Genomic DNA, 57,671 nt, shown 5'->3' with positions numbered 1-57,671 from the left:
AGGCCATCACCCAGGCGATCGAGGACTATCTGACCTCCTCGTGAGCGGGGGTTCAGTCCAGCGGGCGTGCGCCGAGCTGGTCGGAGATCAGCTTGCGGGCCAGTAGTTCCGGGTCCTGTTCCGGCGGGGGCGGCGGCACCGGGCTGGAGTCCTCGGAGTAGATGTCGTCGTCCTCGTCCGACGGTTCCGGCGGTAGCGGGATGTCCGGCTCGCTCGTGGTGACCTTGGGACGGCTCGGCGCGGCCGGTGCGGGTGCCGGCGCCGCGGGAGCGGGGGTGGGCGCGCCGGCGGACGGCCGGGTGAAGGAACGCTCCGGCGCCGGCGCCTGCTGCTTCGGTGCGGCCGCCCGCGGCTGGGCGGCGGGCACCGCCCCGTGCACGCACCGGATCTGCCAATCCCCGGGCAGCACGTCGGCGAGCGCACCGGCGATCTTGCGCGCGTTGTCCTGATCGTTCAGCCGCCGGGCGAGCGGTTCGGACTTGTGCGTGAGCGTGACCGTCGAACCGTTCACCTCGACGACGGTCGCCTGGGTGAGCATCGCCTCCAGGCTGCGGCCGCCGGTGAACTTGCGCAGCGCGGTCAGCAGCTGCGGCCAGACCGCACGGATCCCCGCCTCGTCCACCGCATCCGATGCGGCCACGGGCTCGGATTCCGCGGACGGCGCCGGACGCGCGGGCGGGTTCTCCGCCGCGGGAGCCGGTTCCGGACGGCTTTCTTCCGGAGCCGGACGACCCGCCTCGGCCGAACGTTCCGGCGCGGGCCGGGCTCCCTCCGCCGGACGAGCCGAGGCCGGGGCAGCTGCCCGCTGCGGCGCCGGGCTCGCCGCTTCGGCCGGACGTGTCGGTGCGGAACCAGCCCCGTCCACCGGACGCGACGCCACCGGACCGGCCGACTCCACAGGACGTGTCGGTGCGGAACCAGCCGGACCCGCCGGAGGAGCCGCCTGCGCAGGACGCGACGCCGGACTGGCCTCCGCATCCGGACGCGGCGGAGCGGACGCAGCCGCGCGCGCCGGAACCTCCGCCGCTGCTTCCGGTGCAGCCGTCCGCTGGGAAGGCCGCTGGAACTCGCGTACCGGCGGTTCCACGCCCGCCTCGCCGCCACCGGTGGCGACCACGGCACGGCGCTCGAGTCGTTCGATCCGGGCCAGCAACGCCTTTTCCGCGTCGGTGACCGAGGGCAGCAGCATCCGCGCGCACAGCAGCTCGAGCACGAGCCGGGGCGAGGTCGCGCCCCGCATCTCCAGGAGTCCACTGTGGACAATGTCGGCGTAGCGGGACAGCGTGGCCAGCCCGATCCGTTCGGCCTGCGCGTTCATCCGAGCCAGTTCCTCGGCCGGGGCGGACACCAGGCCGCGCTCACCCGCGTCCGGCACCGAACGCATCAGCACGAGGTCACGCAGCCGGTCGAGCAGGTCGGTGGCGAAGCGGCGCGGGTCGTGGCCCGCCTCGGCCAGCTTCTCCACGGTGGCGAACACGACGGCGGAATCCTCGGCCGACAGCGCGTCGACCATGTCGTCGATGAGCGCGACGTCGGTGACGCCGAGCAGCGCGACCGCACGCCATCCGGGCCCGCGCCCGCCAGCAGCTGATCCAGCACCGACTGGGTGTCCCGCGCCGAACCGCCGCCGGCGCGGATCACCAGCGGGTACACCGCCGGTTCCACCTCGGCGCCTTCGGCCGCGACGTTGCGCTCCAGCAGCTCCCGCATCGAGCTCGGCGGGATCAGCCGGAACGGGTAGTGGTGCGTGCGCGAGCGGATGGTGGTGAGCACCTTGTCCGGCTCGGTGGTGGCGAAGATGAAGATGAGGTGCTCTGGCGGTTCCTCGACGATCTTCAGCAGGGCGTTGAAACCCTGCGTGGTGACCATGTGCGCCTCGTCGATGATGAACACCCGGTAGCGCGATTCGGCCGGCGCGTAGAACGCCTTGTCCCGCAGCTCACGGGCGTCGTCGACACCACCGTGACTCGCCGCGTCGAGTTCGGTCACGTCGACGCTGCCCGGCCCCTCCGGCGCCAGCGCGAGGCACGAGTTGCACTTGCCGCACGGGTCGGGGGTCGGGCCTTCGACGCAGTTGAGCGAACGCGCCATGATGCGGGCGCTCGAGGTCTTGCCGCAGCCGCGTGGCCCGGAGAACAGGTACGCGTGGTTGATGCGCCCGGCGGCCAGCGCGGTGCGCAGCGGTTCGGTCACATGCTCCTGGCCGACGACCTCGGCGAAGGTCGCCGGACGGTACTTCCGGTACAGCGCTAGAGCCACGGCCCGAGACTACCGTGACGCGCGCCGCGGCCGTCGGGCGCGGAGGCAGGCGGCCCGCTCGTCACCGCCGCACCGGTGGCGAGAGGGCTTCGACCCCGGAGTCGAGCGGAACCTCGCAGGAGTTCAGCAGCGTCGCCACCGTCCGGTAGCAGCCGGCGAGGAACACCAGCTCGAGCAGTTGCCGCGGCCGGTAGTGCTCGGCGAGTTCCCGGCCGGTGGTGGTGCTGAGGGCGGATCGGTGGTGCAGTTCGTCGACCGCGGACAGCAAGGCCTTCTCCCGTGCGGGCCACTCGTCGTCGATCGGGTCGGACCCGAGGCGCTGGACCTCCGCTTCACTGAGGCCGGCACGGAGGGCGAGCGGCCGGTGATGGGACCACTCGTAGGTGGACTGGGTCAGGTATGCCGACCGGAGGATGACCACCTCCCGGTCGCGGGCGGAAAGCTCACCGGCGCTCAGGCTGCCCACGAGTTGCCCGAAGGCGATGGCCAGCCGCGGATGGTGGGCCAGCGTGGCGACGCTGTTGAGCTGTCCCGGGCCGGACACCGGCTGGTCCACCAGGTCGTGGTCGCGCAACGCCGCGCCCAGCAGGTCGCGCAGTTGCGGTGACCAGTCGCACGGAGGCAGTGGGGAAAGGTCGATCGGAGCAGGCATCGGTGCCTCCATGTTGATGTTAGTAACTAACGTCATGTTAGTGTCTACCATATGAGTGGTGGCACGGTGAACCTGCGGGAACGTCAGCGGCTGCTGACGCGGCGGACGGTTCAGCAGCACGCGCTGCGCCTGTTCGGCGAGCAGGGCTTCGACGAGACGACGGTCAACGAGGTCGCCAGGGCGGCGGGCGTCTCGCCGATGACCGTGTACCGCCACTTCCCCACCAAGGAAGATCTGGTGCTCGGCGACGAGTACGACCCGCTGATCGCGCAGCGGATCGCCGAGCGACCGGCCGGGGAACCGCTGATGCGCCGGATCGGCGCCACCCTGGTGGAACAGATCAGCGAATTGCAGAACGATGGCGGAAACGAGGGTGAAAGCCCGGCCGAGCTGCTGTTGGCGCGCCTGCGGCTCGTGCTGGCCACGCCGGCGCTGCGGGCACGCCGGTGGGACAGCCAGTACGCCACTCAGCAGGCCATCGTCGAAGCCCTGCGGGCGGATCCGCCGGATCCCGAGCTGGAGTTCCGGGTGCGGGTGGCCGCCGGTGCGTGTCTGTCGGCGGCGAGCGCGGCGGTGCTGCGGTGGGCCGAAGAGGACGGCCGCCCGGACCTCTCCCGCCTGCTGACCCAGGCGCTGGCGATCGTGTCGGAAGGACAGTGCTGATGAGCGATTCGCCAGCGCGGTCGATCTACCGCGGGCAAAAGCAGGAGCAGCAGGTGCGGGACTGGTGCGTCCGCCGTCTGGACCACTGGACCCTGCCGCACCGGCGCGAGGTCGTGCCGACCTGCGCCGGGGCGACCCATGTGGTGTCCGCCGGCTCGGGTTCTCCGACGGTCGTGGTGGTGCCCGGTACCAACGAAAGCGCCGCGCTGCTGGAGGATTTCGCCACGGCACTGACGTCGACCGGTTCAGTGCTGCTGGCGGACCTTCCCGGGCAGCCCGGACTGAGCGCCGGCCGCCGCCCTGGTACCGGCCGGTTGTCCTGGTACGGCCGGTGGCTGGCCGATCTCCTCGACCGGACGGTGCCGGACCAGGCGATCGTGGTCGGTCATTCCCTCGGCGGTGCCGTCGCCCTCGCGTGCGACTCGCCCCGCATCGCCGGGCGGGTGCTGGTCTCCCCGGCCGGCCTGGTGGCCACGAAGGTGAGCGCCGGTGTCCTGCGCAGGACGATCCCGTGGCTGCTCGCCGCGACCCCGGCCCGCAGCACGGCGCTGCTGCGCCACTTCCTGGCTCCCGGTCACGCGCCCGCGCCCGAGCTGGTCGAGTGGTACACCCTCGTTGCCAGGGCGTGCCGGAGCAGCCTCGCGCCGCCGGCGCTGCCCAGTGACCTTCTCGCCCAGCGCACCACCGCGGCGCGCCTGGTGGTGACCGGCCGGCACGACGGTTTCTTCCCGCCCGAGCGGCTCCGCGACCCGGCCGGCCGAGTGCTGGACGCCGACCTGTCGGTGCTGCCCGACGCCGGACACCTGGGCCTCGACGAGCAGCCCCAAGCCCTCGCCGCACTGGTCCACACCCTGACGTGAAGGTCCCGTTCACGGCAGTTTCGCCGCGCGTAGGCTCGTGCGGGGAGCCGAGGGAGGGACGCTGGTGGGCAAGGCCCGTTCCGGCCGCGGCCGGCCACCGAACGGTCCGCAGCCGGGCCGGTATCCGGTGCGGTTCGGCACGGCGGAGCTGCTTCGCGACGCCGACCGTGCCAACGCGTGGCTGCTGTCGGTCGGCGGCGTTGCTCAGTCCTATGTGGACCTCGACGATCCGGCGAATCTCGAATTCGACTACGTGCGCAGGCTCGGCGATCTCGTCGACTGCCTGCCGGACGGACCGCTCGACGCACTGCACGTCGGCGGCGCGGGATGTTCACTGCCGCGTTACGTCGCGGCGACCCGCCCCGGTTCGCGACAGCTCGTGTTCGACGCCGACGAGCCGTTGATCGAGCTGGTCCGCGAGCAGCTCGACCTGCGGAGCGTGCCGAAGCTGCGAGTCCGCATCGAGGACGGCCGCGTGGGCGTGCGCAGCCGCCGGGACGCGTCCGCGGACCTGGTCGTGGTCGACGCCTTCGAACGCGCGAGCATCGCGGGCGGGCTGGCCACCGTCGAGTTCGTCACCGACGTGGCCCGCGTGCTCCGCCCGGCGGGCACGCTGCTCGCCAACGTCACCGACGGCCCGGGGCTGCCTTTCGCACGCCGGTTCCTCGCCACGCTCGCCGCGGTGTTCCCGCAGGTGGTGCTGCTGGCCGAGCCGGGAGTGCTGCGTGGACGGCGCTTCGGCAACCTCGTGCTCGCCGCGTCGCGCACCGAGCTGCCGACCGCGGAACTGACCCGGCGAGCCGCGTCTTCGCCCTATCCGGCACGCTGCGTGCACGACGGGGACTTGCGCGCGTTGCGCGGGAAAGCACAACCGATGACCGATGCGGAAGCGGTGGTCGCGCCGGCTCCGCCGGAGGACGTGCTCGGGCTGTTCTGAAGCCACCGAACGGGCGGGCCCCGAAGACGAAAGGGGACCCCGCGCACCCGCCAGAGCCTGCTTATCCTTGCTGCCTTCCGGCCCTGGGGAGGTTCACAGGGTGGACGCCGCGCGGGGTCCGTCGTCCAGTGTAGCGGGCGGCCACGGGGCGCCGGTGCCCACCCGCAGCACGGCGCGCAGCGCCGCCCGTACCGACGCCGCCTCGCGCGCGTCGAACACGCAGATCGGCACCTGATCGCGCACGGCGAGCGCCCAGCGCAGGTCGTCGAGCGAACGGTCGAGCACCCCGTCGAAGAGGTTGACGCCGATCGCGAACGGCAGCCGGGTCCGTTCGACGTAGTCCAGCACCGGATAGGCCTCGTCCGGCCGGCGGGGATCCAGCACGACCAGCACGCACTGCGCGCCGGGCACGAGGTCGGGCCGCGGCCCCGGCGTCCCGAACAAGTACGCCCACGTCCGCTCGTCGAGTGCCACCCGCCCGAAGTCGAGCGCAACCGTGCGACCACCGGCGTCGGTCCGCAGCGGAGTGATCTCCGAGACCGCGTGCACCGCAGTGGTCTTCCCGGCCCCGACCGGGCCGACAAGCGCGACTTTCACCGGCCGCGGCACACCGCGGGACTGTTCAGGCACCAACGGTGTTCTTGAGCTCCTCGATCAGGGCGGGCGTGAGCACTTCGGACGCACGGTTGGCGAACATCGCCATCTCGTAGGCGATGGTGCCCAGGCTCGCCTGTTTGTTGGCGAGCACGCCGAGCGAGCAGCCGACACTGATGGTGCAGACGACCAGGTATCCGCGCTCCAGCTCGATCACGACCTTGTCCGGATCGCCGAGTGGATGGCTTTCCGACACTCCGTGGGCCAGCGCCAGCATTGCCGAACAGGTCGCCGCCAGTCGGTCCGCGTCCGCGCGGTCCAGCTCCTGCGAACCGGCGATCAGCAGTCCGTCGGCGGACACCGCGATCGCCGCGATCGCGCCGGCGGTGTGCAACGCGAAGCGGTTGATCAGCCAAGTGAAGTTCTGCGCGGTGGGGGCGGTCATGCTCCTCCTTGGTCGGCGGTGAGAGAGGTGGCCTGGCGGGCCTTGGCGACCCCGTCGGAGAACGCGTCGAAGGTGGCGCGTTCCGCAGCGGGGTCGCGCAGCCCACGACGAACGGACGGCGGGCGAACGAGCTGGGGCAGCCGCAGCCCCGGCGCCAGCTGAGCACCGGGCACGCGGCGCGCCATACCATCACGCAGTTCCGGTGCCACCGGCGCGAACCGCTGCGTCGGCACCGGATCGACGGGGTCCACAGTGGACTCTTCGAGTAGGTCGGCCAGGGTGCCGGTGCTGGCGGCGAACTCGGCATCGGGCTGGCCGGCGGGCTCGGCAGCGCGCTGGTCGGCGGATTCGGAGGTTGACGGGTCAGCGGATCCGACGGCGGGCTGATCAGGTCGGCCGGTCGATTCGTCGGAGCGCTGTCCGGTCGGTTCGGCGGCGGGCTGGCCGGGCTGTCCGGTCGGTTCGGCGGCGGGCTGGCCGGGCTGTCCGGTCGGTTCGGCGGCGGGCTGTCCGGGCTGTCCGGTCGGTTCGGTGGTGGGCTGGTTACTCGGCTCGGAGTCGGGTTCGGCCTGCGACCAGCCGGATTCCGCTTCCTGCGGACGCACCGGTCCGGCGCCCTGTTGTGCCGGTTCGTCGCCCCGCAGCAGCGGTTCGGCACCACGCCCAGCTGACTCGACGGCACACCACACCGGGCCGGCACCCGGTCGAGCCGGTTCATCGCCGCGCAGCACCGATTCGATGCCCCGCCAAGCCGGTTCATCGCCCCGTCGCGCGGTTTCCCCGCCACGCCAAGCCGATTCCCCGGACACAGCCGGTTCGGCACCCCACAGCGCCGGTTCCCCGCCACGCCAAGCCGATTCCCCGGACACAGCCGGTTCGGCACCCCACAGCGCCGGTTCCCCGCCACGCCGCGTCGGTTCCTCCCAGGGCACTGCCGGTTCATCCTCCGGCCAGGCTGGTTTCGGGTTGGCGAACCAGCCGAAGCCGTCGTCGGCCGGGGTGGCCAGTGCGGCGATCGCGGGGGCGGGCAGCAGCTGCGGCACCGGATCCGGCACGTGTCCGGGCTCGAACAGGCCTACCGGCGCGGGCTCGTGCCGGAAGTCCACCTCGCGGGTGAACAACGCCTGCGGCACGGTGACCCTGGCGGTCACGCCGGGCCCCTCCGCGGCCGGGCACAGCTCGACGGACAGCCCGTGCCGATGGGCCAGCCGGGCGACCACGGCGAGGCCCAGCTGCTCCGCCGGCTCGTCCTCCGGGGCGGCCAGCCTGCGGTTCTCCTCCGCGAGCCGTGCGGCGGGCAGGCCGATTCCTTGGTCGGTGACGCTCACCTCCAGGTCGCCGCCGGGCAGGAACCGGGTGCCGACCTCCACGGCCGACTCCGGCGGGGAGGACTCGGCCGCGTTCTCCAGCAGTTCGGCGAACAGCAGCACCAGATCCATGCCCAGTCCGGCGACGAGCAGCACCTCGGCCGGCTCGGTCATCCGCACCCGGGGCTCGTCGTCGATCTCCGCGGCCGCCGAACGCAGTGCGGTGGCCAGCTCGATCGGCCCGCCGATCCGGGACCGATCGGAAACACCGGACAGCACGAGCACATCCTCCGCGGTACGTCGTAGCCGGGCAGCCGTGCGATCGAGCCGGAAGAGGTGGGCGATCAGCACCGGTTCGGTGGCGGTGCGGCGCAGTTCCCCGACGACTTCGAGCTGGCGGCTGACCAAGTTCTGGGTACGCCGGGCGGCGCCGGCGAGCAACTGCGCCCCGGCCTGCCGGGACGCCGCCGAATCCCGGCCGCGGTCGACCGCCACGGCCGGTCCTCCGCCGGATTCGACAGTGACCTCGGGCGCTGACAACGGTGTGCCGCCTGCCCGGGCCGGCTCGCGATCCGGCTCCGCCCGGGCGGCCGGCCGGGTCATCGACCGGCCGAGCACCACGCCGAGGGCGAGCACGAGTCCGAAGAGGACGATCGCGGCCCCGCCGAGGAGCCACGCCTGCCGGCTCGCGTCCGCCGACCATCCGGCGGTGCGGTCGGCGATCGCGTCGAGGACCTGGTCCTGCGCGGCAGCACGCTGCCCGGTGAGCTGCGTCGCGGTGGTGACCACCTCGGGCGCGAACTGCGCGCCCGGCGCGGCAACGAACTGTTCGATACGGCGGACCAGAGCGCTCGACTCGACCTTCTCCACCACAGCCGCGTCACCTGGCTCGGCCTGCTGTCCGAAGCGCTCGGCATACGCTACGGCCCGCTGCCCCGCACTGTCGACAAAGGGCTGTCCGGGCGAAACAGCCGCTGCCACGAGGGTGATCAGCCGGAGCGCGCGCTGTTCGTTCGCGCGCAGCAGCGCATCCGCCGCACTCTGCTGCCGCAGCCCTTCACCGTCCGAAGTGGTGTGTGAAACGAGGCCGAGCGCATCGATGAGACCGGTGATCGCGACGTCGTAGCTGTGCGCGACGTCGGCGAGAGAGATGCTGCGGCGCGCCGCGGTCTGACTTAGCTGCGACAGCGAGGCAACCCGCTCGAGCGCGGCCGCGACTTCGGGAGACGCGCCGCTGTGCACGTTGTTCAGCTCCGCTTCCACGGCCTGCTGCTGGCTGAGGTCGGCGCCCGCCGCCGAAGGATCGGCTACGAAAGCCGCGGTGAGCAGGCCCTGCCGCTGCAACTGCTGGAGAAGGTGGCCGACCCGGCGCGCCTGTGAGACGGCGTCGGCGGTGCTCGCCGCCGCACGCGCCCGCGTGACCTGCGTGAACCCGAATGGGACGGAGACGAGCACGAGCGGGATCACGGTGAGCAGGAGTACCGCGGCGCGGACGCCGAGCCGGCCGGACAACCCCGTGCCGGGTCCGCTCGACCGGGTCATCCACGTCACCTTTCCGCTCCCGGGAGGAGTGCACCGAACGGGGGCACCCGCGCGAGTTCGCTACTTTTGGTAAGACTCGTCGCGGTACGCACAAGGTCGGCCACCGACCGTCGGCACCGAGCTTAGCGAGGCCCGCAAGGTCCCGACAATGCCTGCGGGCAACCGTGCAAGCTGCAGATTCCCGGCCTCCGGTACATCAGATGCGAGCACCGGGAGGAGAATGCCCGCCATGCCCGCCGCACCCGCTCCCGCCGATGTCCTGGCCGCTGCCGAACGCATTCGGCCACACGTACGGCGGACGCCGCTGTTACGCACCGAAATCGACGGCCGTCCGCTGCTGCTGAAGCTGGAGCAGCTGCAGCGGTCCGGTTCGTTCAAGCTCCGCGGTGCGGTGAACGCCCTGCTCGCCGGTCCGCGTGCGGACCGGGTGGTCACCGCGTCCGGCGGCAACCACGGCCTCGGCGTCGCCACCGCGGCGCAGGCGCTGGGAGTGCCGGCGGTGGTCTACGTGCCGGAGACGGTTCCCGAAACCAAGGCGGCCGGGATCGAAGCGACCGGCGTGCAGCTTGTCCGGTACGGCAGGACCTACGCCGAGGCGGCCACCGCCGCGCGCGCCGTGGCCGAGGAACCGGGCACGCGCTACCTGCACGCCTACGACGACCCCGACGTGATCGCGGGACAGGGAACGGTGACCGCGGAGATCGTGGCGGACGCCCCCGAGGTCGACGCGATCGCCGTCGCGGTGGGCGGCGGCGGGCTCGCGTCCGGCACCACGCTCGCCGCCGGCGCACGCACGGTCTTCGCCGTGGAACCGCAGCAGTGTCAAGCGTTGCATTCCGCGCTGGAAGCGGGCGAGCCGGTGGACGTCACGATCGACTCGGTGGCCGCCTCCGCGTTGGGCGCCACCCGCGTGGGCTCGCTCCCGTTCGGCATCCTCAGCACGCCTCAGGTCACGTCGGTGCTGGTGACCGACGAGGAGATCCTCGCCGCCCGCGGCCGGCTGTGGAGCGAGCTGCGGCTCGTGGTGGAACCGGCTGCCGCCGCGCCGCTGGCCGCCTGGCTCGCCGGCCGGGTCCCCGCCGAGCTGCCGTGCCTGATCCTGTGCGGGGCCAACACCGCGGTCGGCTTCGGGTGAGTCACGACCCGGTGTCGGGTACCGCAGGGAAAACCGTGACGAATTCCGTACGTCCGGGCCGGCTGGTCACCCTCACGCGGCCGGAGTGCGCGGCCACCACGGCGGCGACGATGGCCAGCCCGAGACCGGTGCTACCCGCCGCGCGGGAGCGGGACGTGTCGGCGCGGGCGAACCGCTCGAACACCTCGGGCAGGATCTCCCCAGGAATTCCCGGCCCATCGTCCACAATGGACAGCCGTGTCCAGTCGCCGTCCTGGGACAGCCTGGTGGTCACGGTGGCGCCCGGCGGGGTGTGCGTGCGGGCGTTGCCCAGCAGGTTCAGCACCACCTGCTGCAGCTGGCGGGAGTCGCCCAGCACGGTCAGCGGTTCACCGGGCACCTCGAGCAGCCACTTGTGGTCCGGGCCGGCCACGTGCGAGTCGGCGACCGCGTCGGCCACCAGCCGGGACAAGTCCACCGGCTCGTGCACCACCGGGCGCCCCGAATCGAGCCGCGCGAGCAGCAGCAGGTCTTCCACCAGCGTGGTCATCCGCGCGGACTCGGACTCCACGCGGTTCATCGCGAACGCGACGTCCGGCGGCACCTGCCTCCCACCGCGCCGGACCAGCTCGGCGTAGCCACGGATGGCCGCGAGTGGGGTACGCAGTTCGTGACTGGCGTCCGCGACGAACTGGCGCACCCGGCTTTCACTGGCGTGGCGGGCGGCGAGCGCGTCCGCGATGTGCCCGAGCATCCGGTTGAGCGCGGCACCGACCTTGCCCACCTCCGTGCGCGGGTCGGTGTCCACTTCGGGCACTCGTTCCGACAGCGCGACCTCACCGCGGTCCAGCGGCAGTTCGGACACCCGTGACGCGGTGGCGGCGAGCCGGTCCAGCGGCGCCATCGTGCGCCGGATGGTGATTGCCCCGGCGAATCCGGCGACCAGCAAGCCGCCGAGTGCCACCCCGCCGAAGATGAATCCCAAGCGCCACAAGGTGGCGTTCACGTCGTCGAGCGGCAGCCCGATCACCGTGAGGTCACCGTCGGGCGAGTAGGTGGACATCACGCGGTAGCTGCCCAGCCCACCGCCGAGGTCGACGCTGCGGCGACTGCCGTCCGGTGGCACGTCGAGCAGCAGGCGCTGCTGATCACCGGTGAGACTTTCCACCGGCGGCGGAGTCCCCGGGGGCGGCGGGGCTCCCGGCGTGCGTGGTGGCTTCTTCTTGTGGAAGTCGAGTACCGCCGCGCTGACCGCACCGTCGCGGACCACCAGCGCCAGCGTGCCGTCGCCCTGGCCGAGCACCCGCAACGGATCCGGCGGCGGTTTGTCCCCGTAGATCCACGGCGGTTTGACGCCGCCACGTGCACCGCGGTCGCTCGCCGCGGCCAGCCGGTGGTCCAGCTGCCCGACCAGAAACCCCTGCAACGCGAGTTCGGTGACCACGCCGACGACCAGGCACACCAGCGCGAGCAGCGCCGCCAGCTGCATGATCAGCCGGCGGCGCAGCGACCACGGACGGCGCGTCCGCCGTGGTTCAGCCGGCGGGTTTGAGGACATACCCCGCGCCACGCATGGTGTGGATCATCGGCTCCCGGTCGGCGTCGATCTTCTTGCGCAGGTAGGAAATGTAGAGCTCGACGATGTTGGCCTGGCCGCCGAAGTCGTAGCTCCACACGCGGTCGAGGATCTGGGCCTTGGACAGCACCCGCCGGGGGTTGCGCATGAGGTAGCGCAGCAGCTCGAACTCGGTGGCGGTGAGCGGGACGAGGTCGCCGCCGCGGTGCACCTCGCGGCTGTCCTCGTCCAGCGTCAGATCGCCGACCACGAGCTGGGAACCGCCGGCGCCGGACACCCCGTTGGCCCGGCGGAGCAGCGCACGCAGCCGCAGGGCCACCTCCTCCAGGCTGAACGGCTTGGTCACGTAGTCGTCGCCGCCCGCGGTGAGCCCGGCGATGCGGTCCTCCACCGCGTCCTTCGCGGTGAGGAACAGCACCGGCAGGTAGGGCACCTCGGCCCGCATCCGGCGCAGCACCTCGAGGCCGTCGAAGTCGGGGAGCATCACGTCGAGCACCACCGCGTCCGGGCGGAAGTCCCGGCCCACCCGGACCGCCTCGGCCCCGGTACCGGCGCTGCGCACGTCCCAGCCCTCCATGCGCAGGGCCATGGAGACGAGCTCGGCCAGTGTCGATTCGTCGTCGACCACCAGCACCCGGACCGGGCTGCCGTCGGCACGCCGCAGATCGGCCTTGCCCGGACCGGCAGGCGTGGCGTTCACACTGCTCATGGTGCCATCCTCGGGTGCTCCGGTCAGGTCGAGCTGTGCGCCGGCTGTGCGTTTCCTGTGCGCACAGGTGCACAGCACCCACCCACATTGAGCACAGCCTCCGCACAGCGGGCGCCGGAACGCTCGGTCTGGACAGCGCGGACGATCCGGAGGAAAGCATGACGACCGATCCAGCACAGGGCGCCACGTGGGGCGAGCCGCCCGCTCCCGGTACCGCGCCCGGCCAGCCGTGGTCGGGCCGCAGGACCGCGATCGCCGCGGGGGTCGCGGTGATGATCGCGGCCGGCGGCGGCCTCGCGATCTGGGCCGGCACGAGCGCGAACGACGCGTCCGCGGTGCAGGGCGGCCGCTTCGGCGGTCCCGGTGGCATGGGCGGCCCCGGCGGCATGATGGGCCAGGGCGGTTTCGGCGGCAGCGCCGGTACGACGGCCCTGCGTGACGCCCTGCACGGCGACTTCGTGGTGGCCGATCCGGCCGGCGGCTACGTCACCGAACGCACCCAGACCGGCACCATCACCGAGCTGAGCGCCACATCGGTCACGCTCACCAGCAAGGACGGCTACCGGCAGGCCTACACGCTGAACTCGGGCACCGAGAAGACCGGCGACCCCAAGTCCGGCGAGAACGTCACCGTGGTCGCCAAGGTCGAGGGCAGCACCGCCACGGCGGTCTCGCTCGGTGAGGCGCAGGTCTCCGGCCAGGGCGGAACGGGCCGGGACCGCGGCGCATCGGGTGGGCAACCGGGCCAGGGCCCCGGCCGCCAAGGCGGCTGATCCGGACAACGACCCGGGCCGCCTCCCGGGAGCACCCCCCACTCCCGCCGAGGCGACCCGGGTCGTTCCACGCACCAGTGCGCGCGTCCCCTCGCGCGTGTCGCGGGTACTGGCCACACTGGGGCTCCCCGACCGGCACCTGCCGTGGTGTACGCCTGTCGCCACGGTCTGGTCGAAAAGGAGCCTGGATGAAGCGCTGGATCACGATGGCGTTCGGAGTGGTGCTGATCCTGGTCGGCGCCGTATGGGTGCTGCAGGGCGCGGGGGTGCTGCTGGGCAGCTTCATGACCGGACAGAAGCTGTGGTTCCTGATCGGCCTGGTGGCCGTCCTCGCCGGAGTCGTACTGGTGGCCGCCACGGCGCGGCGCAAACGCACCGGATGAGTCAGGCTGTCCGAATCTCGAACACCGGGTAGCCGGGCGCGATCCGCCGCAGCGTTTCGTCCGGCGAGCTCGCGTCGACGCCGTCGAAGAACACGCCGACCTCGAACTTCCACCGCGCGAGGTAGGCCCGCAGCACGGCAGGCTTCTCGTCATCGGCCAGCTCGCGGTAGCCGAACTTCTCGACGCGACGGCCGAGCCGCAGCTGTCCCTCGCCCGCCGCTCGCAGGTTCCGCACCCACTGGGTTTCCCCGCGCGCCGCCACGAGGTACTGCGCACCCTCGTGCGTCAGCAGGTTCACCGGCACCTCCCGCAGCTGGCCCGAGGTGCGGCCGCGGACGCCCAGCACCCGGCTGCCCCACAGGCTGATGCCGAGCTTGGTGACGCCCCGCGCGAACGCGTTGGCCACTTTGGTGCCCTTGCCGGGCCGGAGATAACGGGGCGTCGTGCTGGTCATCGGGTCCTCCTCGGTTTCGAGAGCACTGCTCTCTGTCAGGAACAGTGCACACCCATCTGTCCGACCGTGTCAAGAGCAGTGCTCTCGATTTTGCGCTCTGCTCTCGCGATGGCAGACTGACCGCATGCCCGCCGCCGGAAAGACCGCACGCGAACGGGTCCGCGCCGAGCTGACCCGCGAGATCAAGGACGAGGCCCGCCGTCAGCTGGCCGACGTGGGCGCGCACGGGCTGTCGCTGCGCGCGGTCGCCCGTGAGCTGGGCATGGTGTCCTCCGCGCTGTACCGCTACTTCTCCAGCCGCGACCAGCTGCTCACCGCGCTGATCATCGACGCGTACAACGCGGTCGGCGAGGCCGCCGAACGGGCGGATCCGGGGCACGGCGATCCGCGCGGCCGCTGGCGGGCGATCTGGCACGCGACGCGGAACTGGGCACGGGCGCACCCGCACGAGTACGCGTTGATCTTCGGTTCGCCGATCCCCGGGTACCAGGCTCCGCAGGACACCGTCGGCCCGGCCGCGCGCATGCCGATGACGTTGATGGCGGTGCTGCGCCAAGCACATCCCGACGAGCCGGCGGTGACCGCGCCGATGTCCGCCGAACTGCGGAAGCAGGCCGGGGCGCTGGGAAAGCTGTTCGAACTGGACGCGCCCGCGGAGATCGTCACCAGGGCGATCGCGGCCTGGACCCAGCTCTACGGCGCGATCAGCTTCGAACTGTTCGGCCAGTACGCGAACGGCGTCGATCCGGCTGACGCCTACTTCGAGCACCTGACCGGGCAAATGGCCGACTTCGTGGGTTTGTAGCGCACGGTAGGTTCGCCGGTGGAGGTGGTCGGCAGTGGTGGAATGGGCCGGACGGGTGAGCAGGATCCGGGTGATCGGCACCGGCGTGATGGGCAGGGGCATCGTGCAGCTCGCCGCGACCGGCGGCGTCACCGTGGAACTCGCGGACTCGATGGACGACGCGGTCGGCAAGGCGATCGAGTACGTCGGCGGGATGCTCGACCGGCTCGCCGCCAAGGGCAGGCTGACCGAGGAGCAGGCACGCGCGGCGAAGGACCGGCTGGTGCCGGTCGGCGATCCGCTGGCGCCGGCTGAGGGCGTGGACCTGGTGCTGGAGGCGGTGCGGGAAGACCTGGAGATCAAGCGCACGCTGTTCGCCGGCCTCGAGCGGGTCTGCGGCCAGGACACCGTTTTCGCGACCAACACCAGTTCGCTGTCGGTCACCGAGATCGCCGCCGGGCTGTCCGATCCGGGCCGGTTGATCGGCCTGCACTTCTTCAACCCGGTGCCGTTGATGCGCCTGGTCGAGGTGGTGCCCGGTGCGCGCACCGCGCCGTGGCTGCCCGCCGAAGCGCTCGAGCTCGTCCGGCACTGGGGGCACGAACCGGTGCTGGCCAAGGACGCCCCCGGTTTCCTGGTCAACCACGCCGGGCGCGGGCTGAACACCGAGGCGCTGCAGATCCTTTCCGAAGGGCTGGCCGAACCGGCCGACGTGGACCGCGTCGCGCGCGACGTGCTGGGGCTCAAGCTCGGACCGTTCGAGCTGCTCGACCTGACCGGCCTTGACGTCTCGCACGCGGTGCTGGAGAGCATCTGGAGCGGATTCCACTCCGAACCGCGGCTGCGCCCGTCGTGGCTGACCCGCCCGCGCGTGGCCGCCGGGCTCTACGGCCGCAAGAACGGGGAAGGGTTCTACCGGTACTCCGAGGGCAAGCAGGAGGTGGCGCCGGAGCCGTCCGCGCCGCCGCTGACGGGCACCCCGGTCTACACCGCCGACGAGCGCCTCGGCCGGATGCTTTCGGCCGCCGGAGTCCAGGTCGTGCCGGACGCCTACCCGGACGCCGCACTTCTCGTACCACTGCGCGGAGAGTCCACTGTGGAGGCTGCGAGGCAGGCCGAGCTGCCACCGGAACGAGTGTCCGGAGTGGACGCACTGGGCTACGACAAGCGGTTCACGCTGTCGGTCCACCCCGGGCTGGACCCGGCTTTCGGCCGCGCCGCGTGGGCCGCGCTGGCCGCGACCGGCGTCCCGGTCACGGTCGTGCGCGACGGCCCGGCTCCGATCGCACAGCGGCTGCTCGCGTCGATCGTCAACACGGCGGGTTACCTGGCCGCCCAGAACCTCGCCACCCCGGCCGACATCGACACCGCGGTCCGCCTCGGGCTCGGCTATCCCCGCGGCCCGCTGGAATGGGGAGAGACGCTCGGCGCGGAGAAGGTGCTTCGCATCCTCACCGGCCTGCTGCACGCCACCGGCGACCCGCGGTACCGGCCGAGCAGCTGGCTCACCGAACGCGTGACGCTGGGCCTGCCACTCACCACGTCCGGCACCCGCCCGGCCGACCTGCGCTGACGTGCGGGAACACCTGCGCCTGTCCGGTGACGTGCGGGAACACCTGCGCCGGTCCGGTGACGCGCGGGAAGACCTGCGCCGGTCCGGTGCGGTGCGGGTCTTCCCGGTTCACCAGTGTCGCCCGCGCTCCGGGCTGCCAGCTCCTCAACCGCGCGGTCAGCCTCGGCTGTCGTCGGGCAGCCAGGCGAAGTCGGTGAACTGGTAGTTCCCCAAGCCGGTAGGCAGATCCCTGAGCACGAAGCCGGGTGGCGGCACCGGTGCCGCGTCGGCCGGCGCGGGCGCGGCCGTCACGACGGGGACCAGCACCGCGCCCAGCAGGGGCGCGACCAGAGAACCCCGTCGCCACACCCCCCGTCGCCGCGCTCTCGCCGCCGCGCCCTCGCCGCCGCGCTCTCGCCGACGGGCCTCCACCCACGGGTCGACGCACGGTTCCACCCGGACGCCGACGAATTCCTTCATCCGAGACGCGAAGCTGTTCGTGTCCGAACCGCGAAGGAGTTCCCGTGCAGCTGAATCCGATCTACCTCGTCGTCTACGTCGCGTTGGGAGTGCTCGTTCTCCACCGCGTCGTCTACCGGCAGCTGCGCGGCACGGTGCTCACCCGCAAGAGCCTCGTGATCATGCCGCTCGTCCTCACCGCGGCCGGCGTCTTCTCGGCGGCCGACGCCCTGGGCGCGGCGACCTCCGGCGAACTGACGCTGCTGGCCGTCGACGTCGTCGTCCTCGCCGCGCTCGGTCTCCTGCGCAGCGCGACAACCACGCTCACCGCACGCGACAGCACCACGTTCCAGAAGGGCTCCGTGGGCACGCTGCTGCTCTGGCTCGCCACCATCGGTGCCCGTGTCGGCTTCGGTTTCGCCGCGGCGGCGTTCGGAGTCAGTGGGGCACTCACGTCGGGGTCGATCCTGCTCACGCTGGGTATCAGCATCGGTGCGCAGAACGCCCTGACCTACTACCGGATCCAGCAGCGCGGTCTTCCGCTCGCCGAGGGCAGCCGTCGGACGCTCGCGCAGCGGTGAGCACCCGGTGCCGCGGAGATCAGCCGGGTCCGTCGCTGGCGGCCGCGAGGAGCGGCACCACCAGATCGCTGATCGGCGTCGGAATGCCGTGGGCGCGGCCACGGCGCAGCACGACCCCGTTGCGGATGTCCCATTCGAGCGGCCGGCCGGCCTCGCGATCGGCGAGGATGGAAGTACCCATGTCGGGTGGGTAAGCCTGAAAGCCGGCGAGAAGCTCGTGCGGCACCTCGTCACTCAGCGCCGCGCCCTCGGCTCGGGCGACCGCCAGGCATTCCCGCAGGTAGGCCAGGGAAAGCTCAGCGACGTCGGCCCTGGCGAACATGCCGGCGCGGCGGCCGGCGAGGACCATCAGTCCGGCGACCGCGTTCTGCAGCAGCTTGCGCCAGGCAAGGGACGTGAAGTCCGCAGCAAGCTCGACCGAGCACCGGCTGCCGCGTAAGGCCTCGCGCACCACACGGGACTCGGGCGTGTCCGGCAGGGTGAGGCGCGCGCCGCCGCGCAACCACACGGAACCGTCCGGCTGCGCTTGGGCCGGGAACCACACGATCGAGGGGACGACCCGGCCACCGGAAAGGTGTGCCGTGACAACCGTTTCCTGTTCGACGCCGTTCTGCAGGACACAGACGACGGTGTCGGCGCCGCACAACGCCGTCAACCACGGCGCTGCCGCCTCGACCTGTGTCGATTTGACGGCAAGGAAGACCAGATCGACCGCCCCGCCTGCTTGCGCCGGGTCGGTCCGCACCGGCCCCGGCACGACGACGCGGTCGTCTCCCGCACGCAGTTCGAGCTGCGCACGCGCGGTGCGGCCGAAGATCGCCGGGGTATGGCCCACCTCATGGAGCGCCGCCGCCACGGTCGTACCGATCGCGCCCGGTCCCACAACCGCGACAGTTGGCTTCATCGGATCATCTCCCTTGTCTCGACCCGGCTGTCCAGATGGTGAAGTGCAATCAGCCCGGTACGCGCCCGACCATGCGTGCGTACATGCGCGCGGGGCTCGGCGTGGCCACCGGTTGCAGAAAACCCGGCAACGGCGGTAAGTCGCGCGCGAAGGGCGCAAGGCGCGCGTACAAGACATCTGCGCCGACTGGGCGAGCCGCGGGATCTTTCGCCAGGGCTTCGGCCAACAGTGCGTTGAGTTCCGGAGGCGCGCCCACGACGACCGACGGTGGTTCTTTCACTTGCTTGTCGAACACCGCGTACGCAGTCGGCCCGGTGAAAGCCGGACGCCCGGTGAGCATTTCGTGCAGTACGCATCCCAGCGCGTACAGGTCGCTTCGCGGGTCCGCGTGCCCCCGTTGGATCTGCTCGGGCGCCATGTACGACGGTGTCCCGAGGAGCTGCCCAGCGCGAGTGAAACGCGCGACGTCGGCCTCACGAAGCATGGCGAGCCCGAAGTCCATCACCTTCACACTGCCGTCAGGGCAGAGCATCAGGTTGGCCGGCTTGAGATCACGGTGACATACGGCCCGCGCGTGGGCCGCTGAAAGGACCGCAGCCGCCTGCGCGGCGATCGCGGCCGCCCACGGCACGGGCAGCGGACCGTGCTCGGCCAACAGATCGGCCACCGTAACGCCCTCGACGAACTGCATCACCTGAAACAGCCGATCGTCGTACGTGCCGAAGTCGTAGAGCGTGGGCGCACCGGGGTGGTCGAGCGTGGCGAGAATCCGCGCTTCGCGCGCGAAGCGTTCCTCCAGCTCTTCGTCGCCGCCCGGAAGCCGCAGCAGCTTGATCGCGACCCTGCGCCCGAGCCGCCGATCGTGCCCACGGTGTACCGCGCCCATCCCACCCCGGCCCAGCGGCAGGTCCTCGACCTCGTAGCGATCCGCGATGAGCATGGGCCCCCTCACGGCGTCACAGCGCTCACCCGTCACCGGGCTGCAGCCGTCCTTCGGCGAGCGCGGCAAAGCCTAGCCGCACCAGGTCGCGGCCGGTCTCCGCCGTCTGCCGCAGCGCGCGGTCGAAGTCGGCGAGAGCCCGGAAGGCAGCACCGTACGCACGCTGCGTGTCCAGCGGATACCGCGGCACCTTAAGCCGGCGCGCGTCGATCCGGGTCGACGCACTGTGCACCGGGAAGTCCGCGGCGCGCAGACAGCCGGCGAGGAATTCGGGATCCAGCCGTTCCGGGTCGACCCGGTAGCACGAGAGCGCCGGCCCGAGCCGCACCGACCGACCACTGTGGACGATCACGGCACCGGTGACGGAGGCGACGACATCCCCGTCGTCGGCGAAAACGGCCCCGTCGTCGGGTTCCGCACGTCCGGTCGGCGGGCCGCCGATGAGCACGTCGTCGGTGGTCAGCACGGGTTCGTCGCCGTCGGCAAGCCGGGACGGAGCGTGCCGGATGTGCAGCGCGCCGGCCTTCAGCAGCTCGCCGACGGTGCTGTGCGGCGGCTCGGCCGTGGCCGGCTCCAACCGCGGCAGTTCGAGTCCGATCTCACCGAAAAGCCGTTGCGCGGTCAGGAAAGCCTCGCCCGGATCGGCACGGTGCGGGCGGCGCTGTGCCGGCGTGAGGTCCACGTCATCGTCGAGCAGGTCGATGATGCGGTGGCCGTCCGGTTCGGTGCCGGCGAGGTAGGCCTGCCACAGCCGTTCGGCCTGCGCCGTGGAGGTTTCCGCGAGCAGTACCGTGGCCGGTGGGCGTTGCCCGGGCGCCGGACGCACGAGCAGCCAGAGGTCGGCGCCGGGCGCGAGGGTGAGCACGGCTCGCAGGGCGCCGGAGCGCAGGAGGTTGGCGCGGATCCGCTTGCCACTGCGCCGGCCGGCCGCCGCGCCGGGCATCAGAATCGCGACCGGGCCACCCGGTTTGACGTGCGTGAGACAGTGCTGGACCCAGGCCAGCTCGGACTCACCACGCGGCGGAAGGCCGTACTCCCACCGCGCGTCGCCGACGAGTTCCTCGTACCCCCAACCACGTTCGTTGAACGGCGGATCGCACAGCACCACGTCTGCCTGCTCGCCGGCGAAGGCGTCTTCGAGCAACGCGTCGGCGGCGTGTACCTCGGTGTCCACCCCACGCAGCCGGAGCCGGATATTGGCGATGCGCGCGGTGTCCGGGTCGTTGTCTTGCCCACGGGCCCGTGCCGCACCGCTGGCGAGCAGCAGTGCGCCGAAGCCGCACGCCGGATCGAGCACGGTGGTCCCCTTCGCGCCGGTGAGCCGGGCCATCAGCTCGGCGTACTCGGGCGGCGTCGGCGAAAGGCGGCGGGCGTGTGCTTCGAAGTACCGCTCACAGAGCTGTTCGAACGTCGTGGCCGGCCCGTTCCGTACCGCCAGACGGCCGAGCAGGGTGAGCAGTTCCGGGTCGTCCGGCTGTTCGGTGAGGTCGGTGAGGTACTCGCCGGCGGCCGCGACACGGGTGCCGAGCCCCAGGTCGTCGCCGAGTGCGCGCAGTCGCTGCCAGGCCTGGTCGATCGGCGCCAGTTCGAACGGACGGCCGCGCAGACGCAGCCACTCCTGGACCTCCGGCAGCGAAAACCGCGGGCTGGATGCGGTGCCGCCCACCGGACGGGGAAAATCGTCGTAGCGCCGTCGCCAGTTGCTCACCGCGGCCCGGCGCACGCCCGCCAGGCGCGCGATGTCGGCCGCGGTCACCGCCGCGTCGTCGTCTGCCATGACCGGCACGATAGCCGATGACCACGGTTTCCAGAATTCTCCTTGTTAACTCAGTCAACCAGTGATTGGATGGCGACATGGCCACCGAGCAGACCCGGTTCATCCTGCGGCACGCCGCAGGCTCCGACCCCGGGCGACGACGCAGCAACAACGAGGATTCCGTGTACGCCACCGGGCGCTTGCTCGCCGTGGCCGACGGTATCGGTGGCCAGCCCCACGGAGAGGTGGCCAGCGCGACCGCGGTCGGCGTGCTGGCGTCGCTGGACTCGGATCTGCGCGCGCTGGACCTGGCCGCGCTGGATCTCAGCAGCACGCTCACCGACGTCGTGCAGCGGATCGGCGAGCGGCTCGCCGAAGTGGCCGAAGAGAACCCGGCGACGCACGGCATGGGGACCACCCTCACCGCGCTGCTGTTCGACGGCACCCGCTTCGCCGCCGCCCACATCGGCGATTCCCGCGGCTACGTCCTGCGAGACGGCGAGCTGCACCGCATCACCCGAGACCACACGCTGGTGCAGGCTCTGGTCGAAGACGGCCGCATCACCGAGGAAGACGCCGCCGAGCACCCGCGCCGCTCGCTGTTGATGAAGGCGCTGCAAAGCACCGGCTCAGCGGACCCGGACGTCTGGGAGTTCACCCCGGAACCCGGCGACCGCTACCTGCTCTGCTCCGACGGCCTCACCGCCGGCGCCGACGAACCGGCGATCCGGGACGTCCTGGCGACCGGCACCCCCGACGAAACCGTCCCCCGCCTGATCACCCTGGCCAACGACGGCGGCGGCCCGGACAACATCACCATCGTGGTCGCCGACGTGGTCCAGGCCTTCGACTGACCACTGCCGCCTGACCACCCCGGCGAAAACGACAGCGCGGGACGGGAGCGGGAGCACGGGAGCGGCTGTCACTGGTGCAGCAGCCACCGTCGCGCCGCAGTAGCACCAGCCCGCGCAGTCGCGACTGTCACGCCACAGTGGCACGGGTCGCCGCGCGGCAGCCATCCGTCCGTGGTCGTCGGTCCATGGTCGTCCCGCTGTGATCGTCCCGCTGTGGCCATCCGTTCGTGGTCGTCCCGCTGTGACCGTCCGATCGTGGCGGCCGGTCGGGACCACCTGCCGGTGGCTCTCGCCCATCCGGTAGTCTTCCCCACGGAGGATTGGCCGAGCGGCCTAAGGCGCACGCTTGGAAAGCGTGTTGGGTTCACGCCCTCGCAGGTTCGAATCCTGTATCCTCCGCCGCAGTAACCAGCAGAAGCGCCGGGTGGTCCGAGGTCGGATCACCCGGCGTTTTTCGTCCTGGTCCCACTTCTCGTCTCGGTGTGGCTCCGTCCACCGGCAGCGGCGTTTCTCCGCCCCCACCCGGTCCGCGCCCATCCGGACCACCCGGCGCACTGCTCGGCGAAGCTCCGCACCACCCTGACCGGAGTCCACAACGGACGGTCGGTGAACACCGCTCACCCAATGAGACAGTTCGGATGGCCTGCGGGAACAGCACATCCGCCAGACCGACCGGCCCAGCCGCCGCGGCGCCGCCGAGAATCGCGCTGTCCGCATCCGCCGACGCGGGGGCAGGGGCTCGGCTCGGGCGGACGGCCGCACCCGCTAGGCTTCGCCGCAGACTTGTTCGTACCCGCTCGGAGAGGTTTCTCGGTGTCACGAATACCGGTTTGACCTGGGCGCGGCGCATGGCGCGTGCCCCCGGAACCCGCAGGTCGCCCAGGCTGGGACGCGGGGCCGGGAGCCGGCGAGCGGTGCACCGTCACCCGAGAGGCCCCGGACTGCCGACCGCGTCCGGGGCCTTGTCGATTCTCCCCCCTCACTTACTTACCGAAGACACCTGATCACGCTAAGTTTGGTTGTGGTCGTTCCAGCCCACGACGCATCGAGGAGTACCGCCCCCATGGCCGGAGTGGAAGAAATCCGCGCTGGTATCGCGCTCGCGAACGAGAAGGCGTCCGCGAGCATCGCCGCCCTGCAGCAGGCGGCGCAAGCACTCGAAGAGGCCCAGCTGTCGCTCAACCAGGCGACGCAGGGCAGCAGCCAGCACGAGGTCAACCAGGCACACGGCCTGCTCGCCGAGGCACTGCAAGGGATCACGGGCATGCAGAGCACGATCCAGGCCGGGATCTCGTCCGCCGACTCCTACTCGGCGCGGCTGTAACCCGATGTCCGGACTCGCCGAGATCCACCAGCTGCTCACCGCCGCGCGGGCGGGCATCGGCGACGGCCGCGCGCACGCCGAGCGGGCGCGCCTCCTGCTCGGCGACGCCAGGCGGGCGCTCGTCGACGCGCAGGCGAAGGCCGATCCCTGGCTGCCAGGACAACTGGCACAGGCCGACGAGGGACTCGACCACGTGCTCACCCGACTGGCCGCCGCCGACGACCTGGTGAGCGGATACCAGTCCCGTCTGTAGGAGCGAGCGACACCGATGGCCAGTAAGTCAGCCGAACAACGCAACCGCGTGCAGACCGCACTCGACCGCGTCCGCCACCAGATCGGGCTCGTACTCGGCGCTGCCGCCGGGGCCCGTGAGGCCGCGGAGACCGAGGTGTCCCGGCTGGCGCTGGAACAGGAAATCGTGCGGGTCGGGATGAATCAGGCCGACGCGCAGCAGCAGACGGAATGGGCCCGCCACCCCGCCGCGCACGAAGTGTTCGCCTCGCTCGGCGGGGTGCGCAGCGCGTTCTACACCGATTGGAGCGCCGGCCCGGGTGCCCTGCGCGACCTCGTCGCCGCGCACGCGCCCGGCCCGGCGGGCAGGCCACCGAGCGAATGGCTCGGCCGGGTCGGGAGCAATCCCGGCGTCACCGCGCCTGCGCTCTGGCGGGCAGGCTCGGCGACCGCGGCCGGGCGCGACATCTCCCGCACGTTCGACGTGGCGGTGCCGCTGCTCGACGAATCGCACCTGGCCATCACGTCCGCGCCGAAGACCCGCCCGGTGGTGGACGCGCTCGTGCAGTCGCTGCTGATGCGGGTGCTTTCGACGTTCGAGCCGGGCGCGGTGAAGATCCACCTGTGGGACGTCGGTCAGCTGACCGCGATCCTGCCCGACCTGTACCCGCTCAGCCGCACCAGCGCGCTGTCGCTGTACGACCCGACGCGGCTGGAGGACCTGCTCGACGAGCTGGCCGGGCACATCCGCCGCATCCACGCCACCGGTATGCAGGCCGGCCACACCTCGTTGCGCGAGCTGCGCAGGGCCACCGGCCAGCGCCTGGAGCCGTACCGCATCGCCGTGCTCTACGGCAACGGCGAAACCCTGGAGCCCGAACGCGCGCGGGACCTCAAGCGCGTCGCCAGCGGGGCGCTGGCGGCCGGGATCTGCCTGATCCTGGTGGACGTGCCGACCACGGTGAGCGCGTCGGTCGAGACGCTCAGCCTGCTCGACGAGCGGCGCGCGATCAGCAGCATGACCGGCGCCGACCTGGCGGTGGACCTCGATCCGCCGCTGCCCTCGGGTCAGGTGATCCGCGCGGCCGGCCGGATCGCCGAGGCACTGATCGCGAAGCAGGGCGGGCCACGGTCGTTCGCCGACCTCATGCCTGCCGAGCCGGGCCTGGAAAACTCCGCCAGGGAACTGCGTGCGCCGGTCGGATTCCACGAGGGCGAGCCGGTGGAGGTGGTGATCGGCGACGCGAGCCCGCACGCGTTGATCGGCGGCCCCAGCGGTTCGGGCAAGACGAACTTCCTCTACGCGTTGCTGGGCAGCCTCGCCGCCCGCTACAGCCCGGACGAGCTGGCGCTGTACCTGCTGGACTTCAAGGAGGGCGTGTCCTTCGCCGGGCTCGCCCCCGGCCGCAAGGACGCCAGCTGGCTGCCGCACGCGAAACTGGTCGGGGTCAACGTGAACACCGACCGCGAGTTCGGCTTGGCGCTGCTGCGGTTCCTCGCCGACGAGCTGCGCCGCCGTTCGGCCGCGGCGAAGGAGCACGAGGTCACCAATCTCGCCGACCTGCGGGAGCAGGATCCGGCCGGGCACTGGCCACGGATCGTCGCGGTGATCGACGAGTTCCAGTACCTGTTCGCCGGACGCGACCAGGTCACCGCGCAGGCCACCCAGCTGCTCGAGGACATCGCGCGGCGCGGGCGTTCCCAAGGCATCCACCTCGTGCTGGCGAGCCAGGACGTCGCCGGCATCGAGGCGTTCTGGGGCAAACCCGCGGTGTTCGAGCAGTGCACGCTGCGCATAGCCATGCCGAAGGCGCGCCGGGTGCTGGCGGAGACGAACAACGCCGCGGTGTCCGCCCCGAAGTGGCATGCGGTGATCAACCATGATTCCGGTGTCGCGCACGGAAACCAGCTCGCCCACGTGCCCGATGCCAGCAGTCGCAACGTGTTCGTCGACCTGCAGCACAAGCTCTGGGAGCGTTACGCGGGACGGTTCGCGCGGCCGCGGCTCTTCGACGGCGCGCATTCGCCGGTGCTGGAACAGTTCCCGGCCTACACCGAGCTCAAACCCGGCGCCCGGCCGAAGGCGCTGCTCGGCCAGTCCATCGACGTCACCGAAGCAGCTTGCGGCGTCGAGCTGCCCCGGGCGCCGGGCCGTAACGTCGCCGTGCTCGGCGGCGCCACCGCCGAGGCACTGTCCATAATGGACTCTGCGGCCCGTTCGCTGGCCCGCCAGTACGAACCCGGCGCGGTGGAGTTCCTGTTCAGCTGCCCGATCGAGGCGTGCGCACCGGCCGTGCTGGACCTCAAGGACCGGCTCGCCGCCGAAGGGCATTCGGCGACGCTGACCGACGATCTGCCCGCCGCGCTGACCGCCATGGCCGGCTCCCTCGCCGGCGGACCACCCCGGTTCCTCCTGCTCTACGGTGTCGACGCCGCGCTGCCGACGTTGGAGGCCAAGGAGATCGGGCAGCCGAAGAGCGCGCTCGACCACCTGCGCACGCTGCTCAAGAACGGGCCAGGACACGGCGTGCACACCCTCGGCTGGTGGCGCAGCATCGCCCGGCTCAAGGACACGCTCGGCTTCGCCGGCACCGACGACATCGGCACCTGGGCCGCGCTCGACGTGCAGGGCAACGAGCTGACCCCGTTCGCCGCGGGTCAGGTCGTGCACTGGTCACCACGCCCCGGCCGGGCCCTGTTCTTCGATCGCACCACGCACGGGGCGCCGGAGGTCATCATCCCGTTCCAGCGCCCGGACGCCGACCTTGCAGGAGGTGCCACGCCATGACCGACGAAATCGCCAGTCCGGCCATGCGGTACAAGGAAATCGTCGGGCTCGCCCGTGGCTCGGCGGAGAACCTGCGGGCCTGGGAGCTGGCTCGTGCGGACGAGATCGAACGGCAGCTGGCCGAGGCGCAGGCCGCGGTCGCCGAAGCCGCGCAACGCGAGGTGAAGGCCAGGGAACGCGCGGCGCGCTGGTGGAAAATGGCACTGCACAACGTTTCCCGGCTCACCTTCCTCGAGCCTCCCGACGAGCCGCAGCCGGTGCCGACCGCGCGGGCGCAGTACCTGGACCGGTACCTGGAGGAAGTGAAGCCGAGCTACCAGGAACTCGTGCAGGCGGTGCTGGCGCTGGGCTGGCGGGCGAAACGCTGACCACGGCCAGCGTTTCGCCGCGAGCCCGGGTCACCTCGGTTCGCTGAGCTGGAAACCGCGCCGCCCTCCGGCGTCAGTCTTTCGGTTTGCTGCCAGGTGTTTCTCAGCCGAGCGGGGCGGTGCGGCCGAGCAGACGGTCCAGGTAGTCCAGCAGGTCGTAGCCCAGGTCGGACAGGCGGTTCCCGGTCGACGGGCGCAGGCGGACCACCTGCGGATCGTGATCGCTGGCCTGGTCGGCGAATTCCGCGTTGAGGTGCACCACGTCGTAGTCCACGCCGCGTGGGGCGGCCGAGGCGAGAATGTGGTCCAGCACCTGCGACTGACCCTCGTAGACGTAGCTGTAGCGCTCGGCCGGCGGCAGCGTCGAGATCAGGTCCGTCAACCGGCCACCCGACGTCAGTTCGGCCAGGGCCGGCGAGAACTGGTAGTCGTTCAGGTCGCCGGCGACCACGACGTTGGCCTGCGGTTCAGCCGCCAGCAGCTTCGCGACGAAGCCCCGCACCACCGTCGCCTGTTTCTGCCGCTGCACCTCGGAACTGCGGGACGGCGGCTGGTAGCGGCCGTGCGTCGGCTGGTCGCCGCCCTTGGAGTTGAAGTGGTTGGCGACCACGAAAACGGTGCGGCCGCCGAAGACGAACTCACCGGCCAGCGGTTTGCGGCTGTCGGTCCAGGCATCGTCGCCGGGCTCGACCCGGCCGGGCGACTGGGTGAGGTGCGCCTTTCCGTGGTCGGCCGCCACCCCGACCGAGGACGTCGGGCCACCGCCTGGACGGTCCACGAAGGACACCCGGGCCGGATTGAACAGGAAGCCGACCCGGATGTTGCCGCCCGGCTGGCCACCGTCCTCGTCGTTCACCGGGTCGATCTCGCGCCACTGGTAGCGCGGGCCACCGGCGGCGGCGATGGCGTCGGTGAACTTCCGCAGCGTCAGGTCCGCGGCGACCACACCGTCGTCGGTCGCGCCGTCGTTGTCCTGGATCTCCTCGAGGGTCACGATGTCGGGCGTCGCCAGGTTGTCCACGATCCCGTGCGCGAGCTGCGCGTATTTGGTGTCCGGATCGGACGGTGCGAGGTTCTCCACGTTGTACGTCGCCACCGCGAGCTCACCTGGTCGCTGCCGTCGCGTGGTTTCCTTCTGCAGGTGGTTGTCCTGCGCCGCGCCGAGCTGCGCGGCGAACAGCGTGTACCCGCCGAAGCTGCTGTACTCCACCGGCCCGGAAGTCGTACCGGTCAGCACATCGCCGGTGTTGACCGTCGGGAATTCCTGCTGGTCGTAGGGAATGATCGACTGCACCTTCAGCACGCCGGTGTTGGTTTCGTCGTAACCGAGGTAGACGCTGCCACCGCGCGGCGTCGGGTTCTGCCGCGGTTTCGTGGTCACGTACAGCTCGTCGTAGGAGTTGCTCGGACCGACGACGCGCGCGTCCGAGATGCTGACTGTTTCGCTTTCGTGGGACTCCCAGAAATCGAGCGCGTACTTCGACGGCTCCAGTGGCAGTGGCTCGATGTTTCCACCCGCGTTCGGGGCCAGCACGTCCGGCACCTGGTCCGGAGTCAGCACAGTGGACGGTGGCAAGGCGTTGCCGTGCGAATTCACTGTCCACCGTGCACCGCTGAGCTCGGTGAGGGATTGGTAGTTCGAGGTCGACGGCGCGTCCGGGTAGTACTCCTTCACCGTTCCCTGCGCGGTGACGGCGTCACCGACCGCGACCGACGGAGTAGTGGAGCCGGAGAACACGAACAGGCCTTCGCTGGTGCGTGGATCGCTGTCCGGATGCGGGTCGGTGATCCAGAAGCCGCGTGAGGAGCCAAATGTACGTACTGCCGTCACGACGCCGGTGACGTCGCCGACTTTCTTGTCCTTGAACGGCGAAACGCGCGTGGTGCCCTGGATTTCGTGGATCTTCGCGGACACCGGGGGCTCACCCGGGGCGGTGCCGGGTGTCTCGCCTTTCGCATTGGTGGGCGTCGGGTCGCCAGCGGCGAAGTCGGCACTGTTGTCGTCGGTGTCGGCAAGCGACTCGGCGCGCGCGGCCGACGTGCTGTTCGACAGCGCCGCGGCCGGATCGCCTTCGCGCACAACGGCGTCTCCGAAGCCGACGAGGTCCTTGACGCGCGGATCGGCACTGCAGTCGACAGCGGTTTTGCAGGTCAGCGGGTCACCTCCGGAGACGAGCGCGACCGTACCGGCCGTGGAGGACAGCGCGAGGGTCCCGGTCGCGTCAGGCGTGGGCAGCGCGACGGTCCCCCTGCTGCCCTTCGCCTCGGCAACGAGGTAGCGGCTACCCGCGGCAACCGCACCGTTGAGCTTCGTGACCTGCCACGTGCTCGACGCGCCGGCGGAGGCGGGCAGGTACTGGACGCTGAAGCCGTCGAGCGCGAACGGTGTGCCCCCGTGGTTCGCGAGTTCGACGAAGTCGTTGGTGAGCGTGGCACCGGCATTGCCGCCACCGCCGTAGACCTCGGCGATGACCGCATCGCCGCTGGACCTCGCACCGGCGGCGGGTGCGGTCAGGCCGGCCACCACCACGGCGGCCGCGAGCGCCGCGGCGCTGGTCAGCGTTCTTCCACCGGCGGTACTTCCCCCGGTCCGACGACGGGATATGGTCACCGTGAGTCCCCTCTGGCGCGAGCAGTCGAGGCATCGTCCCCCGAACAAGCGAAGGGTAGGAAGACGATAAGGCAACGATTCGTGACAAGCTTGGATGTTTCCCGCCGTGAGAAGGGTTGACGCAATGATCACGCTCGTGCTGGGCGGCGACGTCAACCTCCAGGGCCGGACCGAGCCGGAATCGGCCTTCGCCCCGCTTTCGTCGCTGCTCACCGGGGCCGACGTGCGGTTCGTGAACCTCGAGGGTCCGCTCTCCGGTTCGTCCGGAATGGACATTCCGCACAAGCCGAACTGGCGGCATTCCCCGCCGGAAATGGTCACCGCGCTGACCGCGGCCGGAATCGACGTGGTATCCGCGGCGAACGACGTCGCCTATCCGCCGCGCGCCGCGCTGGCCGGCCTCGCCGTGCTCGACAACGCCGGCATCGCGCACTGCGGCGCGGGCGCGAACCTCGACGAAGCACACGCTCCGGCCGTCCTCGAACGGCCCGGCGGGCGCGTCGCGTTCCTCGCCTACACGTCGCTGTGCTGGCCGGTCGGGCAGGAGGCGCTGGAAGACTCGCCGGGCGTCGCCGCGGCCGGCGCGTACACCGCCTACCAGCCCGACCCGCGCGTGCTCGACCTTCCCGGCCGTCCCGCGATCGTGCGCACCACGCCCGTGCCGGACGATCTCGCGCGCCTGGTCGCGGACGTGCGCCACGCGCGGACCGCCGCCGACCACGTCGTCGTGTCGATGCACTGGGGGCTGCCCGGCGACGAACTGGCCGAATACCAGGTCAGCTACGCGCACGCGATCGTCGACGCGGGCGCGGACCTGGTGGTGGGCCACGGTCCGCACACCGTTCAGGCGGTCGAGGTGCACCGCGGCCGACCGATCCTCTACAGCCTTGGCAACCTCGTGTTCGACTGGCCGGCCATGCGCGGGCGGCACCGGGACGGGCTGCTGGCCGGTTTCGTTCTCGGCGACCGGCCGCGCCTCGAACTGATCCCGGTGCGCCGCGACGAGGACAACGAATGCCTACCCCTGACCGGACCCGAAGCCGTGACGGCACTGCGAAGGCTCGCGCACCTGTCCGCGCGACGGAACACCCACGTCGCGGTCGGTGACGGGATCGGCACGGTGGAAGGCCTCACTGCGGGATGAGACGGCCGTCCCGTCACCCGGACGGCCGATCTGCCTTAAATGCAGATCAAGCTTTGCCGACAGGGGTACCGGGCCGGAGTACTTTACCCGGAGAGCGACCGGAAGTGGCCCAGACCACTTCGAGCCACCCCGGACGCTCACGCGCCGCGGAGCGCGGGGAGGCGACACGATCACATGGGGGTTGATCGTGTTCGAAAGGCGCGATTCGCGACGCTATCCGGGGAACGCCGCGGGCGCGGCAGCCCTTTCGCATCGCTCGCGACCGCGGCGCCACGGTTTCGCCCCGGGGAAGTCTCGTGAGCGGCGGGACAGCGGGACGCCGCCACCGCAAGGTGGCCGACGTTCGCGCCCGCCGCTCACGAGCAGTACTTCCCCGGCGCACACGGCGCACGAACGGGCCGTTTCGCGCGCAGCGTTCACGCGCGGTGCTCGCCTTGCCCGCAGGTGTTTTTCTGGTGCGCGTCGCGCACAAAAGGCACCGCTCGCACGCATCGCTCACGAGCGGTAGCGACTCCGCCAGTACTCATCATCACGCGATCAACCGGGTCCGCCTGCGCAAGCTGTGACCGGCTCACCCGCGCTGGAGGCTCGGCCCGCACCACGCACGAACCGCGCCCCTCGCCGACATCCCCACACTCCGGTGCTCACCACACAAGCACGGCAACCTCACCGCCGGGCCCCCTCGCCAGAAGCGCGCGGCCACTCACCGCACCGGCACGGACCTCACGCCCGGAGTTCGCCTGACGAGCGGTACTTGCCGATGAGGGTGCGGGCGCCGTTGAGTGCCACCCGGCCGGCGCCCTTCGCGCTGGAAGCGAGGACTGTGGTCCAGTCGAAGTAGTCGCGCCACAGCACGATCCGGCCGTCCTTCACCTCGAACGTGCCGCACACCCAGAACTCCGCCTGCCACGAACCGCGGCGCAGCACGTCCGTGCGTTCGGTGAGCACCACGTTGCCGTCCGCGGCGATGTGGTGGGTGCGTGCTTCGAAACCCGAGCCGTACTTGGCCATCGCGCGCAGTTGCTTCTCCACCGCGGCGAGGCCGCGCGCGGCGGGCAGCGGCACGTTCTGGTAGACGATGTCGACCGCCGCGTAGCCGAGCGCGCGGTCCACGTCGAGCTCTTCGAGTGCCTGCAGGAAGCCGGTGACCACTGCCTTGGGTTCGGTCATGGCTCCAGGGTAGAGCCCGCCGATCAGTACGGCCGGTCGCCGACGATCGCCACGCGCTCGGCGACCCGGGCGTGCGGGTGGTAGTCGTTCACCGCGTAGTGCTGGGTGGCGCGGTTGTCCCAGAACGCCACGGAGTCCCGCGCCCAGCGGAAGCGCACCTGGAACTCCGGCGTGTGCGCTTGCAGGAACAGATACCGCAGCAGCCGGTCGCTCTCCGCCGGCTCGAACCCGACGAGATGCGTGGTGAAGGCCTGGTTGACGAAAAGCGTGCGACGGCCGGTCTCCGGATGCGTGCGCACCACCGGATGCTCGACCGGCGGGAACCGGTCCTGCCAGCGGGTGAGCAGGTCCGGATCGGTGAACCGGGCGAATCCGGGGACGAAGTCGTGCACGGCGGTCGCGTCGTCGATGCGCTCGCGGACGTCGTCGGGCAGGTTGTCGTAGGCCGCGGCCATGTCCGCCCACATCGTGTCGCCGCCGATCGGCGGGACCTCGACCAGGCGCAGCACCGAGCCCAGCGCGGGTTCGGGCCGCCAGGTCACGTCGACGTGCCAGATGTTCTCGTAGCCGGGCATCGCCGCGCTGCGGGAGAACCGCACGACCTCGGCCGAATCGCCCTGCGGGATGAACGGGTTCGTCTCCAGCTCACCCCAGTTGCGGGCGAACTCGCGCTGCTGCTCGGGCGTGATCCGCTGGTCGCGGAAGAACAGCACCTTCCACTCCAGCAGCGCGCGGTTCAGCTCCGCGCGTAACCGAGGGGTCAGTGACTCTCCGAGGTCGACCCCGGCGATTTCGGCCCCGATCACGCGGCCGAGGGGACGGAGGGTGAACAGCTCGTACGGCCGTTCCTCGACCCCTTCGGGCAGCCGCCGCAAGACGCGCGGGCCTTCGAGGATGCCGTCGGAGGGGGTGGTCGCCAGGCGTGGCCGGGCCGGAAGGTCGATCGACACGGGGGCTCCCGTAGGTAGCTGGATTCGGCTGCACTGCGCGGAAAAACGCCTATCCGGGCGGAGAGCCGAGACGGCCGCGGCGCAGCAGCAGCGCCACCACACCCTCGCCGTGGACGCGCGCCGGAGCGCGGCCGGTGCACGGAGCAGCACGAATCTCCGACATGCTGCGAGGATCTCCGCGGCCCGGCGGACCGGTCAACCGTGGCCACTCTGTGGAACTGTCCCACGCCCGGCCGGGTCACGTCCGGCGGAGTGGTGTATGAGATCGACTCCGCGTGATCTTGGTTCGGGATTCTAGGCGGTTATTGCCTCGGTTGTCATGAGTGCCTCGCTGCCGGTCGGTGCGGCTTCGGTGGTGACGATGCGGATGCGTGAGCGGGCCAGTAGATCGAGGCCCATGTAGCGGCGGTTCTCGGTCCACTCATCACTCTGTTCGGCCAGGACGGCGCCGACGAGGCGGATCAGGGAGTCGCGGCCGGGGAAGATCCCGACCACGTCGGTGCGACGGCGGATCTCCTTGTTCAGTCGCTCTTGAGGGTTGTTCGACCAGATCTGGCGCCAGACCTCGCGCGGATATGCGGTGAACGCCAGCAGCTCATCGCGGGCGTTGTCGAGGTGCTCGGCTGCGTCGGGCCAGCGCGCGGTGAGAGTGTCGACCACGCGTCCGTACTGGGCTGTGACGGCGTCGGCGTCGGGCTGGTCGAAGATCGTGCGCACCTGCGTAGCGACATGCGGCTGCGCCGACTTCGGAACACGGGAGAGCAGGTTACGCAGGTAGTGGGTGCGACACCGCTGCCACGCCGCACCCGGCAACGCCGAGGCGATCGCCGCCACCAAGCCGGGATGGGCGTCGGAGATGACGAGCTGGACCCCGGACAGGCCGCGGGCGACCAGACCGCGCAGGAACGCCAACCAGCCCGCTCCGTCCTCGCTGGAGGCCACATCCAGGCCGAGGATCTCGCGGTGCCCGTCGGCGTTCACCCCGGTCGCGAGCAGCGCGTGCACGTTGACCACCCGGCCGTCTTCGCGGACCTTCACCGTGAGCGCGTCGACCCACACGAACGTGTACGGGCCCTGGTCGAGCGGGCGCTCGCGGAACGCGGCGACCTGCCCGTCGAGGTGCGTGGCCATCTCGCTGACCTGCGAACGCGACAGCGACTTCACCCCGAGTTGTTCGGCCAGCTTCTCCACCCGCCGGGTGGAGACACCGAGTAGGTAGGCCGTGGCCACGACGGTGACCAGGGCCTGCTCGGCGCGGCGGCGGTGGGTCAGCAGCCAGTCCGGGAAATAGGAGCCCTGGCGCAGCTTCGGCACCGCCAACTCGATCGTGCCCGCTCGGGTGTCCCACTCCCGGGCCCGGTAGCCGTTGCGCTGGTTCGTCCGCTCGCTGCTGCGCTCGCCATAGCCGGCCCCGCACTGCTGATCGGCCTGCGACGACATCAACGCGTTCGCCATCGTCGCGATCATCGTCTGCAACAGATCCGGCGACACACCCGCCGAGGCGAGCTCCTCGACAAGCTGGGCAGGGTCCACACTGTGTGGTGCGGCCATCGTGGTGGTCCTTCCTGGAGTTCCTTGGTCGGTACTCGAGAAAGATCACGCGGTGGCCGTCTCACGTCACGACGCCACGCCGCTCACCAGCGACGAACCCGTACACCACCTCCGCGGACGTAACCCCCGGCCGAGTGACCACACCGGACGTGATGGGGTTAGATTCCGCTACCGGTGATTGTCCACCGGGCCCGGAAGTGCGGAGGTTTCATGCCTGGTTCCACGAGTGAGCGGCTGGCTGCTGCCGCGGACGCGCTGGACCAGGCCGCCGCCGACGCGGACCGGGCGGCCGGACGGTTCGCGTCGGCACGGCTGGAGTCGACGCCGTGGGGCATTTCGGCTCCGGCCAGGGAGATCTCCGCGCGCTGGGAGGCCGCGCTGGCCGCACGGGACACCGACGCCCGCGTGCTCGGTGACGCCACCTCCGATCTGGCTGGTGAGCTGCGGATGGCCGCCCACCAGCAGTCCGGTCGCGCCCGGCCGGGACTCGCGACGTCGGTGTCCGGCTGAAGACGTTCGCCATGCCGTTCCTCCACCCCGACCTCGAGGCCGCCGCCGCGACGCTGACCCCGCTGCGTGACGCCGCCATCCGGATCGGCGCACCCGATCCCGTCGCGGCGCTGCGTCAGATCGACTGTTCTCCCCAGGCGATCCGCGATTCCGCGCGCACACTTTCGACCGGCCGGGACGTGCTGGTCACCGCGCGCCTGGAGTTCGAACGCGGGGCGCACCGCGCGGAACGGCGCTGGGGAGGCGAACCGGCCGCGCACTTCCGCAGCCGCGCCGATGAGCTGGACGTGCACTACCGCCAAGCCGCGGAGGTGGCCGCCCGCACCGCCGCGGTGGGCCTGGACCTGGCAGAACTGCTCGACCGCCTGGCCCGCCAGACGGCTGCCCAGGTGGTGGCGACAGCGCGGGCCACGACGCCGGCCACCGAGTCCATCCTGGCGGGCGACCGCACCGCCGAAGCGGCCTACCAGGTCCGCACCGCCTGCACGACCATCGGCGAGGCGGTGACCAGGGGCGTAGCGGCCATCACCGAGGCAACGACGTTCCTGGATCCGTTCACGACCCCGGTCCTGCCGGGCTGACGACGCGAGCTACCGCCACGGAAATGCCTCGCTGCAGCCCTGTCCGGCTGACGACCCGCACATCGGGATCCGGCGGTTGACCGACCCGGCCCACCCGCAGACCGAAACCACAGCAGCACCTCGCCCGACAGTCGGATCCGGCAGCGAACACACAGCCCCACCACGTCCACAACACCGCGACCGGCAAACCCCGCCCGTCCCGCGACCGCCACCCGCCCGCTCAGCCCCGACGGGTTGCCGTCACGAAGCCGCCGCGGGTGCGGTCCTCCGGTTCCCGGCCGTAGCGGGCCGCGAGGTCGGCCACCGCGACCGTCTCGGGGGTCCAGCCGTGGTCGTTCAGCCACTCCGGGGCCTGCGGCCCGAGGCCGCCCTGCCACAGGTCGGTGACCTCGCTGCCCACCGCGCGGGCGCGCCGCAACAAGCCGTCGGCTGCGCCTTCCGGGCGGTGTTCGAACGAGACCCGGCTGCCGGGTGCGGACAGCGCGGTGACGTCGATCAGCAGCCGCTCGGCCTCGTCGCGGCTGAGGTACACCAGCAGTCCCTCGGCGAGCCACACCGTGGGCCGGGTCCGGTCGAAACCTGCTTCCAGCAACGCATTCGCCCAGTCCGCACGCAGGTCGACCGGCACGACGGTCCGTGCGCACCTCGCCCGCGCGCCCTGTTCGTTCAGCACGAAGTCCTTGAACTCCAGTACTTCCGGCAGATCCAGCTCGTACAGCCGGGCCCCGTCCGCCCAGGGGAGCCGGAACGCCCGCGCGTCCAGTCCGGCGGCGAGGATCACCACCTGCCCGGCGTCCGCGACGAACTCGTCGTAGTACCGCGTGCGGATCGCGACCTGCTGCGCGAACACCGCGCCGAGGCTGCCGTCGCGCCGCTGCCTGCCCTCGAACAGCGCGCGTCCGGCGTGGAAGAACGCGCCCGCGTAAGGATCGTCGAAGAGCCGGTCCGGCCGTCCACTCTCCAGCGCCCTGAGCGCCGCGACCCCGACCGCAGTCCGCCCGACCGGCGGAAGCCGTGCCCCATCCACGCGCCGAGACTACCGACCAAACCCGCGCTGCCCACAACGAATTACTCAGTAAACAACACACCGCCAAACCGACAGTCACCTACGCCGGCGACCACACGTCGGGGGTCCGGGGGCGAAGCCTCCCGGGCGGGGCCTGGGGGTTGCCACCCCCAGAAAACGCAGCAAGCGAGACACGCCGACGCTTTCCGTCGGCATGCCTCGCCCACTCGCGCGCGGTGGCGGTGGGATTTGAACCCACGGACGGGATCAACCGTCACACGATTTCGAGTCGTGCTCCTTCGGCCGCTCGGACACGCCACCGCCGAGAACAATACCGGAACCCGCTCCCGCGGCGTCGTGGGGGTCGGTGGGTACCGGACGGCGCAGGGCGAAGTAGGTCTCGAGCAGGGCGGCGCATTCGCCGGCGAGGACGCCGCCGTGCACCTCGGGCCGATGGTTGAGCCGCCGGTCGCGTACGACGTCCCACAGCGATGCGACGGCGCCGGTCTTCGGTTCCCAAGCACCGAACACCAGCCGCGAGATCCGGGCGAGCACGAGCGCGCCCGCGCACATCGTGCACGGTTCGAGGGTGACGGCGAGCGTGCAGCCCTCCAGCCGCCAGCCGTCGCCGTGTACGCGGGCGGCGGCGCGCAGGGCGAGGATTTCCGCGTGCGCGGTCGGGTCGCCCAGTTCGACGCGGGCATTGCGGGCCGCGGCGAGCGGCCGTCCGTCGGGGCCGAACACCACGGCGCCGATGGGCACGTCGGCGCCGGGCCCGCACGCGGCTTCCAACGCCGCCCGCACGGCCTCGGTGTCGGCCGGGGTTCTCAGAGCCGGTCCAGCAGCTTCGAGTACTCCGCGGCGAATCCACATCTCTGCGCGATCATCTGGAGCTGTTCGTCCGGGTAGAGGTCCACCTCACCGACGATGACCTCCAGTTCGCCGCCCGGCAGGCCCAGGTCGGCCAGGATCTCCAGGTCACCTTCGGGCCAGACGGCGTCGTCGTCCTCGTCCGGCGGATCGACGCGCAGCACGTCGAGCACGTCCGCGGCGATGTCGTAGTCCAGTGCCGCGGCGCCGTCGGACAGCAGCAGCGACGGCCCTCGCGGACTGGGCCGGACGATCACGAAGAACTCGTCGTCCACGGCCAGCAGGCCGAACGCGGCACCGGTCGACCGGAGTTTCCCCAGTTCGGTGATCGCCGCGTCCAGCTCTGTCAGCGCCGCGGAATCGAGCGCACTGCACCGCCACTGACCGTCTTCCCGGACGACCGCCACCGCGAAGCCCGTGACCGGCTCTTGCACCGCCATGCGCACACCGTATTCCGCCACGCTGGCGAACGCACGCACGGTGCACCGGAATCCCGCGAGGTGCCACTATCGAGCCATGACCGGACCGACCGACCTGCCCACGATTCCCGGTAACCGGCACGCCGGGTTACTCGACGCCGCGCGTGCGCTCCAGGATCGCACTGTCGAACTCCGCCGAGCGATCCACCGCCGTCCGGAGCTCGGACTCCAGCTGCCGCACACCCAGGAGGCCATCCGGGCGGCCTTGGCCGACCTGCCGATCGAGCTCACCGAGGGCCGCGCGACGTCGTCGCTGACCGGCGTGCTGCGCGGCGCCCGTCCCGGGCCCGCGGTGCTGCTGCGCGCGGACATGGACGCGCTGCCGCTGGAGGAGGACACCGGGCTCGAGTTCGCGTCCGAAGTCGAAGGGGCGATGCACGCCTGCGGCCACGACACGCACGTCGCCATGCTCGCCTCCGCCGCCCGGCTGCTGGCCTCCCGGGTCGAGGACCTCGCGGGCTCGGTGGTGTTCATGTTCCAGCCCGGCGAGGAGGGCCACCACGGCGCCCGGCACATGATCCACGAGGGCGTTCTCGACGCGGCCGGTAGGCGCGTGACGCGGGCGTTCGGCCTGCACACGATGGCCACCACGAAGAGCGGGGTGCTGCAGGTGCGCGGCGGGCCGCTGATGGCGTCCGCCGACACCTTCCGGGTCGAGGTGATCGGCCGCGGCGGCCACGGTTCCGCGCCGCACGAGGCGGTGGACCCGGTGCCCGCCGCGGCGGCGATGGTGGGCGCGCTGCAGACCATGGTGACCCGCCGGATCAACGTCTTCGATCCCGCCGTGGTGTCGGTGACCCGCATCGAGGCGGGCACGACCACGAACATCATCCCCGAGACCGCCGTGCTCGAAGGCACGATCCGCGCGCTGTCGGAACACACTCGCGCCCAGGTTCGCGACGAGCTGCCGAAGGTCTGCGAAGCCATCGCCACCGCGCACGACTGCCGCGCGCTGGCCGAGGTCGACCCCGGCTATCCGCCGACGGTCAACGACCCGGCCGTCGCCGCCGGCGTGCTGTCCCTCGCCGCCGACGTCCTGGGCGAGGCGGACACCGAGGAGATCTCCGTCCCGAACATGGCCGCGGAGGACTTTTCGTACGTGCTCCAACGAGTTCCGGGCGCTTTCGCCTTCCTCGGAGGCTGCCCGCCGGACCATTCCCCCGACGAGGCGCCGGCCAACCACTCGAACCGCGTCGTGTTCGACGAGGCGGCCCTGGCCTCCGGGGTGGCGATGTATGCCGGCTTCGCCTTGGAGAACCTGCGTGGGTGAGCGGATCGGTGGGTCCGGCTTTTCGGACGGTTGACCTGACAGCTCGCGCACGTCGGCGCGTGGCCGGGGTTACTCGCGCGTCAAGAACGAGTCAGCGTGACCGGCCGAGACGTCAGGGAGCCGTTTCCGGGAGACGGGAACGGCGCCGGGAAGCAGTGAGCTGAGCGGGTCGATCCGACCGCATCGCACGGAGGTAACCGTGACGCTCAGCGAGCTGCTCCCCAGTCTCGGCTGCGAAGCCGCCGACCGCCTCGAGCCGGGGCTCTGGCCCCGGCGCACTCACCTCGGCGCGGGAGGTGAGCTGCTGTTTGCGGGTGCCCCGGTCAGTCACCTGGCCGCGCGCTTCGGCACGCCCACGTACCTCATCGACGAAGCGCAGGTTCGCGAAGCGGCTCGTGCGTACGGTCGAGCTCTGCCGGAAGCCGAGGTCGCCTTCGCGGGTAAAGCGCTCTGCACGCGCGGCGTACTGCGCTGGATCGCCGAAGAAGGGCTGTCCCTCGACACGTGCTCCGCGGGCGAGATCGCCGTCGCGCGGGCAGCCGGTTTTCCCGCGGAACGCATTCTGCTGCACGGCAACGCGAAGACGCCCGAAGACCTCAAGGCGGCGCTGGAGTACGGCGTAGGGCGGATCGTGCTCGACTCGCTTGACGAAGTCGAGCAGCTCGGTTCCCTCGCCCACGGTGTGCAAGACGTACTCGTCCGTGTCACGCCAGGTGTCCGCGGAGATACGCACGAAGCGGTCACCACCGGCACTGAAGGGCAGAAATTCGGCTTCTCGTTGCGAAGCGACGTACGTGACAACGTGGACCGCGCGGTCACCGCGGTACTCGCCCAGCCGAGCCTTCGGCTCACCGGGTTGCACTGCCACATCGGCTCGCAGGTGTCGCGCGTGGACCGCTACGAAGAAGCCGCACGACGGATGATCGAGGTGCTCGTACGCGTCCGAGAGAACCACGGTGTCGCCCTGCGGGAGCTTGACCTCGGAGGTGGTCACGCGGTTCCGTACGTGGCCCGTGACGATTCCTTCGACCTCACCGGATACGCGCGACGACTTCGCGTCGCGCTCGCCTACGAATGCTCGTCGCAGGACTTTCCGATGCCACGCCTGGTGATCGAACCGGGCCGTGCGATCGTCGGCGCCGCCGGCATCACTGTGTACCGCGTATGCGCCGTGAAACGCGGCTCGCGCACCTTCGTCGCCGTTGACGGCGGCATGAGCGACAACCCACGTCCTTCGCTCTACGGCGCCCGCTACACGGCACGGCTGATCGGACGGCACACCAAAGCCGCGCGTACGCCGATGACTGTCGTCGGCCGGCACTGCGAAGCAGGCGATGTACTGGCTGCCGACGTCTACCTACCCGACGACGTCCACGTCGGCGACCTGATCGCCGTACCGTGCACCGGCGCATACCATCACTCGCTGGCGTCGAACTACAACCTCGTGAGCCGTCCGCCCCTCGTCAGCGTCCACGACGGCCACGCGACGTTGCTCGTCCCCCGCGAAACCGAGGAAGATCTGCTTCGCCGCTGTTAGATCGGCTCGATCACCTGGCTGTCGCCTACGACCGAACCGCGCGACAGCCGCCGGCCGGCGAAACACCCAGGCACACGCGAGTGCCGTCATCGCGTACTCGATCGCGATGGTGAGCCCGACGGCGTCGACGGAGTCCGACAGTACGTTTTCGCTCCACGCAGCCAGCAGCACGTAGAGCCCGAGTGAGACGAGCCCGAACGCCCAGGTCGAGACGGACGGCGTCCGGTACTTCGGGTGCACGCGCGCGAAGGACTTCGGCAGTGCGCCGTAGCTCGCCATCGACAGCGTGGTGCGCGCGGCGGGCATGATCGTCGCCTGACTCGTCGCCGCGCCGCTCGTCAGCACCGAAACGATCAGCAGCACGCCCATCACCTGCGCACGCCGCGGGTCAGCCGACTCCTCGTTCACCGAAAGCGAACTCTCCCAGCCCCAGTAAATGAAAACCGCGAGCAGAACCGCCGACGCGGACCAGCGCGACGACGGAGAAGATCACCAGTGGCGCAGCTGCTGGTGATGAGCAGCCAGTCGGCCCTCACCGGCCGGTACACGCTTACGACGAACCCGAGCGTCGCGGCGATCGAGTAGGCAGGCACGGTCGACGACATCCCGATCACCGTCGAGGACACCATGCTCAGCGCATGCGAACGCAGCCCCTTGGCCGGCACCCCGAGTGCGACGGCTTCGGTCATGACCGGTCCTCCTCGGCAGGTGGTGAGGCTTTCCAAGGCCGCAAGAAGGTACCCATCCGGCGGCCGAATCCGGGAAAGGGCCTCCTGTTCGGCGGCTCCGGCAGATACGCTGCGCGCTTGAGAAATCACATGCCGAAACACAGGGAGGGACGGCATGGGTGACGAAACTGCCGAGGAGTCGCGCGCACCGAGAGCACTGGACAGCACCGATCGGACACTGATCACGCTGCTCCAGGACGACGGCCGCGCCTCGTTCACCACGCTGGCGAAGTCCGTGGGCCTGTCCGAAGGCGCGGTCCGCCAACGCGTACAGCGCCTGTTGCGGGACGACAAGATGCGCATCGTCGCGGTCACCGCCCCGGAGCACGTCGACCTGACGCGCCGGGCCATGGTGGGCATCACCGTCGACGGCGATCCCCGCGAAACCGCCGAGCACCTGGCGAAGATCCCGGACATCCACCAGGTGGTCCTGTGCTCCGGCCGCTTCGACCTGCTGGCCGAACTCCTCTGCCGCGACGACGAGCACCTGCTGGCCGTCCTGGGCGACGAGGTACGCCCGGTCCCGGGAGTCGCCGGCACGGAGCTGTTCGTGTACCTGAAGCTCGCCAAGCAGGACTTCGCCTGGGGGAAGCTGACGGTGTGACCGCGGTGGCCGGGCCCGGGTCAGGCGCTTCCGGGTCGGGTCGACAACTGTCGTGCCGCCGCCCGGATTGCCGCGACTGTCGGCCCTGTCCGCCGGGTACCGGCGCGCAGCATGATGCCGGGGTGAAGGTGCTGAACGAACGCGTCCCGTTCGGCGCACCCGGGTTCGGCTGTGCTTCCGCCCGTCGAGAGGAGAACATCATGTATCTGACCGGCGCCACCGTCGTCGACGGGACTGGCGACGAGCCCGTTCCCGGCCAGACCGTCCTCGTCGAGGACGGGTGGATCGTCGAGCTGGGAGGCGTGCCGCCGGCCGGCGCGGACGTACTCGACTGCGCCGGGCTGACGCTGACCCCGGGCCTGATCGACGCCCACGTGCACTTCGGGCTCTCCAGCCCGATCGAGGCCAGCGTGACGCACGGGCTCTCGGTCGCCGAGCTCGCCGCCGACATGTTCGAAAACTGTCGTCAGACCCTCGACGCCGGGTTCACGACCGTGCGCGACACCGGCGGTATCGACGGCGGGCTCGCCGGTGTCGTCGCGAAGGGCAAGGTGCCCGGACCGCGGATCCTGCAGTGCGGCCCGGTTCTCTGCCAGACCGGCGGGCACGGCCACATGTCCTCGGAGTGGGAGCCGACCGCGGACTGGGCCGAGCACGACGTTCCCGGCCTGCGCGCCCTGTCGTTGCTCTGCGACGGTCCCGACGAGATGCGCAAGAACGCGCGAGAGGCGTTCCGCCGCGGGGCCGGCTTCCTGAAGCTGTGCGTCACCGGCGGCGTCGTGTCGCGGCACGACAAGCTCACCGACACCCAGTTCGACGTCACCGAGATCGCCGCCGCGGTGGCGGAGGCGACCGCGCGCGGTACTTACGTGACGGTGCACGCGCACAACAACGAAGGCATCCGCAACGCCGTCGCCGCCGGCGTGCGCTGCGTCGAGCACGGCTCGCAGATCGACGAGGCGACCGCTGCGCTGCTGGCCGAGCACGACGTCGCCCACGTGCCCACGCTGGCCGTGGTGTACGCGCTGCTCGAAGACGCCACGGAGTCCGGGCTGCCGGCGAGCATCGCCGACCGGGTGGGCGTGGCCATGCAGGGCCAGATCGACGCCATCCACGCCTCACGCGCGGCCGGCGTGCGGATCGGGTCCGGCTCCGACCTCATCGGCCCCCGGCAGGGCAACCGCGGCCGCGAGCTGCTGCTGCGCTCGGAGATCGAGGACCCGATGGCCGCGCTGGTCTCCGCGACCCGCGTCAACGCCGACATCCTCGGCATCGGCGCCGAGGTGGGCACGATCGAGCCCGGCAAACGCGCCGACCTGGTCGCCTTCCGCGGCAACCCACTCGACGACCCGAAACTCTTCGCCGACCGCGCGTCCGTGTCACTCGTCGTCCAGGGCGGAACCGTGGTGAAAGACGCCCGGTGAGGCGCAGGACCCGACGTCCCGGTGGAGCGTTTCACTCCAGCGGAGTCGTCCACAACGCACTGATCGGAAGACACGCGAGGTTTTCCCCGAAAGGGAGCTGCTGGTCGCCACAATAAAGGACGAAACCGGCACGCAGGCGGTCGCCGAGACGCCGTTGGAGCAGGCGAAGAGAACGAAAGTCGTCGGAGCGGACGGTTTCAGCCGCTTTCACTTCGACGGCTACCACGCGGCCGGAGTTGTCCTCCAGTACCGCGTCGACCTCATAGCCATCGCGGTCCCGATAGTGGTGCAGGCGGGGCATCGTCTGGCTCCAGGTGATCTGACGCGCGAGTTCGCCGAGGACGAACGTCTCGACGAGTCCGCCTGTCGTTGCGTCATTGGCAACTCCGGATACCAGGTGCCCGGCCAGGCCGACGTCGTTGAAGATCAGCTTCGGCGTGGCGACGGCTCGGGCTGTCGCGTTCGCGGACCAGGCAGGGATCAGCCGGATCAGGTAAACGAGCTCGAGAAGTCCCACGTAGTCGCGGACAGTCGACGCGGGGAGGGCCAGGTCCGAGGACAAGCGGCGGTAGTTGAGCAGACCGGCGGACTGCGCGGCGAGCGTTCCGACCAAGCGTCGCATGTCGGACCCACGCTGGATGTCCGCGACCTGGTGCACGTCCCGGCTCATGATGTCGTCGAGGTAGGACCTGAAGAACTGCCCGCGCCGGCGCGGCGTGGTACGACGGACAGCCTCGGGGTATCCACCGCGAGCCGCGAGAGCCAGGTAGTCACGGCGACGAAGTTCCGAAGGAGGCGCTGAGAGCCGGCTGCCGTGCTCGAACGCAGCGTCGACGAATCCGTCGGGACCGCCTGTGATCTCTCCCTGGGACAGGGGGAACAGCTCGATGGTCTCCGAGCGTCCGGGCAGCGCATCGGGAAGCTGGCTCAGGCCGAGCAGCCTCGCCGAGCCCGTCAGCAGAAACCGGCCGGGGCGAGGGTCACGATCGACCACATGCTTGATAGTCAGCCACAACTCCGGAACACGCTGGACCTCATCGATGAGCATGAGACCCGGAGTGTCGAGGAAAGCGACTGGATCCGCAGCAGCCGAAGCCCTCGTCCGAGGATCATCGAGATACCGCCGCACAACATCGGAACGATCGCGCAGGCACAACTCGGCAAGCGTGCTCTTACCTGTCTGGCGCGCTCCGTTGACAATGACTACACGCGTGTCTTCGAGCGCCTCCGCGACCAGCTCAGCAGTCCTTCGCGGGAGATAGCGGTCAGCTTCACGCACACCTCGACCGTACCAGGCCTTCGTGGATCTGCCGAGGGTTGTTTCGCTGATTTGCCGACATCTCCTTCGCTCATCTGCCGGCATGTGTGTCGTGGATCTGCCGGGACGTGGCCGCGCCGTTCGGAACGAAGGACGCGGCCGGAAGGCCGGGGTGGCGGCCCGATAGCGGGTGACCGACACCACAGGCGACAATGGAGGACGTGACCGCCACGCTGAGCAAGTCCACCCTGGAGATCGGGCCCTACCAGGTCGATCCGCCGGTCGTGCTCGCGCCGATGGCGGGGATCACCAACGTCGCGTTCCGGCAGTTGTGCCAGGAGTACGGCGCCGGCATCTACGTGTGCGAGATGATCACCGCGCGCGCCGTCGTCGAACGGCATCCCGGGACGATGCACATGATGACCTTCGGCGAGCACGAGAAGCCCCGGTCCATGCAGCTCTACGGCGTCGATCCGAAGACCATGCGCGAGGCGGTCAAGATCATCACCGGGGAAGGGCTCGCCGACCACATCGACTCGAACTTCGGGTGTCCGGTGGCGAAGGTGACGCGGAAAGGCGGCGGCGCGGCCTTGCCGTTCAAGCGGCGGCTGTTCGCGGACATCGTCCGCGAGTCGGCGAAAGCGGCGGGCGAGGCGGGCGTTCCGTTCACCGTGAAGTTCCGGGTCGGCATCGACGACGACCACCACACGTTCCTCGACGCCGGCCGGATCGCCGAGGCCGAGGGCGCCGCGGCGGTCAGCCTGCACGCGCGCACCGCCGCTCAGCGCTATTCCGGCCAGGCCGACTGGACCACGATCGCCGCCCTCAAGGAGGCCGTGACCAGCATCCCGGTACTGGGCAACGGCGACATCTTCAGTGCCGCCGACGCCTTGCGGATGGTGGACGAGACCGGGTGCGACGGCGTGGTCGTCGGCCGCGGCTGCCTCGGCAGGCCATGGCTGTTCGGCGAGCTGGAAGCCGCCTTCAAGGGCACCGCGATCCCGACCCCACCGAACCTCGGCGAAGTGGCGAAAGTCCTGCGCAGGCACACCGAGCTGCTGGTCGAGCACGACGGCCACGACAAGGCCATGCGTGACATCCGCAAGCACATGGCCTGGTATCTGATGGGCTTCCCGGTCGGTTCCGAACTCCGGCGCGGGTTCGCCATGCTCTCGAGCATGCAGCAGCTCGACGACCTGATCGCCCAGCTGGACCACGACGCTCCGTTCCCGGATGCCGCGACCGGTCCGCGCGGACGCCAGGGCTCCCCGGGCAAGGTGACGCTGCCGCACGGCTGGCTCGACGATCCGGACGACGACTGTGTTCCCGAGGCCGAGGACATGCATTCCGGCGGCTGACCAGCGCGGACCGGTTACCGAGACAGCGATCGATCCGAACACTCCGGTCGGCGTGGACCCGAAGCGGGCCAGCGTGGCGTGAGTTTGTGACTACCTGTTGGGCCCGCTCGGCAGCGAGTCGATGTACTCGCGCATGACCTTGGCCGACTCGTGCCGTTCGCCCTTGTGGTGATGCAGCGTCGCGACCTGCGCGCGATGGGCCGCGACCAGTCCAGGTGCGCGCGCACCACTTCGTTGTTCAGGATGCTGCGCGGGTCGAAGATGTCGCCTTCGACGTAGCGTGTCTGCTCGTCGGTCTCCAGCAGCGCCCGACCGTGCGCGGTGACCACCGGGTCGTTGTCCACGTAGACGACCTTCGACTCCGGCCGGAGCCGCTGCGCGATCTGGTGCGGTCGATCTCGTAGTTGTCGTTACCGCCTCCTACGTGGTCATCTCCCACCTGCTCGACCCCGAGTCGGACGACACCGCGGTGCTGCGCGAGTTGGAAGACGCCGTCGCACGCGGCTCGCTGGGCGGTGCGACCTGGCGTACCCGCGGCGAGATCACCGAGCTGTTCGGCGGCCTCGAGCTGATCGAGCCGGGCCTGACCGAGCTTGTGCACTGGTGGCCGGACGGCCCCCGGCTCAAGCCCCTGACGGTCGCCCACCGCATCATTGCCGGCGGGATCGGCCGCAAACCCTGATCGGTTGTCCCCAGGCGCTGACCTGCGTCTGAGCGAGCTCATCCCCAGGTGTCTTCAGGTTGTCCACACGCCCTGTGGACAACCTGAAGACACCTGGGGACAACTCTGTGACACCGCGGGGTGTCAGGCGCCGAGTTCCTGTTGGACGCCACCCACGGCGATCTTCCGGGGCTGCGCCTTCTCGGCGACCGGAATGCGCAGGGTCAGCACGCCATCCACGTAGTCGGCGGCGACGCGAGTCGTGTCGAGCGTGTCGCCGAGGAACAGCTGGCGCGTGACCTTGCCACGCGGGCGCTCGGACACCTGGACCTGCACGTCGTCCGCCGGGCTCGCGGTGTGCTCGGCACGGACGGTCAGCACGTTGCGCTCGACGCTCACGTCGATCGAGTCCCGCGCCACGCCGGGCACGTCGAACTGCACGACGTACTCGTCACCGGCACGGTAGGCGTCCATCGGGATGGTGCGCGAGGCGCTGCCCTGGCTGCCGAAGAACTGCTGGGTCAGGCGGTCGAACTGGGTGAACGGGTCGGTACGGATCAGCATGTCTGGCTCCTTCGTCGGGACGGCTGCGGCCGGTTTCCCGCCGGCCATCGCGCCTTACGAAGTTGACAACTGACGGCTCAAGTTAATTGTTCCCCGAACCATCAGGAGCGACAGTGATCTCGCGAACACTGTCGGCCAGAAGCCGCAGGCAACCGGGGGCTCCCGGGTTCAGGAGCAGGTCGACGTCCTCCTGCTGGTCGAGAAGGTGAAGCAGCTCGGACGGCGACACCGGGCGCCAGCCCGCGGCACGGACCCGGCGGCGGTGGGCCGGGGCCGTGGTGACGAGCAGGCACGGGATGTTGTCCGGCGACGGGGCGACCATGGGGGTCTGGTCGGCGTCCACTGCCACCGCGAAGGCCGATTCACGAAACACGGCGCCGAGTTGGGCGAAGTCAGCTTCACCGCGGGCAGTCAGCCGAAGAACCGCGTCGAGTGGATCGGTCGGCGAGTTCCCCGTGGCCGGGTCGTAGGACGGGTTGGGCTCGAACCGGCTGACGGATCCGTCCGCGCGGACCAGCCAGCCACCGACAACCGCCTGCGAAGGCGGGCTCGGCACCTCGTCGCCGTCCTGCGCCGAGGCCGGCCGCCACTCCGGGTCGACGAGCAGCACCCACTGGTCATCGGTCATCGTCGGCACCTCTCCACTCAGTGCTCGCGTGCGCACAAAGCTGCTGTCGTCGGGGGTGGAGACAGGTCCTTAGGTCGAACCTATCGAACTGTGCCGGTCGCGGCGCCGTCTGCGACCGTGCCCGACCGGAACCCTTCGGCGGCCGGCTACTGGACATCGCTGGATCCAGTGCCGGAGCCCGCCTCGGTCAGGCTGGCGAGGGCAGCGGCGTTGCGGGCGGACGCCGCGCGTTGCTGTTCGCGGTAACGGCGGATGGCTGCCGCGGTCCGCCACCGGTCCAGCCAGCCCAGTCCGACGACGCTCAGCCTGTGCATGGTCCACAGCGTCTCGCGGGTCTGCTCCACCCGCTCGCCGAAACTGTCCGGCGCGTCCGGCCAGCCGTCCAGCGTTCCGCGGACCGCGGCGCGGAGCACGTCCGCCGGCAAGTCTTCCGTCGCGAGCGCCCTGGTCGCCGTGGCCAGATCCCGTGCGTAACCTTCGGGGTCGGCTTGGTCTGGCACCCGGGTGAGCTCTTCGAGCAGCAGCGTGCGGCCGCCGGGCGCACTCAGCACGGCAGCCAGTGCACCGTGCCGGTCCAGGACCTCCATGGCATCGGCGATCCGGGCGACGTCCGCACCATCCCGGGTCGCTGCGACCAGGTCGAGAAGCACGGTCGTCGCGTCGGGGTTGTCCTTGCCCAGCAACGTATCCGGCACACCATGCAGGTGCAGGAGCGCGTAGTGCTCGGACAAGCCGGCCGCCGCGGCCGTCTCGGCGGGAGAAAGCCTCGGCGCCAGCGGGGTCTCCGGGAAAGAAACAGTGGCAGCAGCGGGACCGGCCGTGCTCAGCGCGACCAGTTCGGCCGCGGCGATCGGCGTCGCCGCATTCAGCACGTCGAGCTCCGCCTGGATTCGCGCTACGAGACGGTCCTGGAGTTCCGTCGAGCCGGTGAGCGTCAACACCGGGGCAGGGAGGCCGTCCCCGACCCGCTCCACAATGGACTCAGCCATCCAGCGCGCGAGCGTTGCTTCCGACTGCTCGTCGCCGAGCGGCCGACGTCCTGGCGACTGCGGGGGCACCACCGGTCCGACACCCAGCCTGGCCGGGCGACAGACCGCACCGGCACGCCAGATCCCCTTGTCTGTGACGGCGAACAGCTTGCGTGCCGACGACGGCAGATCCACGACCTGCCACCGTCCGGTCGACGCGTCCAGGCGGCGGTCGATCACGTGCCGCACGTCGTGCACGAGAGTCGGCGACAGGGCAGCCAATTCGAGCACAGCGGTCCAGACCAAATCGGGCCGCTCGTGCCGATGGACGTCCAGGGCAACCGATGTCAGGTCCAAGGTGGATCCACCGCGACGGAGTCGCGTGAGGACGGACCCGAGCAGCTTCACGGTCCCTGCCCGGTCGGTCACGCGGACCGGCCCGGCAGGTGGCTGCGGACGGAACCACCAGGTGTGCGATGCGGCACGGACAAGCTCCTCGACCATGCGACGGTCCAGTTCGAGAGCCTGTTCGCCACCGCTGATCAAGTAGTCCGCGGACGGGTGTTCGCTGCCTATCGACTGGACATTCACTGCATCGACCGGGAGGTCCGTACCGCTGGCGCGCAACTCGTCGGTGAACGCCCTGGTCGACACCGGATCAGACGTCAACGGCAGTGGACCTCGGAAGTCTGCAGTGACGCGATCGCGTGCCACGGCGGACAGCTCGACATCGCCCAGCACCGTCGGCTCTTCACTAACGGCGTCCACTTCGGACGCCGAGTAGTGCATCCCGACGATACGGCCGTCCTGACTCCACGGCCGTGGCACGGCGGGCGTCGGGACGTCGTCCAAGCCCTGGAACACCACCGGGTCCGGTGAACCGGAGGTGATCTCCACGGCCGGTTCGCCGGCCGGGCGGAACGAAGTCCTGACCCGACCGTCCCCATCGGAAACTCGGAGCTTCACCGGCACCCGGTCCAGGACGTCCGCCCCCAGCTCCCGGGCGAGGTGCCCGGCCAGTTCCCTGGCAGTGGTCGCCGCCCGCGCTCGGCCGTCCGGACCGGTGCCGGTGACCTCGATGGGCGGCAGCGCACCTCCGCGCGCATCGGCCGCGCGCAGGGATTCGGTCAGCCGCGCAGTGCCATTCTCCAGCGGGTCAGGGGAATCCGCCACCAGTACCGAATCCACGGGTCGCAGAGTGGCAGCGCGCTGGACCTCGCCCAAGTGGTGGTGCACCCGGCTGTCATCGATGTTCAGCAGAGCACGAGCCGCAGGTGGCAGCGGTACATCGTGCACTTCACCGGTGTAGCTGCTGCGATCGGTGACGGTGCGCACGAGCGCGGCCAGCTCCGGGTCGGAAGCGAGGTAGGACAACGCTGCCTGCCACACGAGGTCCGGATCGGCGTGCCGGCGCACCGCGGGCTCGACCGCGGTCAGGTGCAGGTCACCGTCCCGGTTGTACAGACCACGTACCAAGGTCTGGACCACGTGCTGCGTCAGCTCCAGCGTCTCGAAGCGGTCCGACAGCGGGGGCGGGTCACCCTGCGGGGGCAGCAGCCAGCTGTGGTCGCTGTTCATCCGGATCTCCGCCATACCCGGCAGCTCCTGTGCCGAGCTCAGCCCGATCCGGCGGGCGGTCTCGGTCAGCGCGACCGGACCCGAGCGGTACATGACCGACTGCCGGTGCACCCGGCCCAGCGGCGTCGAGAAGAAGCCCTGCCCCAGTGCATCCACCTCACGCGGTAGCAGATTCGCCTGCGTCTGACCGTAGTTCTCGCGCAACTGGTCCAGATAGGCTTTCGCGAACGGGTGCCCCTTGGACATGGTGAACGCCGAGTTCGCGATGTTCCCGCCGACCCGGTGCACCGCGTAACCGGCGTCCGACTCGGCCGCCCGGACGACATCGCCCAGGCCGTGCACGACGTTGTCCCCGTCGGTGTAGAGGCCGCCGAACCGGTACATCAGCTCCAGCCGCAGGATGTCGCTCGCCGCGGCGAAACCCGGCCCGGTCTGCTTGGCCACCTCGGAAAGGTAGAACTCCTGCGTCAGCATCGGATGCTCGCCGGTGAACACCTCGGCGACATCGACCAGCTGGATGTTGTGCTCCGCCGCCCAGTACACCAGGTCCCGGACCTCGTGCAGTGGATCAGGCCCGTCCTCCGGAGCCGCGGTGGTCAACGCCAGTTCGGTCTGCCAGCGCGGAACGTCGGTCCACAGGACCGCGACGATGCCTTCACCGAGCCGGTCCGCGGCGTCCCCGAAGTTGCGGCGGAAGGTCTGCATCGTTCCGGTGTTCCGCAGTGGACCGCCGAGCCAGATCGCGTGCATCAGCAACGGAGTGGCGGTCGTCTTGGCCAGCGGCTCGACGGTACCGGGCGCCCACTCGGCCAGCTTGTCGTCGGCGCGCTCCTTCTCGAGAGTCCACTCGCGATTGTCGTGCAGGTGCGCGGGGTCCAGATGCTCCCGGCTCAGCTGGTAGCCCTTGGTCAGGTCCAGCAGGTCGAGGAAGCTGAGGCTCTGCCCCGCGGTGAGCCGGCTCAGGTCGTGTCCACGCAGGAAGTCCGGCGGCTCCGGTGCGCGGTAGAGGCCGAACAGGTCCGGCCCCAGCAGCGGCGCCGGAGCCGGCCCGTTGACCTCGGTTTCCCGGAGGTCGGACACCAGGTCGCTCGCCGACGAGTAGGTGTTCTCCTCGGCCAGCACGTAGTCCGGGCCGGCTTCCACCGTCGAACCGGCCGACAGCGACTCGCTGGAGACCAAGTGGTCCAGTTCCGGGCGCACCTCGCCGGGCAGCGCCCCGAGATGGGTCGCGACGTCCGCCTTGAACTGCTCGGCAAGCTCGGCCGGTATGGCGACCGGCGGGAGCGGCGACCGGTCGAGGTGGTGCTCCACGAGAGTTTCCGCGTAGTACCGGGCGTCCGGACGTCCGGGGAACGCACCGGCGCGGGCGGGACCGGTGCTCCACGCCGGGTTGAGTCGCACCGGCCGGGACAACTCCGTGCCGGTCCAGGTTCCTTTGCCCGTCACCGTGTAAAGGCCACGCGCCATCGGGGGCAGCTCAGCGCGCGTCCACTTCCCGATCTCCGGGTCGCGCCCTGCTTCGACGACCGTGTGCACCGCGACGTCCGGCCGCGCGGCGAGCCGCGTCAGCGCCGCCGACCAGATCACGTCCGGCCGCTCGTGCCGGGAGACCAGGTCCCGCACCTCGGTCAGTCGCAGCACGCCGGTGCGGGAAACCTCGTCGGCAAGTTGCGATTCCACAGTGGACGCCAACGCGAGCGTGCCGTACCGGTCGGACAGCGGGATCGGGCCGGCTGCGGGCTCTGGCGCCAGCTCACCGTGTTCCATTTCCCGGACGAGGCCGACGATCGCCTCGTCCCCGGGATTGCCGCCGAAGGTCCGAAAGTGCCCACCCTCGGTGACCGTGGTGAAGCTCTGCGTCGCACCGATGGCCTTGCCGAGTGCCGACGAGTCGCGGCCGAACAACGCCGGTTTTGTCGGGGCGTGCACCGTCGCCGGTCCGCCGAGTTCGCTCAACGTGCGCTGGAAGTCGTGGGCGAGGCCGCCCGGTCCGTCGGTCTGGCCGGCACTGCACGCAATGAGCGTGACCGACGAATGAGTCTGCGCGAACAGCGCGGAGTTCGCGACGATCCGGGCGAAAGCGTCCCCGCTGACGCGCACGGTACGGCCGCCCAGCAGTGTCAGTTTGACCGACTCCGGCCGGCCATGGGCGAAGACGAAGAACGAATCCTCGTCCCACGGTGCCGCGGATTCGTCGGCCCATTCACCGAACCGGCGCCCGGACAGTTCCGGCGTCGCCCCGGTCGCTCGGGCCTGCCGCAGCAGCGGATCGAACTTTTGCGGCGTCGCGCCCTCCGGCAGAGTGCTGATCTGCCCGGAGTTGTCGGTGACCCAGTCACGTTCGATGTCCCCGGTCTGCTCACTCGCCGGCAGGAAGGACACCGCACGCACCTTCCCCGACCTGTCCGTGACGGTGTGCGTCTGGATCTCGGAGACGCCGAAGTCGTACGGGCTTCCGGTGTCCGTGTCCCAACCGGACACCGTGGAGACGTTCGCCGCGTCGCTGGCTTCGACCGTCCCTTCCCGGTGTTCCTCGGTGACGACCCCATCGCGCGGGGTGTCCGTCGACGGCTGCGGCCAAGTGTGCGCGCCGATCTGCGTGTCCACTTCGGACTTGGCCTGCCACCACGTCCGGAGTGCCTCGTCCGCCTTTTCCCGGGCAGCACGGATCCGGTCGTTCGCGTCGTCCTGCCGCGCCGAATGGTCCGAATGCTTGTTCCGGTACTCGTCCAGTACGTTCAGGATTTCCGCGGCACGGTCCTGCGCCGCCTGCCGCTGCCGGACCAGGTCGGGCTGCCCGTCCCGCACCTGCTGCGCCTGCTGCTGTGCGTGCCAGGCGTCCGCCACCAAGTCGTTTTGTGCGACCGAACCCGGTTCTTCGCTCAGTGCCAGCGACAGCAACTGCTCGTCGAGGTCGTTGAGCCGGTTGATCTCGGCGTTGCCGGCACGCAGTGCCTGACCCGCTTCGCGTGCCTCGTTCTGCGCTGCATCCAGCGCCTGCCGCAGGTGCCGCACCGGATCGTTGTCGTCGACCGCGACGTTCAGACCGCGGGCACCGCCGGTCGCGTCGTGGACGTTGTCGTTCTCGGCCAACCACGCGTCATCGAAGTCCTGCTGTGCCTTTTCGAGTTCCTCTTCTGCGGACCGCCAGTCCTCGGCGGCCTTCTTCACCGCGTCTTGTGCCGAAGTAAGCGACTCCGGCAATGGCTCGCCGAGCGCCTGTTCGAGATCCGAGCCATTCATCCGCGTCCGGGACGATTGCGGCACCCGTACCTCGACAGCCGCGGTCTTTCCGCCGACGGTGGCGACGACGCGGTACTCGACGTCGAACCCGACCAGCCCGGTCCGGCCCTTGTCCTTGCCGACCACGGAACGCTGCGCCGGGTTCGTGCTCGACGTCGGGTCCACGCGGGCGACCGGATTACGCACGTCCAGCCCACCCCAGGAGTGCATGTTCCGATCCGGGTCGGTGATCCCGCCGGCGCCGAGGTTGCCCTGCTGCTCACCGCTGAGCGTGGTCTTGGCCTCACCGGTGAACGTCGACCCGGACTGCCGGGACCGCTCCAGTTTCACCGAATCGCTCAGGCCGGTCAGGTCGGGCTTGACCACGCGGGCGTACACCTTCACCGAGCCGTGGCCGCTGCCGGTCACCGCGGAGGAGTGCAGCTCCGGCAGGACGAACGGCTTGTCGACCATGTCGGGCAGGTTCGCCTGCAACGTCTCGTTCGTGATCGACGAGGACAACGTGTTGTGGGAGCCGGTCCCCGGGCCGGTGAGCCCGCTGCCCGCACCGGCCAGCCGCAGCGCGCGCAGCGCCGCCGCCCGCACGTCCGCGGCACCACGCACACCCTCGACCATCGAGGAATCCGGCAGGGGACCGAATCCCGCCTGCTGCCAGGACCGCAGCGCGTCCTCACTGGACTGGTCGGCGCCGAGCTCCGTGGTCCGGGATCCGTAGAGCTTGGTGTGGTAACGCTCGTCACCCGAGATCTTCTGGTCGTCAGCCGACGACCGCGAGGTCACGGTCGCCTCCTGCGACGCGACCGGGTAAGTGTGCCCGTCGCGGGCCACGACCAGTTCGAACTGGATTTGGTGCCGGTACCGTGCCGACGGTCCGCTCGAGGACGCCGTCACGGCCGTGGTCGTCGTTTTGTTCTCGACAGTCTGGTCGCTCTTCGCTCGGGTGCCCGACGCCCCCAGGTAAGCACCGTCGTACCCGTTGAGCTTCGGTTGACTGTCCTGGAACAGGCCGCGTCCGGCGCCCCGGACCTGGCCGGTGTAGGAGGAGCCGTGGCCCGAGTTCTTCTTGTCCGTCCGCGAGGAGTTCACGACGTGGTCGACTTCGCTGCCGTCGTTCTGCACGTCCACGAACTGGGTGTCGACGATCTTGGCCTTCAGCAGCAGCTGGTAGTTGTCGGTCCAGAGGACACCCTGGTCCTGTGCCACCAGGGAGACGCCGCCGTCGAGCGCACTGTCCACAAGCGACGTCACTGCTTCCGGGGAAGCCGTCTCCAGCGTGCGCTGCAGATTGTTCATCGAATCGTCGAGCACCGACTTCGGCAGCAGCTTGCCGCCGAGCTTCCCGAGCTGCTGACGGGCTTCCTGCACGAGTCCGGACAGGTTGGGCGCGTCCTCCAGCACCGCCGCACCGAGGGAGTGGGACTTTCCCCCGACCATCGCCGGTGTGGAAAGCGTGCCAGGAGCCGGATTCCGCGGCTCGACCGGCGGCAACAGGCCCTCTGTCCGCGCGTCGTCCTCGGTCATCGAAACGAACACCGAGCCCGGCAGCTGCACGTCCGCGCCCGCCCGCGAGATGGGACCGTTCACCAGGCCCTCCTGGCGACTCTCGGCAACCAGCCGGACATTCGCGTCGTACTGCACCAGGACCGTGCGGCTGCCGGCCGGCGCCCGGGTGGTGTGATCGACACTCGCGGTCATCTCGTTCGACGACCCCGAGGTGCGCTGCCACGGGCTCCACTTCGCCGTGCCGGCGGTCTGGCCCTGGCCGTGCGCGTCACCGGCGGACGGCCGCACGGTCAGCGCCAGCTGCGCGTTGGCTTCGAGCGCTTGTTTGCGGCTTGCTTCGTAAGAGGCCTTTGAGCCGCCGGAATAAGTACGTTCACCGCCGCCGGTTTCGGAGACCGAGACCAGTTTCGGATTGCTGAGCGACATTCCCATCCCGAGGCCGCCGACCCGATCGGCCATCCGGCGTTCGTACCGGAACCCGCCGGCAGTCCCACCCTGCTTCAACAACTTCGGTACGAGCCCACGGAGGTTTTCCGGGGAAAAGAGCCGGTCCACACGGGCACGCGCCTCGCTGCCGGAAAGGCCGAGCACGGCGTCCCCGCCGGCGGCGCGCTGCAACTGCCGCAACCCCTCGTCACGCAGCGCCTCGGTGTTCGCGAACGCGTCGACGTGCAAGAAATTCGGCGAAGGCTGACTCTGCTGCTGGGTCAGCACATCGTCGATGCTCGGAGTGTCCTTCGGGGACATCGCCACGACACCTGGCTTGCCCGAGGTGAACTCGCCGGGGTCCTTCTTCAGCGCCGTACCGTCATTGACCCACAGATCGACCTTGCCGGAGATCTTCGGCAGTGCCGGATGGCCGGTCTCGGCCACAGTGGACACCTTGGGCGTGACCCGGAACGGCGAACCGGGGGTCAGCCTGCGCACCCACGGCCGGTTGCGGGTGTAGCTGGTGATCTCGACCTCGAATTCGACGTCGTGCTCGAACACCTGCGAGTCCGGGCTGCCACCGTTGACCGTCGTGGTCGTCACCGTCGGGCCGCCGGAGTTCTTCCACGTCCGGTTGTCCGAGTACTGCAGTGGCGAGACAGTCGGGCTGATCCCCACCTTCGCCACGGCCGAGGCCGCCGGAATGACGACGCGGCCTTCCACACCGAGCGACCAGCCGCGTTCCGTCGTGGTAGCGCTGGTCAGCGACGGGCTCACCTCGTTGCTGTTCTTGACCGAACGGCCGTCGGACTGGCCGAGGTGCCGGCCCGGTCCGGTCTTCGCCTTCACCGTCACGTTGATGTATTCGTCGGTGAACAGCCCGCGCCGTTTGAGCTGCGTCGACACACCCTGCGTCAGCAGACTGTCCATTCTGCCTCGCAGTGAGGCCACCGAGAACGTCGAGGCGATCTTCCTCAGGTTCGCGAACCGCTCGGCGACGTCACGGCCGGAATCCTGCTGATCACTCTGGAACTTGTCCCAGCGCGGGAGGAACTTCTCGAAGCCGGGCAGATCGCGGAGCGCGGATTCGATCTGCGGCTGGACCTGCGTCGCCGGCGCGAACGATCCGGCTCGCACGTTGCCCGCCGCCGCGGCCGCGGCGAGGTAGGGCGGCTCGTACCGCGTGCCAACGTCCTTGAACTTGGGCGCCGTGTCCTTCGGCACCGGAAGCCCTTGGGCCTTCGCCTCCGGCAAGCCCATCCGGGTGTAGGAAGTGGCTTGCACGGTGGTCTTCTCACCGGTGGAAGTGGTGACGTCGAGGTCGACAGTCACCTTGTACAGGCCGATGTCCCCCTTGGCGTTGACCGTCGACTTGTTCGTGAAGCTGGTGCCGCTGGTGGACTGCTGGTTGATCTTCCGGGAGAAGTTGCCGGTGACACCGGCGACGCCGCTCACCGCGCCGGGCATGCTCGATCCGCCGCCGAAGGTCGCGTTCACGTCGCCGCCGTACTTCGACGATACGGTGGTGCTCCCGCCACTCAGCGACGAATCGTTGAACCGCAGTTCGCCCTCGCCCGGGATCACGCCGAGAAGCTCGACGTTCGTCGGCCTGGCCTGCAGCTGCACCGCATCGCGGTGGGAGCCGTGCGGGCTGAGCAGGTCGTTCGACACCACGGGGCCACCCTGCATCGCGGTCCCCAGCACACTGCGGACCCCGCCGCGGCTGAGGAACTCCCGCAACGTGGTGCGGCCGGGCGCACCGAACTTCGTCACCGATGGATGCAGGTTCTTGCTGACCTGGTCGAACAACGCGTTCTCGTCCAGGTCCACCACCTCGGGCGCGAGGAACTCGATCTGCCCGGCCCAGTCCGGCTTGGGGTCGCCCGGACCCGCCGTCGGCTCCTGCTTCAGATTCGAGAGGTCGGTGGAAAGGACCAGTCCGACCCGTCCATCCACTGTAGATCCGGACAGTCCGCCGGTCTCGTTGCGGACCGTGATGCGGTAGGTGACCGGGACGTCCGCCCGCTGCGTATCGCCCGCCGAGCGGATGACTCGCTGCTCGGTACCGGTCGTCGTACCCGTGTGTTCCGCCGACGGGCTCGCGAGCTGCGCCGAACCGCCGAGCGAAGCGTAAGGCCCGGCGGGGAACATCCCGAAGTACGAGGTGCCGATCACGTTCGCGGTGGTGTCGGTGTGCGGACTGGCGTGCGTGGTCTTGGCTTCGTTCTTGACGTCAC

46 protein-coding genes, 2 tRNA genes, 1 other RNA gene and 2 pseudogenes (2 of these 51 only partly in view) are annotated in these 57,671 nt (G+C 70.4%); 25 read left to right on the top strand and 26 right to left on the bottom strand.

Going from position 1 to position 57,671, the window contains the following annotated elements; genetic code table 11:
• Positions 1-44: the 3' end of an N-acetylmuramoyl-L-alanine amidase gene (locus tag BJY18_RS25385; RefSeq protein WP_312874121.1), read on the top strand. It extends 802 nt beyond the left edge of the window; only the last 44 of its 846 coding nucleotides appear in the window; its start codon lies beyond the left edge, outside the window; the stop codon is at positions 42-44.
• Positions 45-52: 8 nt separating this feature from the next.
• Here BJY18_RS25385 and BJY18_RS25380 read toward each other — a convergent pair.
• Positions 53-2,259 (bottom strand): annotated as a pseudogene (locus tag BJY18_RS25380) (DNA polymerase III subunit gamma and tau).
• A gap of 61 nt (positions 2,260-2,320) precedes the next feature.
• Entirely contained in the window at positions 2,321-2,911 is a 591-nt protein-coding gene (locus BJY18_RS25375) for a carboxymuconolactone decarboxylase family protein (protein WP_184782461.1), read from the bottom strand.
• 51 nt (positions 2,912-2,962) lie between these two features.
• Between BJY18_RS25375 and BJY18_RS25370 the strand changes: the two genes are divergently transcribed.
• From BJY18_RS25370 to BJY18_RS25360, 3 genes are all read left to right on the top strand, one after another.
• Positions 2,963-3,574 (top strand): TetR/AcrR family transcriptional regulator, encoded by a 612-nt coding sequence (locus BJY18_RS25370; protein ID WP_184782460.1) that lies wholly within the window; start codon positions 2,963-2,965, stop codon positions 3,572-3,574.
• A complete protein-coding gene (locus tag BJY18_RS25365) occupies positions 3,574-4,434 on the top strand; it encodes an alpha/beta fold hydrolase (RefSeq protein ID WP_184782459.1) in 861 nt (286 codons plus the stop codon). Before BJY18_RS25370 ends, BJY18_RS25365 begins: the two co-directional genes overlap by 1 nt.
• A 64-nt stretch (positions 4,435-4,498) precedes the next feature.
• Entirely contained in the window at positions 4,499-5,371 is an 873-nt protein-coding gene (locus tag BJY18_RS25360; RefSeq protein WP_184782458.1) for a spermidine synthase, read from the top strand.
• Between the two features lie 28 nt (positions 5,372-5,399).
• Here the strand turns inward: BJY18_RS25360 and ffs are convergent.
• The 3 genes from ffs to BJY18_RS25345 form a co-directional block, all read right to left on the bottom strand.
• An RNA gene (gene ffs / locus BJY18_RS25355) (signal recognition particle sRNA small type) lies at positions 5,400-5,494 on the bottom strand.
• A 499-nt stretch (positions 5,495-5,993) separates the two neighbouring features.
• Entirely contained in the window at positions 5,994-6,410 is a 417-nt protein-coding gene (locus BJY18_RS25350) for a roadblock/LC7 domain-containing protein (RefSeq protein ID WP_184782457.1), read from the bottom strand.
• The gene (locus BJY18_RS25345; protein WP_184782456.1) at positions 6,407-9,259 is read right to left on the bottom strand and encodes a sensor histidine kinase; all 2,853 of its coding nucleotides are present in this window, start codon (positions 9,257-9,259) and stop codon (positions 6,407-6,409) included. The genes BJY18_RS25350 and BJY18_RS25345 overlap by 4 nt, the downstream gene beginning before the upstream one ends.
• A gap of 229 nt (positions 9,260-9,488) precedes the next feature.
• Between BJY18_RS25345 and BJY18_RS25340 the strand changes: the two genes are divergently transcribed.
• Complete coding sequence (locus tag BJY18_RS25340) at positions 9,489-10,394, top strand: serine/threonine dehydratase (protein ID WP_221457945.1); 906 nt, start codon at positions 9,489-9,491, stop codon at positions 10,392-10,394.
• Position 10,395: 1 nt separating this feature from the next.
• Here BJY18_RS25340 and BJY18_RS25335 read toward each other — a convergent pair whose 3' ends face one another.
• Together BJY18_RS25335 and BJY18_RS25330 are read right to left on the bottom strand one after the other, a co-directional pair.
• Positions 10,396-11,931 carry a sensor histidine kinase gene (locus BJY18_RS25335; RefSeq protein WP_184782454.1) on the bottom strand — a complete coding sequence of 512 codons (1,536 nt, stop codon included), beginning with the start codon at positions 11,929-11,931 and terminating at the stop codon, positions 10,396-10,398.
• The gene (locus BJY18_RS25330) at positions 11,909-12,658 is read right to left on the bottom strand and encodes a response regulator transcription factor (RefSeq protein ID WP_281393703.1); all 750 of its coding nucleotides are present in this window, start codon (positions 12,656-12,658) and stop codon (positions 11,909-11,911) included. The genes BJY18_RS25335 and BJY18_RS25330 overlap by 23 nt, the downstream gene beginning before the upstream one ends.
• Positions 12,659-12,816: 158 nt before the next feature.
• Between BJY18_RS25330 and BJY18_RS25325 the strand changes: the two genes are divergently transcribed.
• Positions 12,817-13,431, top strand: coding sequence for a hypothetical protein (locus BJY18_RS25325; RefSeq protein ID WP_184782453.1), 615 nt, complete (start codon positions 12,817-12,819; stop codon positions 13,429-13,431).
• 188 nt (positions 13,432-13,619) lie between these two features.
• Positions 13,620-13,814, top strand: a complete 195-nt coding sequence (locus tag BJY18_RS25320) for a hypothetical protein (RefSeq protein WP_184782452.1) — start codon at positions 13,620-13,622, stop codon at positions 13,812-13,814.
• 1 nt (position 13,815) lies between these two features.
• Here the strand turns inward: BJY18_RS25320 and BJY18_RS25315 are convergent, their stop codons facing one another.
• Positions 13,816-14,268 carry a nitroreductase family deazaflavin-dependent oxidoreductase gene (locus tag BJY18_RS25315; RefSeq protein WP_184782451.1) on the bottom strand — a complete coding sequence of 151 codons (453 nt, stop codon included), beginning with the start codon at positions 14,266-14,268 and terminating at the stop codon, positions 13,816-13,818.
• 124 nt (positions 14,269-14,392) lie between these two features.
• Here BJY18_RS25315 and BJY18_RS25310 point away from each other — a divergent pair, with 124 nt between their 5' ends.
• Positions 14,393-15,073 (top strand): TetR/AcrR family transcriptional regulator, encoded by a 681-nt coding sequence (locus BJY18_RS25310; RefSeq protein WP_184782450.1) that lies wholly within the window; start codon positions 14,393-14,395, stop codon positions 15,071-15,073.
• A 34-nt stretch (positions 15,074-15,107) separates the two neighbouring features.
• On the top strand, positions 15,108-16,625 hold the full coding sequence (locus tag BJY18_RS25305) for a 3-hydroxyacyl-CoA dehydrogenase (RefSeq protein WP_184782449.1): 1,518 nt from the start codon (positions 15,108-15,110) through the stop codon (positions 16,623-16,625).
• A gap of 156 nt (positions 16,626-16,781) precedes the next feature.
• Here BJY18_RS25305 and BJY18_RS25300 read toward each other — a convergent pair whose 3' ends face one another.
• On the bottom strand, positions 16,782-17,084 hold the full coding sequence (locus BJY18_RS25300) for a hypothetical protein (RefSeq protein WP_184782448.1): 303 nt from the start codon (positions 17,082-17,084) through the stop codon (positions 16,782-16,784).
• A 44-nt stretch (positions 17,085-17,128) separates the two neighbouring features.
• Between BJY18_RS25300 and BJY18_RS25295 the strand changes: the two genes are divergently transcribed.
• Positions 17,129-17,644 carry a hypothetical protein gene (locus tag BJY18_RS25295; protein ID WP_312873955.1) on the top strand — a complete coding sequence of 172 codons (516 nt, stop codon included), beginning with the start codon at positions 17,129-17,131 and terminating at the stop codon, positions 17,642-17,644.
• A gap of 19 nt (positions 17,645-17,663) precedes the next feature.
• On the opposite strand, the gene BJY18_RS25290 is transcribed toward BJY18_RS25295, so the two are convergent.
• The 3 genes from BJY18_RS25290 to BJY18_RS25280 are packed head-to-tail and all read right to left on the bottom strand — an operon-like array spanning position 17,664 to position 21,265.
• On the bottom strand, positions 17,664-18,548 hold the full coding sequence (locus BJY18_RS25290; protein WP_184782447.1) for an oxidoreductase: 885 nt from the start codon (positions 18,546-18,548) through the stop codon (positions 17,664-17,666).
• 49 nt (positions 18,549-18,597) lie between these two features.
• Positions 18,598-19,488, bottom strand: a complete 891-nt coding sequence (locus BJY18_RS25285; RefSeq protein WP_184782446.1) for a serine/threonine-protein kinase — start codon at positions 19,486-19,488, stop codon at positions 18,598-18,600.
• Positions 19,489-19,513: 25 nt separating this feature from the next.
• Positions 19,514-21,265 (bottom strand): N-6 DNA methylase, encoded by a 1,752-nt coding sequence (locus tag BJY18_RS25280; protein ID WP_184782445.1) that lies wholly within the window; start codon positions 21,263-21,265, stop codon positions 19,514-19,516.
• Between the two features lie 77 nt (positions 21,266-21,342).
• Here BJY18_RS25280 and BJY18_RS25275 point away from each other — a divergent pair, with 77 nt between their 5' ends.
• From BJY18_RS25275 to BJY18_RS25250, 6 genes are all read left to right on the top strand, one after another.
• Complete coding sequence (locus BJY18_RS25275) at positions 21,343-22,098, top strand: PP2C family protein-serine/threonine phosphatase (RefSeq protein WP_184782444.1); 756 nt, start codon at positions 21,343-21,345, stop codon at positions 22,096-22,098.
• A 314-nt stretch (positions 22,099-22,412) separates the two neighbouring features.
• Positions 22,413-22,497: transfer RNA gene (locus BJY18_RS25270), tRNA-Ser, on the top strand.
• Positions 22,498-23,161: 664 nt separating this feature from the next.
• Positions 23,162-23,422, top strand: a complete 261-nt coding sequence (locus BJY18_RS25265) for a hypothetical protein (RefSeq protein WP_098512721.1) — start codon at positions 23,162-23,164, stop codon at positions 23,420-23,422.
• Between the two features lie 4 nt (positions 23,423-23,426).
• The gene (locus tag BJY18_RS25260; protein WP_184782443.1) at positions 23,427-23,675 is read left to right on the top strand and encodes a hypothetical protein; all 249 of its coding nucleotides are present in this window, start codon (positions 23,427-23,429) and stop codon (positions 23,673-23,675) included.
• A gap of 15 nt (positions 23,676-23,690) precedes the next feature.
• A complete protein-coding gene (locus tag BJY18_RS25255; protein WP_184782442.1) occupies positions 23,691-26,441 on the top strand; it encodes an FtsK/SpoIIIE domain-containing protein in 2,751 nt (916 codons plus the stop codon).
• Positions 26,438-26,809 carry a hypothetical protein gene (locus BJY18_RS25250; RefSeq protein WP_184782441.1) on the top strand — a complete coding sequence of 124 codons (372 nt, stop codon included), beginning with the start codon at positions 26,438-26,440 and terminating at the stop codon, positions 26,807-26,809. The genes BJY18_RS25255 and BJY18_RS25250 overlap by 4 nt, the downstream gene beginning before the upstream one ends.
• A gap of 103 nt (positions 26,810-26,912) precedes the next feature.
• Here the strand turns inward: BJY18_RS25250 and BJY18_RS25245 are convergent, their stop codons facing one another.
• Positions 26,913-29,339, bottom strand: a complete 2,427-nt coding sequence (locus BJY18_RS25245) for a DUF8508 domain-containing protein (protein ID WP_376774768.1) — start codon at positions 29,337-29,339, stop codon at positions 26,913-26,915.
• Positions 29,340-29,544: 205 nt separating this feature from the next.
• Between BJY18_RS25245 and BJY18_RS25240 the strand changes: the two genes are divergently transcribed.
• On the top strand, positions 29,545-30,564 hold the full coding sequence (locus BJY18_RS25240; protein ID WP_184782440.1) for a CapA family protein: 1,020 nt from the start codon (positions 29,545-29,547) through the stop codon (positions 30,562-30,564).
• Between the two features lie 723 nt (positions 30,565-31,287).
• On the opposite strand, the gene BJY18_RS25235 is transcribed toward BJY18_RS25240, so the two are convergent.
• The 3 genes from BJY18_RS25235 to BJY18_RS25225 all read right to left on the bottom strand — a co-directional run bounded on the left by BJY18_RS25235 (position 31,288) and on the right by BJY18_RS25225 (position 34,235).
• Entirely contained in the window at positions 31,288-31,734 is a 447-nt protein-coding gene (locus tag BJY18_RS25235) for a limonene-1,2-epoxide hydrolase family protein (protein WP_184782439.1), read from the bottom strand.
• A 23-nt stretch (positions 31,735-31,757) separates the two neighbouring features.
• On the bottom strand, positions 31,758-32,684 hold the full coding sequence (locus BJY18_RS25230; protein WP_184782438.1) for a TauD/TfdA dioxygenase family protein: 927 nt from the start codon (positions 32,682-32,684) through the stop codon (positions 31,758-31,760).
• A 294-nt stretch (positions 32,685-32,978) separates the two neighbouring features.
• On the bottom strand, positions 32,979-34,235 hold the full coding sequence (locus BJY18_RS25225) for an IS256 family transposase (RefSeq protein WP_184776778.1): 1,257 nt from the start codon (positions 34,233-34,235) through the stop codon (positions 32,979-32,981).
• A gap of 210 nt (positions 34,236-34,445) precedes the next feature.
• On the opposite strand from BJY18_RS25225, the gene BJY18_RS25220 reads away from it, so the two are divergent.
• Together BJY18_RS25220 and BJY18_RS25215 are read left to right on the top strand one after the other, a co-directional pair.
• Positions 34,446-34,745: a hypothetical protein gene (locus tag BJY18_RS25220; RefSeq protein ID WP_184782437.1), complete on the top strand. Its 300-nt coding sequence runs from the start codon at positions 34,446-34,448 to the stop codon at positions 34,743-34,745.
• 11 nt (positions 34,746-34,756) lie between these two features.
• Positions 34,757-35,326, top strand: a complete 570-nt coding sequence (locus BJY18_RS25215) for a hypothetical protein (RefSeq protein ID WP_184782436.1) — start codon at positions 34,757-34,759, stop codon at positions 35,324-35,326.
• Between the two features lie 220 nt (positions 35,327-35,546).
• Here the strand turns inward: BJY18_RS25215 and BJY18_RS25210 are convergent, their stop codons facing one another.
• The 4 genes and pseudogenes from BJY18_RS25210 to BJY18_RS25195 form a co-directional block, all read right to left on the bottom strand.
• On the bottom strand, positions 35,547-36,353 hold the full coding sequence (locus tag BJY18_RS25210; RefSeq protein WP_184782435.1) for an SAM-dependent methyltransferase: 807 nt from the start codon (positions 36,351-36,353) through the stop codon (positions 35,547-35,549).
• 213 nt (positions 36,354-36,566) lie between these two features.
• A tRNA-Ser gene (locus BJY18_RS25205) sits at positions 36,567-36,653 on the bottom strand.
• Positions 36,654-36,710: 57 nt separating this feature from the next.
• Positions 36,711-37,136 (bottom strand): annotated as a pseudogene (locus tag BJY18_RS25200) (nucleoside deaminase); the annotation flags it as partial.
• Positions 37,137-37,159: 23 nt separating this feature from the next.
• Positions 37,160-37,642, bottom strand: coding sequence for a tRNA adenosine deaminase-associated protein (locus BJY18_RS25195; RefSeq protein WP_184782434.1), 483 nt, complete (start codon positions 37,640-37,642; stop codon positions 37,160-37,162).
• 76 nt (positions 37,643-37,718) lie between these two features.
• On the opposite strand from BJY18_RS25195, the gene BJY18_RS25190 reads away from it, so the two are divergent.
• Complete coding sequence (locus BJY18_RS25190; RefSeq protein ID WP_184782433.1) at positions 37,719-38,951, top strand: M20 metallopeptidase family protein; 1,233 nt, start codon at positions 37,719-37,721, stop codon at positions 38,949-38,951.
• 199 nt (positions 38,952-39,150) lie between these two features.
• On the top strand, positions 39,151-40,488 hold the full coding sequence (gene lysA, locus BJY18_RS25185; protein ID WP_184782432.1) for a diaminopimelate decarboxylase: 1,338 nt from the start codon (positions 39,151-39,153) through the stop codon (positions 40,486-40,488).
• A gap of 404 nt (positions 40,489-40,892) precedes the next feature.
• Here the strand turns inward: lysA and BJY18_RS37030 are convergent, their stop codons facing one another.
• Positions 40,893-41,177, bottom strand: coding sequence for a hypothetical protein (locus tag BJY18_RS37030; protein ID WP_246458969.1), 285 nt, complete (start codon positions 41,175-41,177; stop codon positions 40,893-40,895).
• 154 nt (positions 41,178-41,331) lie between these two features.
• Here BJY18_RS37030 and BJY18_RS25175 point away from each other — a divergent pair, with 154 nt between their 5' ends.
• Both BJY18_RS25175 and BJY18_RS25170 read left to right on the top strand, forming a co-directional pair.
• Positions 41,332-41,820, top strand: coding sequence for an Lrp/AsnC family transcriptional regulator (locus tag BJY18_RS25175; protein ID WP_184782431.1), 489 nt, complete (start codon positions 41,332-41,334; stop codon positions 41,818-41,820).
• Positions 41,821-41,942: 122 nt separating this feature from the next.
• Complete coding sequence (locus tag BJY18_RS25170; RefSeq protein WP_312873954.1) at positions 41,943-43,244, top strand: metal-dependent hydrolase family protein; 1,302 nt, start codon at positions 41,943-41,945, stop codon at positions 43,242-43,244.
• A gap of 31 nt (positions 43,245-43,275) precedes the next feature.
• Here the strand turns inward: BJY18_RS25170 and BJY18_RS25165 are convergent, their stop codons facing one another.
• Entirely contained in the window at positions 43,276-44,523 is a 1,248-nt protein-coding gene (locus BJY18_RS25165) for an ATP-binding protein (protein ID WP_312873953.1), read from the bottom strand.
• A 191-nt stretch (positions 44,524-44,714) separates the two neighbouring features.
• Here BJY18_RS25165 and dusB point away from each other — a divergent pair, with 191 nt between their 5' ends.
• A complete protein-coding gene (gene dusB / locus BJY18_RS25160) occupies positions 44,715-45,860 on the top strand; it encodes a tRNA dihydrouridine synthase DusB (RefSeq protein WP_184782429.1) in 1,146 nt (381 codons plus the stop codon).
• A gap of 14 nt (positions 45,861-45,874) precedes the next feature.
• Here the strand turns inward: dusB and BJY18_RS25155 are convergent, their stop codons facing one another.
• Positions 45,875-46,204: an SAM-dependent methyltransferase gene (locus BJY18_RS25155; RefSeq protein ID WP_312873952.1), complete on the bottom strand. Its 330-nt coding sequence runs from the start codon at positions 46,202-46,204 to the stop codon at positions 45,875-45,877.
• A gap of 80 nt (positions 46,205-46,284) precedes the next feature.
• Here BJY18_RS25155 and BJY18_RS25150 point away from each other — a divergent pair, with 80 nt between their 5' ends.
• Complete coding sequence (locus BJY18_RS25150; protein ID WP_184782428.1) at positions 46,285-46,542, top strand: SAM-dependent methyltransferase; 258 nt, start codon at positions 46,285-46,287, stop codon at positions 46,540-46,542.
• A gap of 123 nt (positions 46,543-46,665) precedes the next feature.
• Here the strand turns inward: BJY18_RS25150 and BJY18_RS25145 are convergent, their stop codons facing one another.
• The 3 genes from BJY18_RS25145 to BJY18_RS25135 form a co-directional block, all read right to left on the bottom strand.
• Positions 46,666-47,085 (bottom strand): Hsp20/alpha crystallin family protein, encoded by a 420-nt coding sequence (locus BJY18_RS25145; RefSeq protein WP_184782427.1) that lies wholly within the window; start codon positions 47,083-47,085, stop codon positions 46,666-46,668.
• An 82-nt stretch (positions 47,086-47,167) separates the two neighbouring features.
• Positions 47,168-47,713, bottom strand: a complete 546-nt coding sequence (locus tag BJY18_RS25140) for a type VII secretion system-associated protein (protein WP_184782426.1) — start codon at positions 47,711-47,713, stop codon at positions 47,168-47,170.
• A gap of 146 nt (positions 47,714-47,859) precedes the next feature.
• Positions 47,860-57,671, bottom strand: the 3' portion of a protein-coding gene (locus tag BJY18_RS25135; RefSeq protein WP_184782425.1) for a glycosyltransferase. Its footprint extends 4,813 nt past the window's final position; the window shows 9,812 of its 14,625 coding nt (coding positions 4,814-14,625); its start codon lies beyond the right edge, outside the window — the gene reads right to left on this strand; it ends in the stop codon at positions 47,860-47,862.

Source organism: Amycolatopsis jiangsuensis (genome assembly GCF_014204865.1).
Classification (GTDB): Bacteria; Actinomycetota; Actinomycetes; order Mycobacteriales; family Pseudonocardiaceae; genus Amycolatopsis; species Amycolatopsis jiangsuensis.
The sequence above is the reverse complement of the archived record's forward strand: the minus strand, read 5'-3'. Positions and strand labels throughout refer to the sequence as shown.

Coding starts and splice junctions, on each gene's coding strand:
- BJY18_RS25255 (WP_184782442.1), top strand. CDS start 23,691: ATGGCCAGTAAGTCAGCCGAACAACGCAACCGCGTGCAGACCGCACTC.
- BJY18_RS25370 (WP_184782460.1), top strand. CDS start 2,963: ATGAGTGGTGGCACGGTGAACCTGCGGGAACGTCAGCGGCTGCTGACG.
- BJY18_RS25330 (WP_281393703.1), bottom strand. CDS start 12,658: ATGAGCAGTGTGAACGCCACGCCTGCCGGTCCGGGCAAGGCCGATCTG.
- BJY18_RS25315 (WP_184782451.1), bottom strand. CDS start 14,268: ATGACCAGCACGACGCCCCGTTATCTCCGGCCCGGCAAGGGCACCAAA.
- BJY18_RS25265 (WP_098512721.1), top strand. CDS start 23,162: ATGGCCGGAGTGGAAGAAATCCGCGCTGGTATCGCGCTCGCGAACGAG.
- BJY18_RS25275 (WP_184782444.1), top strand. CDS start 21,343: ATGGCCACCGAGCAGACCCGGTTCATCCTGCGGCACGCCGCAGGCTCC.
- BJY18_RS25225 (WP_184776778.1), bottom strand. CDS start 34,235: ATGGCCGCACCACACAGTGTGGACCCTGCCCAGCTTGTCGAGGAGCTC.
- BJY18_RS25175 (WP_184782431.1), top strand. CDS start 41,332: ATGGGTGACGAAACTGCCGAGGAGTCGCGCGCACCGAGAGCACTGGAC.
- BJY18_RS25145 (WP_184782427.1), bottom strand. CDS start 47,085: ATGCTGATCCGTACCGACCCGTTCACCCAGTTCGACCGCCTGACCCAG.
- BJY18_RS37030 (WP_246458969.1), bottom strand. CDS start 41,177: ATGACCGAAGCCGTCGCACTCGGGGTGCCGGCCAAGGGGCTGCGTTCG.
- BJY18_RS25260 (WP_184782443.1), top strand. CDS start 23,427: ATGTCCGGACTCGCCGAGATCCACCAGCTGCTCACCGCCGCGCGGGCG.
- BJY18_RS25140 (WP_184782426.1), bottom strand. CDS start 47,713: ATGACCGATGACCAGTGGGTGCTGCTCGTCGACCCGGAGTGGCGGCCG.
- BJY18_RS25375 (WP_184782461.1), bottom strand. CDS start 2,911: ATGCCTGCTCCGATCGACCTTTCCCCACTGCCTCCGTGCGACTGGTCA.
- BJY18_RS25240 (WP_184782440.1), top strand. CDS start 29,545: ATGATCACGCTCGTGCTGGGCGGCGACGTCAACCTCCAGGGCCGGACC.
- BJY18_RS25280 (WP_184782445.1), bottom strand. CDS start 21,265: ATGGCAGACGACGACGCGGCGGTGACCGCGGCCGACATCGCGCGCCTG.
- BJY18_RS25220 (WP_184782437.1), top strand. CDS start 34,446: ATGCCTGGTTCCACGAGTGAGCGGCTGGCTGCTGCCGCGGACGCGCTG.
- BJY18_RS25365 (WP_184782459.1), top strand. CDS start 3,574: ATGAGCGATTCGCCAGCGCGGTCGATCTACCGCGGGCAAAAGCAGGAG.
- BJY18_RS25195 (WP_184782434.1), bottom strand. CDS start 37,642: ATGGCGGTGCAAGAGCCGGTCACGGGCTTCGCGGTGGCGGTCGTCCGG.
- BJY18_RS25310 (WP_184782450.1), top strand. CDS start 14,393: ATGCCCGCCGCCGGAAAGACCGCACGCGAACGGGTCCGCGCCGAGCTG.
- BJY18_RS25300 (WP_184782448.1), bottom strand. CDS start 17,084: ATGAAGGAATTCGTCGGCGTCCGGGTGGAACCGTGCGTCGACCCGTGG.
- BJY18_RS25340 (WP_221457945.1), top strand. CDS start 9,489: ATGCCCGCCGCACCCGCTCCCGCCGATGTCCTGGCCGCTGCCGAACGC.
- BJY18_RS25325 (WP_184782453.1), top strand. CDS start 12,817: ATGACGACCGATCCAGCACAGGGCGCCACGTGGGGCGAGCCGCCCGCT.
- BJY18_RS25190 (WP_184782433.1), top strand. CDS start 37,719: ATGACCGGACCGACCGACCTGCCCACGATTCCCGGTAACCGGCACGCC.
- dusB (WP_184782429.1), top strand. CDS start 44,715: ATGGAGGACGTGACCGCCACGCTGAGCAAGTCCACCCTGGAGATCGGG.
- BJY18_RS25350 (WP_184782457.1), bottom strand. CDS start 6,410: ATGACCGCCCCCACCGCGCAGAACTTCACTTGGCTGATCAACCGCTTC.
- BJY18_RS25215 (WP_184782436.1), top strand. CDS start 34,757: ATGCCGTTCCTCCACCCCGACCTCGAGGCCGCCGCCGCGACGCTGACC.
- BJY18_RS25345 (WP_184782456.1), bottom strand. CDS start 9,259: ATGACCCGGTCGAGCGGACCCGGCACGGGGTTGTCCGGCCGGCTCGGC.
- BJY18_RS25250 (WP_184782441.1), top strand. CDS start 26,438: ATGACCGACGAAATCGCCAGTCCGGCCATGCGGTACAAGGAAATCGTC.
- BJY18_RS25235 (WP_184782439.1), bottom strand. CDS start 31,734: ATGACCGAACCCAAGGCAGTGGTCACCGGCTTCCTGCAGGCACTCGAA.
- BJY18_RS25335 (WP_184782454.1), bottom strand. CDS start 11,931: ATGTCCTCAAACCCGCCGGCTGAACCACGGCGGACGCGCCGTCCGTGG.
- BJY18_RS25290 (WP_184782447.1), bottom strand. CDS start 18,548: ATGAAGCCAACTGTCGCGGTTGTGGGACCGGGCGCGATCGGTACGACC.
- BJY18_RS25285 (WP_184782446.1), bottom strand. CDS start 19,488: ATGCTCATCGCGGATCGCTACGAGGTCGAGGACCTGCCGCTGGGCCGG.
- BJY18_RS25320 (WP_184782452.1), top strand. CDS start 13,620: ATGAAGCGCTGGATCACGATGGCGTTCGGAGTGGTGCTGATCCTGGTC.